Source organism: Kineosphaera limosa NBRC 100340 (assembly GCF_000298215.1).
In the GTDB taxonomy this organism is placed as follows: domain Bacteria; phylum Actinomycetota; class Actinomycetes; order Actinomycetales; family Dermatophilaceae; genus Kineosphaera; species Kineosphaera limosa.
In genome coordinates, this window is sequence record NZ_BAHD01000004.1 from 1 (window position 1) to 56,507 (window position 56,507).

Below are 56,507 nucleotides of genomic sequence, written 5' to 3' on the forward strand. Positions count from 1 at the left end.
CTCTCCGGCGACGACCGCGTCCTTGAGCCGGGCGACGTCCGGGGTCGAGCAGGTCCGGGAGACCTCATCGAGCCCGCGCGCCTGCGCCGGAGCCAGCGGCACCCCGGCATCGCGGCAGGACTGCTCGACCCACGCGGCGGTCTTGGGGTTGTCAGAGGCCGCGATGACTCCACGCTCCCGCGCTTCCATCACGACGGCCGCCTGAAACGCCTTCGCCGCATTCACGATCTTCGCGGCCCCGGCGGCCAGCCCGGCCAGGTCGTCGCTACCCAGCCGGGTCAGATCGCCGGCGTGCTCCAGCAGCGTCGCGGACCCGGCATCGAGCCAGGTCACGAGGTCCGCTGCGGTGGGTTCCATACGGGAAACACTATCGAACAGGATTTGTAGCAGCAACGCTACTAATAGCTGAATTACGGTGCCGCGCAGAGAGATTCGAACTTGTAAAATCGGTTGTGAATTGCGCTGGGGCGCAGGCGATCTCAGGCGCAAGCAGGACGAAGCGTGATGTGAGATGCATCACACACCATCATGAACCCCTGAGGGCGGGCGGTTCAGCGTGCGGCGTCGCGCCACGAGTACAAGCCCCACGCCAGCGCGGTGAGCGCAACGGTGATCAGCAGGGGGGCGGGCTCGGTCGCCGGGCGCTGCAGGAGGGCCCAGGCCTCCGCGTCCCCGGTGCGGGGGTCGGTGCCGAAGACCGCGCTGATACCCAGCAACAGCAGTGCCGGAGCCCAGGAGCTATCCCGGCCGAAGCGAACGAGAGTCAGGGAGGAGATGGCCATGACGAGGCTGATGTTCCGAAGGGCCACGAGTACGGCGGAGTCGGAGAGCGCAGTGACGGTGAGTGCTGAGCCGTCCTCCCCGAAGTAGCCCACCACTGGGCTCGCGCCCGTGGCGACAGCCACGACTCCACCGACCAGGGCGAACGCGGCCCACATGCCAAGCCACCACAGCGCCCGCGCCCGTCGCAAGAACGGGCTGCGGCCCTCGACCTGTGGCATGGCGCTGAAGCAGGCGAGGCCCACGAGGGCGGGGGCCAGTGCGACCACAAGCGGGAACAGCGCGATGCCCAGCCCTTCGCGCATCGGTACCTCGATCGGACCCGCCGGCATGAGCGTCAGTACCGCTGCGTGCGCCATCAAGAGTGGCAGCAGAGCCAGCCCCTGCCGAGATCGGCAGAAGAGCCACGGACCGCGTAGCGCCTTCACGATGATGCGTTGTCGGGGACGCGAGCGGCCATCCCGCGACAGTGGCTCGCGAGCCGGGCGGCCTCACTGCGTGCCGTTTCGGGAGGAGCCTCGGGCCCTGACGATCGAGAGGCGGCGACAACGGCGTCGATGAGGTCCGGCGAGGGGGAAACTCCCTCCTCTGCGGCGGCCAGTGGGTCGCAGCCAGCCGCGTGCAGCAGCAGGTCGTGGGCGGCGTCCGGCGCGGAGAGGTAGGGCGGCGCCATCGTCATGGCCACGACGGTGTCGGAGGCCGGTCCTGACGACGGCAAGGGACGATGCGTGCGGCAGGTCGCGCATCCGGGACCGTCGAGACTACCGCGGCGTTCACGGCTACGATCATGGGCGCTACGTCGTACGCGGCCCGGGGGGATTCGGCGAAGGTGCATACCGTGGGTGCGGTGCCGACGCAGACCATGGGTGGCGGTGAGGCGTCGGCGACCAAGTAGCGCTGCTGCGCTCCGATGCCCACCCATACGTAGCCGGCCAGGAGGGCCACCGCGCAGACTGCTGTGGCCGCCTTGCCCCAGGCGGCTTGAGCCGACAGCGCGAGCAAACATGTAGCGGTGACCGCTAGAAACCACACGACCTGCCCGGACTGGAGGAAGCGGTTCACATGTTCACCAGGGAACTCCACGGCACCGGAGTACATCAGGGCGTGCCGTGACGTGAGCAGCCCACCGTAGGCGGGCACGACATAGAGGACTACCGCCAGCAGCGGCGGTGTGACGAATCGCGGCACCAGCCAGCCGACCAAGGTGCCGAGGGCTGCGGCGGCAAGGAGCACCAGCGTGGAGGAGTAGGCGATCCACGGATCGAACAACCCGAAGGAACCGTGCGCGCGCATCGCCAGCACCCAATGGGCAGCGAGGGCGACGGTGTGGGCCAGCACGAACCACGCCCACACGGCCAAGGTCCGCAGGGTGTGAAAGGCGAGCCGCGAACCCGGCGTCAGCACCAGGTCTTGGGCACCAACGCGCCGATAGCGCAGTGAGTCGGCGGCAGCGGTGGCGGCGGCCAGCGGCATCGTGATGACCATGGCCGTCGACACGGACGCCGCAGCGATGCGCCACTCGTAGGAGACCTGAGTGCCGACCTGTCCGAGATTCAGGAGATGCACGAGCAGGGCTCCGGGAAAGGCGTACATTCCCGCGCTGCGGCGGAAGGCGATAAGGAAGGTGCGCACCGGCTACCTCTGCGTGCCGCTGGCGCGAGCGTCCGCGAGCACCTGCAGGTAGCTGCGTTCCATTCTGCTGCGACCATCGTCTCGAGAGGCCGGTGTTCCGCCGGGAGACAGGAACGCCGCGACGTCGCCGTCGAATACCGACGCCCCGTCGTTGAGTACCGTGACGTGATCGCAGATGCGATCGACATCATCGATGATGTGCGTCGAGATGATGACCGTGGTCGTGTCTTTGAGGCTCGCCAAAGTCTCGCGGACTCCCACCCGCTGCTCGGGGTCAAGGCCAGCGGTCGGCTCGTCCAGGATTAGCAGGCGGGGCGAATGGACCATGGCCTGGGCGATCATCGCTCGCCGCCGTTGCCCGCCCGACAATTCGCCGATCTTCGCGCGTTCGCGATGTCCCAATCCAACGGCCTCCGCCGCGCGCCGACAGGCTGTCGATCGCTGATTGCGCGGAACGCGCCGCCACCACACCGTGTATTCGAGAAGCTCGCCCACGGTAAAGCTCGGTGGCCAACCTGCGTCCTGCGGCAGGTAGCCCACCGATTGCGCGGTCCCGTCGGCGGCCGACACCTCTCCAGACGTCGGCCGCCGAAGGCCGGCCACGATGGTCATCAGCGTTGTCTTGCCCGACCCATTGGCGCCTAGTAGAGCAGTGACGCCGCGCGGCCAATGAGCATTGACCATGTCAAGCGCCGGGATAGATCGCCGGGGGTAGGTAAAGCTGACATCGTTGATGTCGATGTGCTCGCTGGCAGCGCCCGTCACCACACGGACAACTCTCAAGACCCGAGGACAGGCAGTGTGGACACGTTGCTCCCCTGAAAGCTCATGTGCGCGCAACTGGCGCGCCGTGTGTCCCCCCGGTACCGCAGTTGGTGGGTTAATCCTGCGCGCAGCGGGCCTCTAAGTCAACGACTCGCCTGGCGTTGCCAGGGCAGAACGCCAATACTCGTGTGTGGCTCCTCGTGTGTGACTACTCCGCCAGAACGACGTGCAGGGTCCGCGGGCCGTGCACCCCTTCGACGCGCGACAACTCGATGTCGCTGGTGGCGCTCCCGCCGGAGATCCAGGTGCTGGGCTGGCCGGCGCGCAGGGCGGCGGCGGTGCGGGCCACGGCCTCCGGGACGTCGGAGACGACCTGGTCGGCGCGGATGACGCAGACGTGCACGTCGGGCACGAGCGATAGGGCGCGTCGGCCCTGGTCGGGGCCGTGGTCGAGCATGATCGTGCCGGTCTCCGCTGACCCGACGGCGCATGCCGTGACGACCCCGTCGGTCTCGTCCAGTTGCGCCCGCGACAGGCGCGGCTCGTCACCGCGCACCTCGATGCCCGCCGCCTCGATCGCCTCGCGCCACGAGCCATCGATGCCCGCGGGCAGCACGACGCTGCGCACCCCGTGCGCCTGCAGACCCGCGACGACCTTGGCCGGCACCTCCTCCGGAGCGCACCGCACCAACTCGGCCTTGTAGTCCACGACCCGGTCGATGAAGACCTCCAGCACGTTGCCCTCGCGGGTCGCCCGGCCGTACTCCCACGCGATCGGCGTGTCCTGCTCGACCGACGCGTCGGGCACGTCGACCAACGCGTGCCGGATCCGCGCGAGAATCTCGTCCTTGGCCGAACTGGCCGACGAACCGGCCGACGTCTGCGTGCTCATCACGCCTCTCCTCCACGCTCGCGCTTCCACCAGCTCCGGAACGACTCCTGCGGCGGAATCGGCACGTCGCGGGCGTTGGTCCACTTGCTCAGCGGCCACGGCAGCGGCCCCAGGTGGTCGGCCCGCTTGAGCACCAAACCACCGAGCCCGGCGGCCTTCGTCCCCGCGGCCCACCGACGCGAGTCGGCCATCATCCACGCCGCCGCCGTCATCGCCGCCGGCTCACCGTGCGCGATGAACGGCACGTGCCGGTTGCTGATCTTGCCCTTGGCCTTCTTGGCCTCCACGACCTTGTTGCGCATGTGCACGAGCAGGTCCGCGATGGGTATGCGCACCGGGCACACGTCCGAGCACGCCCCGCACAGCGAGGAGGCGAACGGCAACGTGGCGTCGACCGTCGACATCTGCGCGCCGACCCCTCGCAACTGCGGCGTGAGGATCGAACCGATCGGCCCCGGGTACACCGAGCCGTAGGCGTGCCCGCCGACCTTCTCGTACACCGGGCACACGTTCAGGCACGCCGTGCAGCGGATGCAGCGCAGCGCCGCCCGACCCTTGGGGTCCTGCAGCACGTGCGTGCGGCCGTTGTCCAGCAGGATGACGTGCATCTTCTCCGGACCGTCGCCCTCGGTGGGGCCGGTCCACAGCGACGTGTACGGGTTCATCCGCTCGGCCGTCGACGAGCGCGGCAGCAGCTGCAGGAACACCTCGAGGTCTTCCAGCGTCGGCACGATCTTCTCGATGCCGACGATCGTGATGAGCGTCTGCGGCAGCGTCAGGCACATGCGCCCGTTGCCCTCGGACTCCACGACCGCCAGCGTGCCGGTGTCGGCGACCGCGAAGTTCGCCCCCGAGATCCCGACCTTGGCGCGCAGGAACTTCTCGCGCAGGTGCAGCCGCGCCGCCCCCGCGAGGTTGCGCGGCTCGCTGTCCAGATCCTCCGGCGCGGGCTTGCCGTAGTTGCCCATCTCCGCGAGGAAGATCTCGCGCACCTCCGCGCGGTTGCGGTGGATCGCGGGCACGAGGAAGTGGCTCGGCCGGTCGTGCCCGAGCTGGACGATGATCTCGGCCAGGTCCGTCTCCCACGCCGCGATACCGTCGGCCTCCAACGCCTCGTTGAGCGCGATCTCCTGGGTGACCATCGACTTGACCTTGACGACCTCGTCGCCGACCTGCCCCGTGCCGTCGTAGGTCACGTCCTCGTCGGCCAACGCCTCCTTGACCAGGCGCACCGCGATCTCGTTGGCCTCGGCCGCATCCCGCGCCCAGTGCACCACCGAACCCGCCGCCGTCAGCGACGCCTCCAACTGTAGCGCGTAGGTGTCGAGGTGGCGCAGCGTGCGGTTCTTAATGGCCTCACCGGCCAGCCGCAGATCTTCCCAGTGGTCGAGCTCGTCGACGACCCGCTGCCGCTTGGTGCGGATCGTGGTCATCGCGTGGTGCAGGTTGCCGCGCTGCACCGGGTTCTCCAACTCGACCTTGGCCTGCGTGGGGAAGCCCGGAGCCTCGTGCAGCTCGCCCTCGGGCGGCGCGGGGGTCAGCCGCGGCTTGCCCTCGTAGCGGGGGGCCGGGTGGCCGGCGACGGGGATGCTCATACGTGCTCCTCCTCGGTGCTCGCCAGGATCTGCGCCAGGTGGATCGGTTTGACGCCGGCGTGCTGGCGGTTCAGCACCCCGGTGATGTTCAGCAGGCACAGGTTGTCGCCCGCCACGAGGTACTCGGCGCCGGTGTCGGCGACGTGCCGGGCCTTGTCGCCGGCCATCGCCACGGAGACATCCGGGTTCTTCATCGCGAACGTGCCGCCGAAACCGCAGCAGCGGTCCGCGTCCTCCAGGTCGAGGATCGTGATGCCCCGGACCGCCGACAGCAACCGCATCGGCTTGTCGCCGACGTGCGCGATCCGCATCGAGTGGCACGTCGGGTGGTACGTCACCTTGTGCGGAAAGAACGCCCCGACGTCGGTGACGCCGAGCACGTCGACGAGAAACTCGCTGATGTCGTAGGTGCGGCCCGCGACCTCGTGCGCGGCCCGCGCCAACCCGGCGTCACCGCCGTGCTCGGCGAGCATCTCGTGCTGGTGCCGCACGGCCCCCACGCAGCTGCCCGAGGGGCCGACGATGTAGTCGTACGGCCCGAAGGTGTCGACGTAGTTACGCACGAGCGGCACGCTCTCGGTGAAGTAGCCGCTGTTGGCGAACGGCTGCCCGCAACACGTCTGCTTCTCGGGGAACACGACCGTGCAGCCCAGCCGCTCCAGGATCTGCACCACCGCCTTGGGCGTGTCCGGGAACATCACGTCGTTGGCGCACGTGGCGAAGAGCGCCACACGGGGACTTTGCACTGCGGTGCCGGAGCTCATGTCTCCATCCAAGCAAACATTGGGTGCTGTCGGGTCGCTCACGGCAGCATCCAGCTGAGCACGGGGGTGGATTGCAGACCGACGATCAGGCACATGACCACGAGCAGGCTCAGGCTCCACCAGATGACCTTGCGGAAGATGTCGGCCTCGCGACCGAGCAGCCCCACGGCCGTGGCGGCGATCGTCAGGTTCTGCGGACTGATCATCTTGCCGACGACCCCGCCGGAGGTGTTGGCCGCCACCAGCAGCGTCGGGTCGATGCCGATCTCCTGCGCCGCGGTCTGCTGCAAGGTGGCGAACAGCGCGTTCGCGGACGTGTCCGAGCCGGTGACGGCGGTGCCCAGCCAGCCCAGCACGGGGGACAGGAACGCGAACGCGGCGCCGGTGCCGGCGATCCAGTGACCGATGGTGATCGTCTGCCCGGAGAGGTTCATGACGTACGCCAACGAGAGGACCGTCGCGACCGTCAGGATCGCGAAGCGCATCTTGTGCGCGTTGAACGCCACGACCTTGGCCCAGTCGGCCAGGCTCACCCGGTAGGCGAAGGCGACGATGAGCCCGCAGATGAGCAGGATCGTGCCGGGACTCGACAGCCACGTGAACGTGTAGACGGTCGAGGAGTTAGGGGTGCCCGCCGCGGTGAGTACCTGACCGTCCAGGCCCGGCCACGGGATCTTGAGATCGGTGGCGGTCAGCGCCGCGTTGGCCGCAGGGACGAGCTTGGCGACCGTGAAGAACGCGATGACCAGCAGGTACGGGAAGAGGGCCATGAAGATGCGCCCGCCGGTCAGCGGGGAGGTGTCCTGCCGGGTCTGGGTCGCGGTGGCCGCGCCTGCGCCCCCGCTGTGACCGGCGCCCGCCATCGTGCCGGTGGGGTCGTTGGGGTCGCTCGCGCCGAGCTCGGCGATCTCGCGCTGGTGCGCCTCGAACAGGGAGGCGCGGGCCTCATCGCGACCCTGCGGCTGCCAGAAGCGCAGCATGACGACGATCGCGGCCAGCCCGCACAGCGAGGAGATGATGTCGGTCAGCTCCATCGAGATGTACGTCGCGCTGATCCACTGGGTCACGCCGAAGACCGCGCCGGCCACGACCGCCAGGGGCCACGTCTGCCGCAGTCCGCGCTTGCCGTCGGTGAGGAAGGCGATGAACATCGGCACGAAGAACGCGATGATCGGAGTCTGGTGGCCCACGTAGGCGCCGATCGTCGCCGGGTCGATGTGGGTGAGGCGGCCGGCCGTCAGGATCGGGGTGCCGATCGCGCCGAAGGCGACGGGCGCGGTGTTGGCCAGGAGCACGACGGTGGCGGCGCGCAGCGCCGAGAAGCCGACGGCCATGAGCATGACGCCGGTGATGGCCACGGGGGCGCCGAAGCCGGCGAGCGCCTCCATGAGGCCGCCGAAGCAGAACGCGATGACGATGGCCTGCACGCGCGGGTCGTCGGAGATGAGGTCGAAGACCTTGCGCAGGTCTTCGAAGCGGCCGCTGTGCACGGTGATCTCGTACAGCACGATCGCGTTGAAGACGATCCACATGATGGGGAACAGGCCGAACACGCCGCCCTGCACCGCGGAACCGAAGGCCAGCAGCGGCGGCATCCGGTAGATGAGGATCGCGACGAGCAGCGCCACGCCCAGGGCCGTCAGGCCGGCGATGTGCGCCTTCCAGCGCAGCCCGCCGAGGGTGATGAAGATCGTCAGAAGAGGTAGGCAGGCGACGAGCGCCGACAGGGCCAACGACCCGCCGAGGGGGGCGAGGTCCGGCTGGTAGGCCGCGATCATGAGCGCAACTCCGAGCTCTGTGAGGGTCCCGCGGGTGGGGACGACTAGGGTTCTGGAAAGGCCAACCCGGTTAATGGTCAGACCATTCGCCACCTACCGTAGAATGAGCGAGGGAAGGCCGTCAAGCGTTCGCGCACAGAATCCTCTGCGAAATCTGCGCAACCGACCGCAGGCATCGACGGGCGACCGTCGAGGCTCGGGCGTCGAAGCCCGGATCAACGATCGGAGAGGGTGGTGGCAGCGTGGCCGGCGCCGCGAAAGGAGCCTGGCAACCCGTTGCCCAGGCCAAGGCCTACGAGCTGGTCGTCGACCGGATCGAGGAGCAGATCCTCTCCGGCGCCCTGCGCGTCGGCGACCGATTGCCGGCCGAGCGCGACCTCGCCTCGATGCTCGGGGTCAGCCGGGCCGCGGTCCGCGAGGCCATCCGCTCCCTGGAGGCCCAGGGGGTGCTCACCTCCGCGGTCGGGGTCGGGCGCGACGGCGGTACCACGATCAGCTCCCTCCCGAGTCAGGCGTTGACCAGGTTCCTGCGGTTGCATGTGGCGCTGGCCAACTTCCCGATGCCCGATGTCATCGAGGCCCGGGTCATGCTCGAGCGCGGCAGCGTGCGCCTGGCCAGCCGGCACGCGAACCCCGAGCAGCTCGCCCAACTGCGGGCCCTCATGGAGGCGATGGCGGCGCCGGAGCTGCCGCGCGAGCAGTTCAACGAACTGGACTTCGAGTTCCACATCGCGCTGGCCCAGGCGGGCGGCAACACGCTCGTGGCCGACATGACCACCGCCATCCGCGCCTCGATGCGCGCCCCGATCCTCGGTGCCTTCCACCGCAGTGGCGATTGGCCCACCCTTGCGGCCGCCCTGGACCGGGGGCACCGCGACATCCTCGCCGCGGTCGAAGCCGGCGACGGCGACACCGCCGCGGCGGCCGTCGAGGCGCACATCCGCGAGGCCTACGACCTGCTGCTGTACTCCCGCGACGAGTGAGCGCGGGTCGAATGACCGCACGGGATCACAGAGTCCAGCTACGGTCACGACCATGGCGAGCGGCGGCGAGCACCGCAAGAGCGCGACCGCTGCGGTCTACGCAGTGGGCGTGGCAGAAGAGTTGGCGCGCGGCGACGAGGCCTTCGCGCTGCGCCTCGTGCGGTGAGCTGATCGGGAGTCGCGGCGTCACTGAATCTGGGTCAGCACCTGTTCGATCTTCTCCTCCGAGACGATGCCGACGTGGGTGGCCCGCAACACCCCTTGGCGGTCGATGAAGAAGTGCGCCGGGATGCCCATGACGCGGTAGTTCGCCGCCAGCGCGGTCTGGGGATCCGGCACGTGCGCGAACGTCAGCCCCAGCCGGTCGGCGAACTGCTGCACGGTCAGGGTGTCCTCGGAAAGGTAGACGGCGACGACGGCCAGGCCATCCGGGTCGGCGGCGGCGTGGGCCGCCTGGATGTCGGGCGCCTCCACGCGGCAAGCCGAGCACCACGAGGCGCCGAACGTCAGCCACACCGGTCGGCCGCGCAGGGATGCCAGCGAGATCTCCGCGCCCTTCGTGGAGCGCACCGTGAAGTCCGGGGCGCTCTGCTCGAGCGCCGGCGCCGGGCCGGTTCCGCCGGTAAGTTGCACCGCCTCCACACCGCCCTGGGGGCCGGCCGCCGGGTCTGAGCCGGGGCGCACGAGGTAGGCCCCGACGGTCACCAGCAGCGCGGTCACGGCGAGCACCGCGATCGTGCCCGTGCGGCTGCCGCGCAGCTTGGCCCGCCAGTCCTTCTGGGGGACCGGGTCGCCGGCCTCGTCCGCGGCCGGAGGGGAGGGCCGGCCGGAGGCGGAGGTGTCCAGGTCGTTGGTCATCGCCGTGCCTCAGGCGTAGGAGTGCAGGCCACCGAGAAAAAGGTTGCCGAAGTAGGTGAACAGGATCGCGACGAAGCCCAGGATCAGCAGCCACGCGGCGCGCTCACCGCGCCAGTCGCGGGCGACGCGGGCGTGCAGGTAGGCGCCGTAGATGAGCCAGGTGACCAGGGCCGCGGTCTCCTTGGGGTCCCAGCTCCAGTAGCGGCCCCAGGCGACATTGGCCCAGACCGCCCCGAGGATGATCATGACCGTCAGCAGCGGGTAGGTGACGATCGCGGAGCGGTAGCCGATCTCGTCGAGCAGTTGCCGACTCGGCAGACCGCGCCCGCGCACGTGCGGATGCACCAGGTACATGACGGCCGCGCCGAACGCGACCGCTCCGGCACCGTAGGCCAGCACGGCGCAGGCCACGTGGATCGTCAACATCAGGTTGTTGTGCAACGCCGGTACAAGCGGCCGCACCTGCGCCTCGACCGTGTCGGCGTAGATGAGCATCGCCAACGCGACAGGCAACACGACGAGCCCGAGCATGCGCACCCGGTAACGCCACGCGAACAGCACGTAGGCCACGAGGATCCCCCAGGAGAACGCGACCGCGAACTCGTGCTGGTTGGCCCACGGCCCGTGCCCCGTGGTGATGGCGCGGGTGACGAGGTTGATGCTCAGGAAGATCGCGGCTAACTGCACGACCTTCTCGGCGTACCAGACGAGTCCGAAGGGCCGGTCGCTGGACCCCGCACCGCGGTCCGGGTCGTAGCCGACGACCGCGTCGAGCGGGTTGCCGAACTCATCGACCGCCTCCGGGCCAGTACCGGAGCCGGGGGTTGCGGGTCCGCCGGCCATGGCGTGGGAGCGGGGGCGTTGGGTCGAGCGGTCCTCCTCGTGCCGGCGATAGCGCACGGCGATGACGACGTGGGCCACGACGGCGATCGCGACCAGCCCGGTGGCCGCCAGGAGGGCGTATTGCGAGATGTCGAACATGTCCAGACCTTTCAGCCGGGGCGGTGGGTGGAGCTGGGCAGGTGGGCCGGATCCGCCGGGCCGGTGCGGCCGCGGGACTGCGCCACGACCTGAGCGACCATGCGGCGGAAGCGGCGTTCGTAGCCGATGTCGAAGCGGTCGGCGGAGGCGATGCGCACCCGCGACCGCGGCGCGCCCGGCACGTAGGAGGGATGGCCGGGTTCGATCGGGCGGACCCGTACCCACAGGCGGCGCTGCTTGACGAAGAACGTCAGCAGGAAGCCCACGGACATCAGGCCTGCACCGATCCACACGACGATCGCGCCCCGGTCACGGGCCACCGACAGCCCGGTGAACTGACGCTCGCGGTGAAACGTGACGTTGAGTCCCTCGACCTGCGAAGTGGAGCCCTGGTCCAACAGCGCGGAATCGGTGCGTTCGGTGGCCTCGACGGGCACGGCGTCGACCTGTACCTGGCCCGGCGCGACCAGTGCGTCGAGCCGACCGGAGGCGGCGGTGATGATCCACAGCTTCATGCCGTGCTCGGGCAGGGTCACCGAGCCGAAGACGTGCCGCTCGTCGTCGGTCGTGTACTGCAGCGGCACCCCGCCGTCGAAGAGCACGGTGCCGGTTGTGTCAGTGATCCGCATCATCGCGGCGATGCCGAAGTAGGACTGGTAGATCATCACGCCGTCGTAGGCCAGCGGAGTGTTGACGCGGATCTCCTGGCGCGCGACCTGCCGGCCGCCGTCGAACAAGGTGATGTCGGAGACGAAGTCCATCGGCTGGCCGTCGGGGTGGTAGCTGTCGCTGAACGAGTTGACCTGGATCGTCAGGTCGGTGTCCTGCCCGACGGCCCGGCTCTGCCCCACGGTCACCGGAAACTCGTTGAGGCGGAATCCGAGGGCGGAGGTGATGAGCACCCCGAGCAGGATGACGACGAAGGCGGTGTGCGCGACGAGCGTGGAGAACGGGGCGTACCTGAAGCGGTCGGCGTAGCTGGACCGCTGCGGGTCCTTGGGGTTGCTCAGGATGCGGTAGTGGTGGGCGCGCAGCACGTCCTCGACGCCGGCTCGGGCCTGCTCGGGGGTGCCGGCGACGACGACATCCGCTCGGAGGCCGGCGTGGTCGAAGAAGCGTTCGCCGGCATGGGTGTGCGGGTGCATCGAGCGCTGCCACAGTTGCGGGCAGCGGTGCGCGGTGCACGCGATGATGCTCAGCGTCAGCATGATCGTGGTGATCTTGAACCACCACGATGCGAAGACGTGGTAGAAGCCCAGCGTCGCCAGGATGTCCGTCCAGCCGCCGTAGCGCGGGCGGTTGCGGTCGATCCACGAGGCGTAGGCCTCCGGGTCGCCACGCACCCCGTCGGGCGACTGCTGGATCATCGTGCCGACCAGCGTCAGGAACGCCATGAACAGGATGATCGCGATGGCCGTCTGCTTGTTGTAGAAGAACGCCACAGTCTTGCGGGCGATCCGGTGCAGCAGGCTTGAGCCACGCTTGCGGGGACCGCGGCCGCCGCCGCGCCGCGCGGTCGGTGGCGGCGGGGGTGTCTGGGGTGGCGGCGCCCCGGGACCGGAGCGCGAGTCGTCGATGGTGCGGGCGAGCACCTGCGGGCCGGCCAGGTCGACGGATCGGGTCATCGTCACGTTCCTCACAGACCGTAGGTGGGCAGCAGGCCGGTGAGCCGGCCGAAGAGATCGGCAATCATCGCGAACCCGAGCAGCACGAGCAGGCCGCCGCTGATCAGGCTCACGGTGGTGTGGTGCCCGGCGAGCGCGCGCATGCGGCGCTGCACCGCGTGGGCGCCCAGGGTGACCAGCACGAACGGAATGCCCAGGCCCAGGCAGTAGGCGAGCAGCAACACAATCCCCTGGCCCAGACTGTCTCCGGTCGACGCGAGCCCGATCACGGCGCCGAGGGTGGGGCCGATGCAGGGGGTCCACCCGGCCCCGAAGGCCAAACCCATGAGCAGCGAGCGGCGGTAGCTGGGACGCAGGGCCGCCGGGGCGGGAACGCCGGGCGGAGCAGCGGTCGCGACGGTGTCGGGGCGCTGCCCGCCGCGAGTCTCCGGGTGGCCGAGCGTTCCCCGGGGGTGGCCAGGGGAGTCACCGGCCGCCCGCAATACCGTGCTCATCGGCACGCGCACCTGACGACGCAGGAACGGCAGCTCGATGAGGCCCGCCACGTGCAGGCCCAGGACGACGATGACGACGCCGCCGACGATCCGCAGGGTGCCGCGGTAGGGGCCCAGCACGTGACCGAGCAGGCCGACCGAGGCCCAGACAGCGACGAACACGAGCGTGAAGCCGAGGACGAACACGACGGCCTGGGCCGCCGCGGCCCGGCGCAGTTGCCGCATCCGTGCCGCCGCGAGGTGATCGTCGATCCGCGACTCGGCGCTCCCCGCGGCCAACGCCTCCGCCTGCCCACCCATGAGGTAACTGACGAAGACCGGCACCACGGGTAGGAAGCACGGGGAGGCGAAGGACAGCACCCCGGCGGCCACCACGAGCGGCAGCGCGAGGAGCGTCGAGGCGATCATCGCGGGCTACTTGGTCGTGGAGGGTTCGGGCACGGTGCTCGGCGTGGCGGCCGGGCTCGTGGCGCCGGAGACCGGCGGGTGATTGGCGGGCATTCTGGCCATCCGCTCCAGGTGCGCCGTGGCGGTCTTGGCGATCTGAGAGCCGGGGGCGAGCTCGGCGACCTTGGTCCACTCGGCCTCCGCTGCCTTGACGTCGGCGGGAGTCTTGGACAGGTACAAGAAGCCCAGGTCGTAGTGCGCTTCAGCCACCTTGGGGTCGATGCGCAGCACCTCGCGCCATTCCTTCTCGGCCGCCGCCATGTTGCCCTGGTTGAACAGGCTGGCGCCCAGGGCCAGGCGGGCGTCGGTGTCGTTCGGGGTCACCTGCAGCACGGCCGTCTGCCAGTGAGCCGCCTGGGAGTAGTCCGCGGCCTGCACGTACATGTTGGCCAACTCCCGCATGGCGTCGGTGTCCTTGGCGTCGGCGGCCACCTTGGCCGCCAGCGCCTGGATAGCCTTGGGGTCGATCGGGATCGGGGTCTGGCCCATGCCCATCCCGGCCGCCATGCCCTGCCCGCCGCGTGAGCCCATGTTCTGGTTCATGCCGGTGGCGGCCGCCTCCTGCTCGGCGGTGGAGGCCCGGTCGCCGAGCTGATACACCCCGAACAGCACCCCAAGGACGATGACGACCAGCGCCATCACGGTGACCGGGGTGTTGGATTTCCGGGGTGCCGGCTGATACTGCACCGGCGGCGGCTCGCCGATGTCGCCGAGATCGCGCAGCGCCAAGGGGATGGCGTCGGCGGCCGCGCCGTCGGCGGTCAGGGCCGCATGGGCGACCTTGGCCGTGCGTTGTTGTTCCAGCGCCCAGGCGCGCAACGGCTGCGGCGCGTGCTCCAGATAGCGCAACAGGTCGTCGTGCAGCGCGTCGAGCTCGGCGTCGGTGATCTTGTGATCGACGCCGAACCAGGCGCGTAGCCGCCCGTCCAGATCCGAGGAGGTGTCGCGCGGCTCGGCCCCGCCTGCTGCACCCGTGGTCATGCCAATCCCTGCTCCTTCTTTCGCGGCCCTGCGAAATGTCGGTGCGAATGTGCTGCCCACCCACCCTCGCCGCGTCGTGCGGGCGCAACAATCCACCGGAGGGCATGGGCGGGGTAGACCTCTATCGACCGCCGGGGGTACCGACCAGTCCATCGGGCGGTACATCAGGCGGGTACAGCGCGATCGGCCCGACGCGGGCCCGCACCGTGAAGCGGCGGTGCCGGGAGCATGCATCCCGACACCGCCGCCTTCTTCACGGGCCGCCACAGGGGCCACTGTGGGCCCGTGGTCCTGCATCGTCACCGTCGGGTGAGCCGCCCCCGCCGGTGACCGCTCTCACGGTGTACCGGTGGCCCCGGGCGTGCCCGCAGGGCTCGGGGGTGCCGTGACCGTCGGGGTCGCCGGCGGGGTCGGTGTGGCCGTCGCGTTCGCCGGTTTGGGGCTGGGGGCCGGGCCGCTCTGGTCGGGCCCGTCCAGCTCCGCCGGCTCGGTCACCGTGCCCGCCAGCGCCGCCTGGCCCTTGCGCGCCGCGTCGATGGCGTCGGCGAAGATGCGACCGGACTCGGCCGGCGCGTGGAACCCGTAGGAGTTCTCCGAGTACAGGTAGTCGATGAAGAAGCTCGCCTTGCGGTGGTAGCTGCGGGCGACTTCGATGCGCTTGGCTTCGGTGCCGTCGGTCTGCGCCTTCTCCAGGTCGGTGATGAGCGCCAGCAGCGAATCCATCGCCACATCGCGGCTGTGGATGAATCGGTCCTGAATGGTCTTGACTCGGCTGTTCAGGTCGTCTTCGGACACGCTGTGGCAGGACTGGCAGGCATTGTTGACCATGAGCAGCGGGCTGCGAATGTGGTGGTCGGTGAGTTTGACCGCTCCCTCCCGCTTGTACGGCATGTGGCAGTCGGCGCAGCCCACGCCGGCGGCGGCGTGGATGCCTTGCTGGGAGAGGTCGAACTCGGGGTGCTGAGCCTTGAGCATCTTGGTGCCCGTGGAGGGATAGACCCAGTCGATGTGATCGGTGGAGTCGGCCATGATCGAATCGACCGTCAGGCCCTTGCCCCACGGGAAGGTCAGCGTCTTGCTCTCGCCCTCGAGTAGTACTCGACGTGGCATTGCGCACAGACGAACGTACGCATCTCCGCCGGGGTGGCGTCGCGGTTCACGTCGTAATCGGTGACGCCCTCATGTGCCTTGAGTTTTTTCATGCCTTCGGCGAATGCGGGGCGGGTGATGCGTAGTTCCATGGTGGTGGCGTCGTGGCAGTCGATGCAGGCGACCGGGTGCTCGGCGAGCTTGGTGGCCTCTTCGTAGGGCATCTTGTTCATGATCTCGAAGCCCTTGTTGATGTCGCCGTCGCCGAGTTGCTTCATGACGGGGTAGGTGGAGGCGTGGCAGTTCAGGCACACGCCAGGCTGGTTGAACTCCAGCACGCGGCGCGTCAGCCGCTGGTCCTCGAGCATGTAGGCGTGCCCGCGAGCCTCGCGGTAGGCCACGGAGAACGGGTACCCGGTCCACATCGTCACCAGCCGCGGATCGTGCTCCAGGCGACTCTCGGTGGCGGTCCGCGTGGTGCCGTCCGCCATCGTCACCTGCACGGGTTTGGAGCCCCCGTGATCCGTGGGGACCATTTCGCTGGTCGCCTGCCACATCTGGTAATGCAGCGGGAAGTTCTTGCCCCATTCCGCCGGATCGTAGCTCTCGTCGGTCAGCTGTACCGTCTGGAAGGCGAACTGTTCGCCCTCGTGCCGACGTTCCAGAATGTTGACCAGCAGCGCGGTCATGCCCATCGTGACCAGGGCCACGACCAGCACGCTGCCGAGCAGCACAAGTCGTCGGCGGTTTCGGTGCGAACGATTCGTCTCGGGCGCCTTGGGTGCCGGCGTTGACCCGTTGTTCGTGGATTCGCTCATACTCCTCACCTACAGATGGCCGACGTTGCGGTGACAGGCCACGCACGACTGCGTCGTGCTGTGGACGCGGGGGGCGCGCATGTCCGAGGTGATGTCCGCGTGGCAGTACAGGCACGCGTTCTCGGTCACCTCGAGGTTGTGCGGCTTGATGCGGATGTTGTCGGGAAAGTCGCCCGTGGTCATGGCCAGCCCGTGGAAGAAGCCGTTCGTGGCTTTCGTGGCGTATTTTCCGACGATGTCGTGCGGAGCGTGGCAGTCGTTGCAGGTCGCCACTTTGCCGTGGCTGGAGGCCATCCAGCCGGCGTACTGATCGCGCATCGTGTGGCAGTTGATGCAGGCCTGCGGATCGTTCGTCAGGTACGAGGCGCCGTTGGCATAGCCGAACGTGAACACGCCCACCCCCAGCAGCGACCCGATGACGAACACGGCCAGCCCAGCCAGTGCTCGTTTGGCCGTCAGAAACCCTCTGAGTGCGGACGTCATACGTGCTGCCCTCATCGCCATCCGACCTCGCTCCACGTGCGCGCGACTGCGCTCCTTGTGCTCAGGCTCTACTCAGGCGCGGCGAAAGACCATCCGTCGGGGGATAGAGAGCGGGTATAGGCCGCTGCTGTGCCCCTGGGGAGCAGGCGGACGGACGCGGTACAGCGGCAAGCGGTCGACTGGCCGGGGGAATCAGTGGACTTGACGCGGAACGGGTCGCGTCAGGGCATCGGGGCCGCGTTGCCCAAGCCGTGCCGCACGACGTAGGCGGCGGCTTGGATGCGGTTCTCCATGTGCAGCTTGTGCAGCGCGTTGTGTACGTGGTTCTTCACCGTGCCCTCGGTGATGTGCAGCTGGCGCCCGATCTGCCGGTTGGTCAGGCCCTCCGCGACCAGACGCAGGATCTCCAGTTCGCGCTCACTGAGGTCGGCCCGCTTGGGCGGCGCCGTCGGCGTCGGCGGGACCGCGGGAGTGCCGCGCACGTGCGAGAGCAGGCGGGAGACGAGGGCCGGGGACAGCGGGCTCTCGTCGCGCATGCAGGCCCGGATCATGTCGAACAACTGATGGGGGCGCAGGTCCTTGAGCAGGTACCCGTGGGCGCCCTGACGCACCGCGTCGACCAGATGCTCGTCGTCTCCCACGACGCTGAGCATGAGCACCTTGGCGGCGGGAGCCTGCGCTCGGACCAGCCCCGCCGCCTCGATCCCGCCCATCACCGGCATCTCGACGTCGAGCAAGACCACATCGGGTTGGAGCTCACGGGCCTTCTCCACGCCGAGCAGCCCGTTGTCGGCCTGCCCGACCACGTGCAGGTCCGGCTCGTCCTCGATGAGGCAGGAGATCGCCATCCGGAACAACGGCTGGTCGTCCACGACGAGCACGCGGATGGGGTCCGTCGCCACGTCCATACATACGCTCACGCGCTGTCTCCGTTCTGGGCTCTTGGGAGGGTCCGGTGCCCCGGGCACGGCCGAGGCGGGCGGGCTGCCGCGGTGCTGTGCCGGATCTGGCAGTCGTCGCGGATCGGGCAGGGCCGGCAACAATCCAACGCGGCCAAGGTCGTCAACGGGCCCAGGCACTCACCGGCGTCGAGGGAGTGCGCGGCGGCCACCGCAACCGGTGAGCCCTCGCGCTGGCGGGGCAACAGCACACCCACGCTGGTACCGCAGCCCGGCTCGGAGTCGACCCGCAGGTGCCTGGTCGCGGCGGCGGCGCGCTCGCGCATCGTGTGCAGGCCGAAGCCGTCGCTGCGCCCCAGCTCGTGGGAGTCGAAGCCGCGACCGTCGTCCCGGACCACGACGAGCGTGCAGCCGTCCCGGGCATGTACGTGCACGGTCACTGCGTGCGCACGCGCATGCTTGCGCACATTGGTCAGGGCCTCCTGCACGAGCCGCAACACCTCGGCGCGTCGTGCCTGGGGCATGTCGATCAGGACGTCGCCCTCGATGAGCAGGCGGGCCGGCACGCCGGCGGAACGCTCGAACGAGGCGACCGCACGTTGCAACGCCTGCGGCAGACCGCCCTCCGTTCGGGCCGTCTCGCGCAGCACGAAGATCGACTCGCGCACATCGGTGTGCGCCTCCCGGCAGATGTCGGCCAGCTCCCGCAGCTGCGCGCCGGTCGGTTCGTCGGCCAGTTCGGGCCGAGAGCCGATCGCCCACAGCCGCAGATGCGCGACCGAGAGCACCTGCGCCAGGCTGTCGTGCATCTCCCGGGCGATGCGCACCCGTTCGCCGAGCACTGCGGTGGTGTGCGCCGCGGCGATCATGCGGCCGTGGTCCTGGGCGAGCCCAGCGAGCCGCGCGAGGGCATCGAGCGTGCGCTGATCGCCGCGCTCGAAGCCGCGGCGGTGTCGACTGACCCACAGCACGGGACGCTCGAGCGCTGGTCCGTCGGTCGGGCTCTCGCCCTGGGCTCGAGCGTCGCTGCCGGTGAGCACATGTTTGTCGGCCGGGACCGGTCGCCGGGCAGCCGCCTCGCCGCCGGCCGCCATTCCCGCGTCGTCCGCTGCGAGCAGGGCCCTCGCGTGCCGCAGGATGAGTTCGGCGGTCCTGGCGGGAGCCTCTTCGCGGGATATCGCCTGCAGGATGTCGTTGAGCGACTCCAGTTCGCGGTTGCGGCTCAGCGCGAGGCGATAGGCCCGCATGACGAATAAGAGGGCGGTGGCGGACAGCACGAACACCGCGAAATGCAGTCCGAGAACCCCGGCGTGCTCCTCCTCCAGCGGGAGGGCCTGTACGACCAGCGGGCCGAGCGCTTGCAGACCGACGATCGCCAGTACGGGGGCGGCGATGCCCACGACGATGAGCCGCCGCAGCCGCCCGTCGTCCCAGGCGGCAGCGGCCCGCGTGCGAGCAGAGGGCGGGGCAGCGGCTACGTTGCCGCCGCGCGCGTGGGTCCCCTTGCGTGCCCTGACCAGTGCCACCGTCCGTGCCCCATCGTGAAACGAAAACCAAGGCTGAGGCCGTAACAATACCGACGTTACGGACTGTGAGCGGGTCTGCGAACAGGCGTTATCCCAGGAAAGGCGCAGGGCTCGATAATAGGTCGCACCACCCCCAAAGACTCGAGCGCCAAACCGCCTTCGACGCCTGTTCAGCTGCAATGCTGCTAAATTGCTGCTATGGGTGTCGCAATGACTGTGCGAGACGTGCCGGAGCCGGTGCGGGACGAACTGGCCGCCCGGGCGGCGCGTGCTGGGCAGTCGTTGCAGGAGTACCTGCGCACGATGCTCGTCCGCAGCGCCTCGCGTCCAGACGTCGACGACGTCATCGCGCGGGCGCGGGCCCGCGTGGCGACGACGGGGTCGCGGGTGGACGCCGCCACCATCTTGGCGGCCCGAGACGCTGACCGTCGGTGAGTGCTGATCTCGTCTGCGACGCCTCCGCGCTGGTGGCGCTCCTGCTCGACGGGGGCCCAGACGGTGCGTGGGCGAGCCGCACCCTCGCCGGCGCGAACCTGGCCACCGCTGCCGTGTGCCGATTCGAGGCGGGCAATATCATCCGGCGCCACGAGGCCGCCGGTCTCATCGGCAGCGACCAGGCCGCGCTGGCGCACACAGATCTGCTGGATCTCGCGCTGACGGAGTGGCCGTACGAGACGCTCGCCGAACGGGCCTGGGCACTGCGGCCCAACCTGACGAGCTATGACGCCTCGTACGTGGCGCTCGCCGAGTTGCTCGAGGTGCCATTGGTCACCCTCGACCGCCGCGTCGGTCGCGCCTCGGGTCAGGCATGCACCGTGCTCACGCCGGAACAAGGAGCCTGACCCCGCAGCGGTGCGGCCTTTCGGCGGCCGGCGGCGATGACGCGTACCCCCCAGTCGCGCAGCAGACCCCCGACTCAGGTCAAGCCTGGGCCGCGGTGGGGTGACTGATGCACGCCCCCCCTTGTCCTACTCGGGAATGAGGAGGTCGGCGTATGTCGGGACGGTCTCCAGCAGGTGCTGGTAGACGATCTGGATGCGGCGCACGTTGGCCAGGCTGGTCGTGGTCAGCAACCACTGCGATCGGCGCACGTCGACGCGGTCGGCAAGGACCGGGACGAGCCGGGGGTCCTGCTCGGCGAGAAAGCTGGGGAGCAGTCCTATGCCGATTCCCTGGGCGGCTGCCTCGACCTGGGCGAAGACGTTGCTACTGCGAAGCGCGAACTGAGGGGCCTTGATGACCTCGTGCATCACCCGTAGCTCGGGCAGGTCGAGTAGGGAGTCGATATACCAGATCATCTTGTGCTGAGCGAGGTCCGGCAGATCCGCGATCGGGGGGTGGGTGGACAGGTAGTCGGGTGCGGCATAAAGGCGCAGGGCGTAGTCGCACAGTTTGCGCGTGAGGAATCGGGGCAGTCGCGGGCGTTGGAGGGTCAGGGCGATGTCGAACTCGCCCACCCGGTAGCTGAGCAGTTGACTGGTGGTCAGCAGCTCGATGGAGATCTCCGGATGTGTCTCGTGAAGCCGGGCCAGGGCAGGGGTGACCACTCGGGAGCCGAAGCCGTCCGTGGCGACCAGGCGTACCACTCCGGCCGCCGGCGTCGCCTCACCGCCGGTCGTCTCATCGAGGGCATCGTTTGCCGTCTCTTCGATCCGCTCGGCGTGGGGCAGCAGGCGCCGGCCGGGGTCGGTCAGCTCCCACCCGCTCTTGGTTCGCTCGAACAGCCGGACGCCGATGGCCTTCTCGAGTGCCTGGACCCGCCGCGAGACGGTCGTGTGCTCGACGCCGATGCGCTCTGCTGCGACGACGAGGCGGCCGTGCCGGGCGAGGGCCAGAAAGTAGCGGAGGTCCTGGAGGTTCAGGCCATCGTCGATCTGCACTTATGCACAGTAGCAGTGCTGTGATGCCTCTTGTCAGTGCAGGCATGCAGATCTCATCCTGAAGTGGCAGGCGGAAATCGAACGATTCTTCTCAGGAGGAAATGCAATGGCGACCGTCGGGTTCATCGGTCTCGGCAACATGGGTGGCCCCATGGCGGCCAACCTGGTCATCGCTGGCCACCAGGTGGTCGGCTTCGACCTATCCGAGCAGGCTCGCGCCCACGCGCTACAAGCAGGTGTCACCCTTGCCGACACGGTCAAGGGGGCGGTGGTCGACGCCGACGTCGTGATCACGATGCTGCCTACGGGCCGACACGTACGCGACGTGGTGCTCGGGGAAGACGGAGTGGCCTCACACGTGGCCCCGACAGCCCTCGTTATCGACTCCTCGACAATCGATGTCGCCTCCACCCGCGACGTTCACGAGGCGATGGAGGCGCGCGGGCTCTCGTTCGTGGACGCCCCGGTCTCCGGAGGAGTGAGCAAGGCCTGCGCCGGCACCCTGACCTTCATGGTCGGAGGCTCCGATGACGCCTTCGCTGCCGCGCTGCCCTACTTGGACGTCATGGGCGCCAACATCGTCCACGTCGGCGCCGGCGGCGCCGGGCAGGGCGCGAAGATCTGCAACAACATGCTCTTTGGGACAACGCTCGTGGCCACGGCCGAGTCGTTCGCCCTTGCCGAGAAGCTCGGACTCGATCCCCAGAAGATCTTCGGGATCATCACCAGCTCCTCGGGTGACAACTGGGGCGTGCGCAACTTCTGCCCTGTGCCTGGCGTGGTCGACGGATCGGCGGCCGACGATGGCTACGCGGCACGGTTCGCGGCGGCCCTGATGAGCAAGGACCTCAGGCTCGCCCTCGATGCCGCCGGTGAGAGCGGAGTCGAGCTCCCGGTGTCCGGTCGCGCCAACGAGGTCTTCGCAGACCTGGCCTCGACCGAGGGGCACCTCGACGCCTCTGCCGTGATCCACGCGGTTCGCGGTCGCTCCTGAGCCCCCGGTTCGGTTGCAGCAACCGCACGCAACCGCAAGCAACAGCACGACGCGCCCGACCCGCACCCACGCCACGAAGGAGCACCACCATGACCACCCAGACGATCGCCCCGGAGCTCTCCGCCATCGGTGACCAGCCCATGCTGGTCGCCGGGGAGTGGATCGAGGCCAGCGACGGCGACTGGATCGATGTTGTCAGCCCTCGCGACCTCACCACGATCGGTCGCGTCCCGCGCGGTGGCCCGGAAGATGTGCAGCACGCCGTCGCTGCGGCCGCGGCTGCTTTCCCTGCCTGGCGGGACACCAAACCCCGCACACGCGGCGACCTGTTCCGTCAGATCGCCGATGCGCTGGAGCCGCAGCTCGAGCGGATCGCGCGGCTCAACTCGCTGGAGAACGGCAACGACCTCAGAACTCAGACCCGCGGGGAGGCAGCGTTCGTGGTCGACTGCTTCCGCTACTTCGGCGGGGTCGCCACGGAGATGAAGGGCGAGACCGTCCCGCTGAGCTCAGGGGTCCTCGACTACTCGCGCCGCGAGCCGTGGGGTGTGGTCGGCGCGATCGTGCCCTGGAACGCCCCCTTGATGATGGCGGCCCTGAAGATCGCCCCGGCGCTCGTCAGCGGCAACACGATGGTCCTCAAGACGGCCGAGGACGCGCCATTGGCCGTGCTGGAGGTGGCCAGGATCTGCCAGGACTTCCTCCCGGCCGGAGTGCTCAACGTCCTCACCGGCTATGGCGCCGAGGCAGGGGAGGCACTGATCAATCACCCCGACGTGGCCAAGCTGAGCTTCACCGGCTCGACTGGAGTCGGGAAGCGGATCATGAGGACGGCCGCGGACCGTGTCGTCCCGGTCTCCCTCGAGCTCGGCGGGAAGAGTCCCCAGATCGTCTTCCCAGACGCGGACCAGGACTGGGTCGTGGACGGAACCATCGCGGGGATGCGGATCTACCGCCAGGGCCAGTCCTGCACCGCAGGCTCGCGCCTGTTCGTGCACGAGGACATCCTCGACACCTACCTCGACAAGCTCACCACCAAGCTGTCTCGGCTGGTGGTCGGCGACCCGCTGGACGAGGCCACCGATATCGGCGCCGTGGTCAACCAGCGGCAGTACGACAAGATCTGCGGCTACATCGCCGACGGCATCGCCCAGCCCGGGGCGGAGCTCGCCACCGGTGGGCTCCCGGACTTCGACGGGCCGGGCCTCTACATCCGGCCGACCGTCTTCGCCAACGTGAGCAACACCTGGCGCATCGCCGCCGAGGAGATCTTCGGCCCGGTCGCCTGTGTGATCCCCTGGCGCGACGAGAAGGACGTCGTGGCCATGGCGAACGACACCCACTACGGGCTGGCCGGTTTCGTGTGGACCAAGGACATCGGCGCGGGACTCCGCACAGCGCACGCGCTCGAGGCCGGCTGGGTGCAGGTCAACCAAGGCGGTGGCCAGGTGCTCGGCCAGTCCTTCGGCGGATACAAGCAAAGCGGCCTCGGCCGCGAGTTCTCCCTCGAGGGCATGCTGGAGAGCTACACGACCCGCAAGCACATCTCGCTGAGCCTGGAGAGGTGACTCGGTCATGCAGATGCTGACGCAGACCGCCTCGGGGCCGCTTGACGGTCTGGTCGTGGTCGACCTGAGCCGGGCGCTGGCCGGACCCCATGCGGCCATGCTGCTCGGCGACCTCGGCGCCCGGGTCATCAAGGTGGAGGCGCCCGCCGGCGGCGATGAATCCCGACGCTGGGGTCCACCCTTCGTGGGTCCCGACGATGCGCGGGAGTCGACGTACTTCCTCTCGTGCAACCGGAACAAGGAGTCGGTGACCGCGGACCTGAAGTCGCCCGACGGTGTCGACCTGCTGACCCGGCTGGTGCAGGCCGCCGACGTCCTGGTCGAGAACTTCCGCCCCGGTGTGATGGACCGGCTGGGCTTCTCCCACGAACGGCTGCTCGAGCTGAACAGCCGCCTGGTCGTGCTGTCGATCACCGGCTTCGGTCACGATGGCCCCCAGGCCGGCCGACCGGGCTACGACCAGATCGCGCAGGGTGAGGCCGGGCTGATGGGCCTGACCGGCGAGGACCCGGACCACCTGGTGAAGGTGGGGGTGCCGATCGGTGACGTCCTGGCAGGCATCTACGGCGCGTACGGCGTGCTCGCGGCGCTCCAGGGCCGGGAACGCACCGGCAGGGGGGAGGTGGTGAGGACCTCGCTGCTGGCCTCCATCGTCGGGGCGCACGCGTTCCAGGGCACCCGCTACACCGTGGCCGGTGAGGTCGGTGCGGCCATCGGCAATCACCACGCGTCGATCGCGCCGTACGGGATGTTCCGTTGTGACGACGGTGCCCTCCTGCTCGCCATCGCCAACCAGGACCAGTGGGTGCGTCTGTGCGGTGTGCTCGGCACCGACGCCGAGCAGCGGGAGTTCGCGGACAACGCAGCCCGAATCGCGCACCGCGGCCGGTTGACGGCGCGGATCGAGGAAGCCCTGGCCGGCGCGCCGGTCGAGCACTGGCTCGAGCGCTTCGACGACGCCGGGCTGCCGTGCGGCAAGGTGCGGTCGCTCGATGAGGTGTACGACGACCCACAGACGGCTTCACAGGGCCTTGTCCTCGACGTCACGCACGAGTCGCTCGGCCAGATCCGGATCCCCGGCCCTGCCGTCCGCTTCGACTCCAACAGCCGCGGCGCGCACCTCGCACCACCGCGGCTGGGCCAGCACGACGCGCCCGTACGGCGTTGGCTGGACTCTCTCGAACCCTGCCATGACACCGGCGCTCTGCCCGAGCCCGGGGCGACCGTTCTCGGCACGCCGGTCGACCTGACGGCGGTCCCAGCGGAGAACGTCATCGTGCACGAGGGATGAGGCAAGTGCAGGAACAGGACCAGTTGGTCATCGATTCAGACGCCAGAGCAAAGGAGACACCTGTGAGTGAAGACGTGAACCACGAGTTCGAGACCATCCGAGTGCGCCAGGAGGGACGGGTCGCGGTCATCACACTGCACCGGCCCGAGGCGCTCAACGCCCTCAACCAGATGCTGATGCAGGAGACGGTGACCGCCGTGACCAGCTTCGACCGCGACCCCGAGGTCGGAGCGATCGTCATCACCGGCTCCGAGAAGGCCTTCGCGGCCGGGGCGGACATCAAGGAGATGGCGCCCAAGACCTCCGTCGACATGTACCTCGACGACTGGTTCGCCGCCTGGGACCGCCTCGCGCAGGCACGCAAGCCGATCATCGCCGCGGTAGCCGGCTACGCACTCGGCGGTGGCTGCGAGCTGGCCATGGCGTGCGACATCCTCATCGCCGCGGACACGGCAAAGTTCGGCCAGCCGGAGATCAAACTCGGAGTCATTCCGGGCATCGGTGGGTCCCAGCGACTGACCCGTGCCGTGGGGAAGGCAAAGGCCATGGACCTGTGCCTGACCGGTCGGACCATGGACGCCGACGAGGCCGAGCGCGCCGGCCTGGTGGCGCGCATCGTCCCGGCCGAGGAACTGCTCGCCACAGCCCTCACTGTCGCCGGGCAGATCGCAGGAATGTCGATGCCGGTCGCCATGATGGCCAAGGAGGCCGTCGACCGCTCGTACGAGACCACCCTCACCGAGGGCATCCGGTTCGAGCGCCGCCTGTTCCACTCGCTGTTCGCCTCCCAGGACCAGAAGGAGGGCATGGCCGCCTTCGTGGAGAAGCGAAGCCCCACCTTCGTGCACCGCTGAGGAAGCAGGGGCAAGGGAGCGTTAGCGCGAGTCACGAGGACCTCCAGTGAGAGGGTGGGTGTGGTACCCGCCTCCGCACTGGAGGTCCTCGCTATTCGTCTAAGCCTCGGCGTTCACAACCTGCCGGGGGAACTACACCTGGGCAGGCCGTCGCGGACTCACGACCATTCAGCGTGCTGTCCTGGCACCCCTGTGCGTCTTGCTGAGGTGAGACACCATTTTCTTGAGTTCCTTGCCTGTGCACGGGGCGGAGAAGGCAGAGACCTGAAGACGATGACGTTGGCCGACACGACCCGGATCGACGATGGGATGACCCCGAGAGGTGACCGTCCGAAACGGCGTACTTTCACTGCCGAGTACAAGATGAGGATCGTGGCCGAGTACGACGCCGCGGAGCATGGCGCGCGTAGTGCGATCCTGCGGCGGGAGGGCTTGTACTCCTCCCACGTCATCGATTGGCGCAAGGCAGCCGCGGCCGGCGCGGTCGGCGCACCGGGCCCCAGGATCGCTGAGCGTCGTGACCGGGAGATCGAGCAGCTCACGGCGCGTGCGGAGAAGGCCGAGGCCGAGCTCGCCCGGACTCGGGCGGCGTTGGACATCGTGGGAAAGCACACGCGCTCCTGGAGACGCTCTCCGAGAGCACCGGCACGCGCAAGCCGCCGCCGCGGTGGCCCGGCCGCGGGGTCCGGTTTCAGCTCTACGTCGTGCTCGACATCTTCTCCCGCTACGTCGTGGCCTGGACCGTCCAGAACGGGTGAGGACTCCCAGATCGCCATGACGATGCTCGAAGACGCGATGGGCGTCCACGGCGTCCCCGAGGCGGTCCACGCCGACCGGGGCACCTCGATGACCTCGAAACCGGTTGCCCAACTGCTGCTCGATCTCGGCGTCGACCGGTCCCACTCCCGGCCACGGGTGTCCAACGACAACCCGTTCAGCGAGGCCGCGTTCAAGACCCTGAAGTACGCGCCCGCCTTCCCCGACTCGTTCGGGTCGCTGGCCGCACCGAAACTGCCCAAGGCCGCGTGGATCAACCAGCCCTCACCGGAGGCTCTCATACAGACCGCGTAACGAGACGAGTCTCAAAACTGCTTGACATCTTCCGGAGTGCGACGCTGCGGAGCATGGCGCGCGTGGCTCTCTCTCCGAGAGCACGAGCCCGTCAGCTTCTCTGTGTAAGGCATCCGGTTAGAGGTGTAGCCGAGCGTGCTGTGCAATCGTCGGTCGTTGTACCAGTCGACCCGGCTGGCGGTGGCGTACTCGGCGTCGGCGACGTTCTGGCACGGGCCGTCATCGAAGACGGTCGTGCGGATGCACTCGGTCTTGTAGAGGCCGATCACGCCTTCCATGCGGGCGTTGGTCGTAGGCGTCAGAGACCGACCCGATCGATGGCCGGACTAGCTCGGCCGCCAGGTGGTCGGTGAAGGCGCCGAGGTGGTTTACGACCCGGCATCGTCGTGCCCGATGAGTTCACCGGGGCACGACGGGCTGTCCGTGGCGGTCGCGCTGTCACAAGGCGATCCGCAAAGTACAACGACGAACTCGGCGGCATTGGTTCTCGTGGCGTTCCAGGCCACGAACATCCGCGGCGGACCCCGCGCAGGTCAAAGGTGCCTCTTGGCCCGGTCGGCTGGCGCCGGCCGGTGCGATCCAGGGTCCACGCCGCGGTCCCGGACCGCGTCCTGGACCGCGTCCTGGACCGCGTCCTGGACCGCGGCGTCGACCTCGGCCTGCGCGACCCAGCGACGCAGAGACTCCTTGCCGACACCGACCTGCTTGGCCACCGCCTGCACGGCCGCCGTCGTCGTCGGAAACTCCGACCGATGCTCCAACACCAGACGCAACGCTCGAGCCTTCAGCTCGGCAGCAATCACCGTCGGTGGACCAGCGTTCAGCTCAGCGGGGCCCACTCGTCCTCGGGGGCGAGGGGAGCGAAGATCGCGTCGAGGACTTCGTGGCCGACGGCCGCACCGGTGCGCGGCTCCCAGATCGGTGCGTTGTCCTTGTCCACCAGTCGCGCACGGACGCCCTCGGCGAAGTCGTGGCCTGCGACCAGACGCGTCGCGAGTCGATACTCCTGCTGCATCTCGTCGGCGAAGCTGGCCATCTGCGCGCCGTCGCGGAGTTGCCGGAAGGTGACCTTGAGGCTCAGCGGTGAGGCCGAGGACAGCGTCGCGAGCTGGTCGAGTGCCCAGTCGGAGCCGTCTGCTTCCAGGGCTGCGACGATGGATTCGATGCTGTCGTGAGCAAAGAGATCGTCGATTCGGTCGCGGTTGTCGGGGACGAGTTTCTCGATGGGCGGCACATTCTCGGTGTTGAGCTCGAAGAGCACCTTCTGCAGCGCTTCTCTCGGGTCGGGCTCGTTGGCAGCGGATGCCATATGCGCGCGAGCCGCGGGGAGCGCGTGAGCCGGTAGGTAATGGGTTGCGATGCCGGCTTCAAGACAGTCGCCGGCCCTCAGTTGACTGCCGGTCAGCGCGAGCCACATGCCGATCTCGCCCGGCTTGCGGGGGAGATACCAGCCTGCGCCGACATCGGGGAAGAGCCCGATCTTGACCTCTGGCATGGCGTAGACGGTTCGCTCGGTGGCTATGCGGAAGCTAGCCGGGCTGGCCAAGCCGACCCCGCCGCCCATGGTCACCCCGTCCATCAGTGCGATGACCGGTTTGGGGTAGGAGAACAGGAGATGGTTCAGGCGGTACTCGGCGAGGAAGAAGGCACGAGCAGCGACGCCATCACCGGCCCCGCTCTGTGCGAGTAAGCGCGTGTCGCCGCCGGCGCAGAAGCCCCGGGTTCCCTCGGCGTGGTCGATGAGGACGACACGCACGTTGTCGTCCTCCCGCCAGGTCAACAGCGCCTGGATCATCGTTTCGCACATCGACGTGGTGAGCGCGTGTAGCCGGGACGGACGGTTCAGTGTGATGTGTCCGAGGCCCGCAGAGGCGGAGGTCAGAACGTCAGTGGTCATTTCATGCCTAACGGTAGTGGGCGGACCGCATTGCCACTTCGGGCTCAGCGGTGCAATAGGACGTGAATCGTGACGAACGGGGAGCCGCGAAGCCTGCTGGGCTCGACCCTCCGCCAGCGCATCGCCTCGTCGGCGGGAGGTGCTCGGTGCCCCGGAGGGCGCGCTCACTGCTCGGTCCGGGTGACGGCCGTCGTGACCATCGGCGTGGCGACCTCGGCGCGGCGCTGGTCGCGAAGCGCGAACCGTTGAATCTTGCCGCTGGCGGTCTTCGGCAACTCGGCGACGAAGTGGACGGTGCGAGGGTAGGCGTGCGCGGCGAACTTCTGCTTCACCAACTGCTGCAGATCGTTGACCAGTGCATCGGACCCGGTGACGCCGGCACGGAGCACGACGAAGGCCTCGAGCACTTCTCCGCGAAGGTCGTCGGGAACCCCCACGACCGCGGTTTCCACCACGTCCGGGTGTGAGGCGAGCACGCTTTCGACATCGAACGGTCCGATTCGGTACCCGGCCATGATGATCACATCGTCATCGCGTGAAGAGAAGCGGAGGTAGCCCTCCTCATCCGCGCTTCCGGCGTCCCCGGTGTAGTACCAGCGGCCGTCGTCGCTGAACCGTTCTGCGGTCTTGGTGGGGTTATCGGCGTACCCGGTGAACCACATCAACGGGCTGTGTAGGACGTCGACTGCAACCCGACCGACGGTGCCTGCCGGGGCGATCTCATCTGCCTCGTCACGGAGAACCTCGACAGACCACCCGGGCATCGGGTGCCCCATTGATCCGGGCCGCACTGGCGCAACGATGTCGGGGTGCCAGCCGTTGACCACACACATCCCCAGCTCGGTCTGTCCGTAGCAGTCGTGGATCGGCGCACCTAGGGTGTTCTGGGCCCAGGCCACCAAGTCCGGGTTGAGCGGCTCGCCCGCGGATGAGCACCGCCGTAGCACCAGATCGGAGGGCGCCGCCTCGGGCTCGCTGCGCATCACCCGGTACACGGTCGGGGCCGTGGTGAAGTTGGTGACCCTGAAGGTGGCCAGCATCCGATAGGTGAGCTCGGCGGAGAAGCCGGCGTGCAGCAGGATGTTCGGACGCCCGGCGGCGAGTGGCGCGATGATGCCGTAGTAGAGCCCATAGGCCCATCCCGGGTCTGCCGCATTCCAGTACACGTCGTCCGGCTCGAGGCCGATTCCGTACTCAAGGTAGGTCCGGAAGGAGGCGATGGCTCGAACTGGGATCGAGACGCCCTTCGGGGTTCCCGTGGTCCCAGAGGTGAACAAGCGGACGAACTCGGCGTCGCCGCCGACGCTGAGAGCTTTGGCGCGCGGGTCGTCCGAGCGGTGCCGGGCAAGCAGTTCCGAGAAGGTGAGCTCTGCCTTCTGGGCGCCAGGGCCGACGACGATGGTCTGCCAGAACGGTTCGGCGGGCATGTCGACTCCAGGCTGTAGCTTCACCGCTTGGTCGGCGTCGACCACAACGAGCTTGGCCCCACTGTTGTGGAGTCGGGACGCGATCGCCGGCGGCGCGAAGGCGGTGAACAGCGGAACGTGAACGGCACCCCGACGCCAGATCCCGAGAAGGGTAGCCACCAGGTCGCCGGATTTGCCCATCAGGGTTGCTACGCGGTCGCCGGGCCCGATGCCAAGCTCGGCCAGTGCGACCGCGAACCGCCGGGAGCGCTCCTGGAGGTCGCCGTAGCTCAATTCGTGGGTCGACAGGTCCGCCTCGACCACGGTGAAGGCAACCGCGTCGGCGGGGTGGGTGTCGCACAGGAGCTCGCCCAGACATGCGTCTGGGACGCCATAAGTGGCGAGCAGCTCATCGACTCGCTTGCGGGGATCATTCGTCGGGTGATCCTTCTCTCGGGTCGGGGCCGAGGTTCCGTCATGCAACACCGTGATACCTCCATGTACTTGTAGCAGTGGTCGAGACTGTGCGAGTCGGGCCTAGGCTCGCTGGCCTGTCACCAGCCTCTCTCTGCGAACATGCACATAGCAACTGGCAAAGAGGCAGATGTGCTGTGCAAATATGCACACTATGGCTCCGGCGATCACCTTCGGATCAATGAGTCGTGGCCCCGTTGGACATTGTTGGAAAGCACACGCGCCTTTGGGGAGACGCTCTCCGAGAGCACGGGCACGCCGAAGCCGCAGCTGTGATCAGCCCCGCTGTCGAGGAGTTGGCTGGGCACACGAGCATCAAGCAGGCGTGCGAGCTGCTGGGCCGTGCCCGAGGCAGTCACAACCGGGCCAAGCGGCCCAGGGCGCACGGGCCCGCGTTGAGGCGGGTCGCAGGCCGGCAGCCCACCCCGAACAGCTCGGCAACCGCCCGCCCCAGGCACCGAAGCCGCCAAGGGCCGCGTGGATCAACCAGCCCTCACCGGAGGCCCTCGGGCCTCGGCTCCCGCGCCATCGATCTGGCAGCTGAACCCCGCTCAGGCCTTGGGGGTCAGCTTGAGGATTTGGCCGTTGTTGCCGTCGGTGAGTGCCCAGATGGCACCGTCGGGGCCTTGCTCGAGCTCGCGGATGCGCTGACCCATGTCCCACTCGTTGGCTTTGGTGGCCTGCGTGCCCTCGAGCTGCACCCGCGAGATCGACTGGCCCGACAGGCCTCCGATGAGCGCGTCGCCCTGCCAGTCGGCGAACTGCTCGCCGGTGTAGATGAGCAGGTTGCCGGGGGAGATGGCCGGCACCCAGTAGGCGGCCGGTGGGGTAAAGCCGTCGCCGTCGGCGTGGTCGGGGATGTCCTGACCGGAGTAGTGCCGGCCCTGGGAGGCGCTCGGCCAGCCGTAGTTCTGGCCCTGGGTGATGAGGTTGAGTTCGTCGCCGCCGCGCGGTCCCATCTCGGTGGACCACAGGTTGCCGTCGGGGTCGAAGGCGATGCCGAGGGGGTTGCGGTGCCCGTAGCTCCAGATCTGCGCGCTGACCCCGCCGCGGTCGGCGAACGGATTGCCCTGTGCGGGGCTGCCGTCGGGGTTGAGCCGCACGATCGTGCCGAGGGTGTTGCCCAGGTCTTGGGCCGGGTCGAGCTTCTGCCGGTCACCGGAGGTCACGAACAGGTGCTGGCCGTCGGGGCTGAACGCCATGCGGTGCCCGTAGTGGCCGTTGCCGCTGTCCTTCGGCTCCTGGCGCCAGATCACCTCCAGGCCCTCGAGCGCCGAGCTGTCGGCGGCCAGGGTGGCGCGCCCGACCGCGGCCCCGCTGCCACCGTCTCCGGACTCGGCCCAGCTCAGGTAGACGTGCCGGCTCTGCTCGAAGTCGGGAGCCAGCACCACGTCCCCCAGCCCGCCCTGCCCGGCGTGCACCACCTGCGGGGTGCCGGTCACGGTGCTGTTCTGACCGGTCGCGGGGTCGAAATGCGCCAGAGTGCCGCTGCGTTGGGTGATGAGCGCGGTGCCGTCGGGCAAGAACGTCATGGCCCACGGCTCGGAGATGCTCGCGACCTCCTCGATCACGAACGGGTCGTCCGGGTCGGCGGGACCGGAGCGGGGCTGGTCCGTCTGGCCGGGGGTCGCCGGGGTCGCCGGGGCCGCCGCGCCGGGGGTGCCGGGCGCTGCCTCGCCACCGGTGCCGCCGTCGGCGCAACCGGCGACGGCGCCCAGGGCACCGAGAGCGGCGACGGCGATCAGGGCTCGGGGCGTGCGCAGCGAGGTCGTCGTTCGAGGTGACATGTCACCACGCTACGGGGCGGGCCTGAAAGACCCCTCACAACGACCTCCCGGCACGCTCCCAGTTGGGCGCCGATCCTGCCGATTAGGGCTGCCGTGGCACCCGCTGGTAGCCTTGCTGATTGCCGTGTTCCGGCCGCGGATTGAGAGCGCCTGGGGGAGTCGCCCCCGGAGCACCGCGCAACGAGAACCCCTAGAAGGAGTGTCTGCCCCGTGCCCCTGGATGCCCAGACCAAGCAGAAGATCATGTCCGAGTACGCCACCGCAGAGGGCGACACCGGCTCGCCCGAGGTGCAGGTCGCGCTGCTGACGCAGCGGATCAAGGACCTCACCGAGCACGCTCGGGAGCACAAGCACGACCACCACAGCCGCCGCGGGCTGCTGCTGCTCGTCGGCCAGCGCAAGCGCCTCCTGCGCTACCTGGAGACGACGGACATCGAGCGCTACCGTTCGCTCATCAAGCGACTGGGTCTGCGTCGCTGATCACGACACCGCATGCGAGGGCGGTTCCCGCGAAGGGAACCGCCCTCCGCGCATGTCACGACACAGTTTTCCGCCCCTCGCGCCACGCGCCGGGGGAGGGAGCCCGGGGTTGAGCCCGGGCGTCGGGGCCAGCGCGCCTCGACACCACGAAGGAAAGGCACGTGCACAACGACGATGTGCGTAGCTGAGTTTGAGAGAAAAGGAGGACCCATGGAGGGTCCAGACATCACCGTCGCCGAAGCCGTCATCGACAACGGTCGCTTCGGCACCCGCACGGTCCGGTTCGAGACCGGGCGCCTGGCCAAGCAGGCGGGTGGCGCCGTCATGGCCTACCTGGATGACGACACCGCACTGCTGTCGACGACGACCGCCGGCAAGCACCCGCGCGAGGGCTTCGACTTCTTCCCCCTGACCGTCGACGTCGAGGAGCGCATGTACGCCGCGGGCAAGATCCCCGGCAGCTTCTTCCGTCGCGAGGGCCGTCCGAGCACGGACGCGATCCTCACCTGCCGGCTCATCGACCGGCCCCTGCGCCCGACCTTCACCAAAGGCCTGCGCAACGAGGTTCAGGTCGTCATCACGGTCCTGAGCCTCAACCCCGACCACCAGTACGACGTGCTCGCCATCAACGCCGCGAGCGCCTCGACCCAAATTTCCGGCCTGCCGTTCTCCGGCCCGATCGGCGGCGTTCGCGTCAGCCTCATCGACGGCCAGTGGGTCGCCTTCCCGAACTTCTCCGACATCGAGCGCTCGGTGTTCGACATGGTCGTCGCCGGCCGCGTGGTCACCGCCGCCGACGGCAGCGAAGACGTCGCGATCATGATGGTCGAGGCCGAGTCCACCGACTCCACCTGGGACCTGGTCAAAAACCAGGGCAAGGACGCCCCCACCGAGGACGTCGTGGCCCAGGGCCTCGAGGCCTCCAAGAAGTTCATCGCGGCCCTGTGCAAGGCGCAGGCCGAGCTCGCGGCCACGGCCGCCAAGCCCGTGCAGGAGTTCCCGCTGTTCCTGGACTACCAGGACGACGCGCTGGCCGCCGTCTCGGACGCCGCGACCGGCAAACTGCGCGAGCTGCTCTCGATCGCCGGCAAGGCCGAGCGCGAGGACGCACTCGACGCCTTCAAGGACGAGCTGAAGGCCGACCTGGCCGGCGAAGGCAAGCCCTTCGAGGGTCGCGAGAAGGAGATCTCCGCGGCCTACCGCTCGGTGCAGAAGCAACTGGTGCGCGAGCGCATCCTCACCGACAAGGTGCGTATCGACGGCCGCGGCCTGGCCGACATCCGGGCTCTGGGTGCCGAGGTCGAGGTGCTCCCGCGGGTGCACGGTTCGGCGATCTTCGAGCGCGGCGAGACCCAGATCATGGGCGTCACCACGCTGAACATGCTGCGCATGGAGCAGCAGCTCGACACGCTGTCTCCGGTGACGCGCAAGCGCTACATGCACAACTACAACTTCCCGCCGTACTCCACCGGTGAGACCGGCCGCGTGGGCTCGCCCAAGCGCCGCGAGATCGGCCACGGCGCGCTCGCCGAGCGGGCGCTCATGCCGGTGCTGCCGACCCGCGAGGAGTTCCCCTACGCCATCCGGCAGGTCTCCGAGGCGCTCGGTTCCAACGGGTCGACCTCCATGGGTTCGGTGTGTGCCTCGACCCTGTCGCTGCTCAACGCCGGTGTGCCGCTGCGCGCCCCGGTCGCGGGCATCGCGATGGGCCTGGTGTCCGCCGACATCGATGGTCAGACGCAGTATGCGGCGCTGACCGACATCCTCGGCGCCGAGGACGCGTTCGGTGACATGGACTTCAAGGTCGCCGGCACCCGCGAGTTCGTCACCGCCATCCAGCTCGACACCAAGCTCGACGGCATCCCGGCCACTGTGCTGGCCGGCGCGCTGACGCAGGCGCGCGACGCGCGGCTGCACATCCTCGACGTCATGAACGAGGCGATCGACGCCCCCGACGAGATGTCGGTCTACGCCCCGCGCGTCATCAGCGTGCAGGTGCCCGTCGACAAGATCGGTGAGGTCATCGGCCCGAAGGGCAAGATGATCAACCAGATCCAGGAGGAGACCGGCGCCGACATCTCGATCGAGGACGACGGCACCGTCTACATCGGCGCGACCGACGGACCCTCGGCCGAGGCCGCCCGTGCGCAGATCAACGCGATCGCCAACCCGACGATGCCGGAGGTCGGCGAGCGCTTCCTCGGCACCGTCGTCAAGACGACGACGTTCGGCGCGTTCGTGTCGCTGCTGCCCGGCAAGGACGGCCTGCTGCACATCTCCGAGGTGCGCAAGCTCGTCGGCGGCAAGCGCATCGACTCCGTCGACGACGTGCTCAAGATCGGCCAGAAGGTGCAGGTCGAGCTCAAGGAGATCGACCCGCGCGGCAAGCTGAGCCTGGCCGCCGTGCTGCCCGAGGGCGAGTCCGGCGCCTCGGCCGAGCCCGAGGCCGAGGCTCCCGCCGAGCGGGCGCCGCGCGCCGAGCGCAGCGACCGTGGTGAGCGCGGTGGTGAGCGCGGTGGTGAGCGTGGTGGCGACCGTAGCGACAGCGGCGAAGAGCGGGAGGGTCGCGGCGAGCGTTCGCGCGGCCGCAACCGTCGCCGCGGCGGGCGTCGCGGCGGTGGCGAGGAGTCGGGCGCCGAGACCGGCACCGAGACCCCCGAGTCCGACGCGCTCGTGCAGGCTCACGGCGACGACCAGGCCGCCCTGGCGACCAGCGAAGACGCCTGAGTCACTAGCTGATCCAGCGCGAAGGCGGGCCTGCATCCCATTCGGGGTGCAGGCCCGCCTCGTTTGGCGTCTGGGGCCCGTCGGGCGCCCGCGGCAAAATGTGTTTGTGGTGAACTAATTACATGGTCGGCCCGGTGGCGTTTCCGTCGGGTCTCTGACCTGCGGCGCAGCGAAAGGGGTCGCTCGCCGTCGGGGGGCATGTCATTAGTTCGCCACAAACCCAAAACGGCCGAGGGCTCTGCGGGCCTCGCCGATCGCCATGCTCTGGTAGCAGCTAGGCCGCGGCGCGAGTCAACCTGTGGGGCGGTGGCGGCGGGTAGCGTGACCGGGATGAACGTGAACCGCCTCAGGGGGATGGCGGTGGCCTCGGGTCGCCGGACGTTTCGCGCGCTACCGATTCGGTACCGGAGCAGGCTGCGGACGCTCACGGAACAGCGCCTGGGGAGCAAGGTGGAGCTGCGTCGCGTCGCGCTGACCCAGCAGGCGCCCGTCGGGTTGCGGCCCGCGTTGGCGCCGGTCGTCATCGAGGCGCCCGATGAGCTGTTCATCCCCAAGGCGCTCATCAAGCGCGGGCTCGTCGGCTACGAACCCTTCGCGCTCGAGACGTTTTTGGCCGTCCTGGAGGCGGCAGGCCCGGGCGCGGTGCTCGACATCGGCGGCAACGTCGGGCTGTACGGGCTGCTCGCCTGTGCGCACGGCGGCCGGGAGGTGCACTCCTTCGAGCCCACCCCGCTGGTGGCGGCCGCCGCGCGCCGATCGGCCGCGGTCAGCGACCTGCGGCTGCACGTCCACGAGGTCGCCGTCGGCGACGGGGTCGGGCCGGCCACGCTCTACATCTCCGACACCTCGGACGCGTCGAACTCGCTCAACCCGACGTTCCGGCGTCACGTGCAGGAGGTCGTGGTCCCCGGCACCACGGTGGACGCATTCGTGGCCAAGCGCCGGATCGCCCCGGCGGTCATCAAGATCGACACCGAGTCGACCGAGGCCGCCGTGCTGCGCGGCGCCCGCACCACCATCGAACGCCACCGCCCCTGGATCCTGCTCGAAGTCCTGCCGGCCCGCAGCCGGGGCGGTGAGCTCGACGCGGCGATGACCGATCTCGGGTACAGCTACTACCCGCTTCGCTCCGCCGGCCGCATCGAACCGGTCGAGCACATCGAGGGAGCCGCCGGCGGCGCCGACATGTACCTGCTCTCCCCGCGGCCGATGCGCTGGCCCGACTGGCAGCGCGTCGAGGGCTGGCGCCAGGCACTGACCGGAGTCACGGTGACACACGAACACGTCGACGTCGCCGCCCGCCTTCTGGACGACGTGCTCGTCACTGCCTGCCGCACCGGGGCGTCGCAGCCAGCGGCCGCCGCCCCGGCGCGCCATCCCACCCCGGCGTAGCACCACCCCCACCACATCGCCGAAGGTCATACCTTCCGGCGAACTTCAGAGTTCCTTCTATGGCTCTGGCCGGAAAGTAGGACTCTCGGGAAAGGGGTGCGCCATTCGGGAAGGGCGCGAGCTAGAGGCGGCCGTAGACGTTCTTGGCCTTCTCCAGGGCGGAAACGTAGCCGGCGCGCTCGTAGGCATTGGCGTCGACATCGGTGGGCACCGCGAGCAGGCCGCGTGCGGCGTCCAGAGAAGCGAAGTTCTTGCGGGCCAGCCACGTCTCCAGACCGTTGAGCAGCGCGCGGGTGTGGTCGGGGCCGTGGCGCAGCAGCGACGACGTGGTCATCGCGACATCGGCGCCGGCCAGCAGGTAGCGCACCACGTCCTCCCACGTCTCCACGCCGCTGGTGCCGGCCAGGCTTGCCTGCACCCGCCCGCGCAGCGCCGCGATCCAGGTGCGCGGCAGCCGGCCGTCGTTGGGTGTCGACAGGTACACCCCGGAGGAGGTCTCCACGGCCTCCACATCGACCTCCGGCTGGAGGAAGCGGTTGAACAACACGAGCCCGTCGGCGCCCGCCTCGTCGAGGCAGACCGCCAGCTGCCCGATCGAGCTGAGGTAGGGCGACATCTTGACCGCCACCGGGATCGAGACGACGTCTTTGACCGCGGTGAGGATCTCGATGTGCCGCTCCTCGACCTCGCGGCCGCTAGTCGTCACGTCGCCCGGCACGAGGTAGATGTTCAGCTCGATCGCGTAGGCGCCCGCGTCCTGCATGCGCCGCGCGAAGTCCGTCCAGCCGCCCGCGTTCGACCCGTTGAGGCTCGCGATGATCGGCACATCGACCGCGCTGACCGAACGCTCCAGCAGGTTCAGGTAGCGGTAGCTCAGTCCGCTGGCGCTCGCGCTGGGCGTCGGGAAGTACGACAGCGACTCGGCGAACGACTCCGACCCCAGCTCCTCGAGGAGCGCGTCCTTGGCCGCCTCGTGCCGCAGCTGCTCCTCGAAGAGCGAGTAGAGCACGATGGCGCCCACTCCGCCGTCAGCCAGCGCGCGCACGCCGTCGAGGTTCTGCTGCAGCGGGCCCGCCGAGGCCACCACCGGATTACGCAGGGTCAGCCCGAGATACTGGGTGCTCAGGTCCATGTCATTGCTCCCTTCGGCCGTCGGCTGCAAACTCGCGCGCCCCACGCGAGGCCAGATCTTCGTACTCCTGCCAGCGCCGGTCGACCTGCGCCTGGGCCAACTCCAGCAGCCGCTCCGCCTCCGCCGGATCCGAGACGTTGAGCATGCGGAACCGCAGCTCGCCATCGTGGTAGTCGCGCAGCGTCAGCCGCGGTCGCGGGCTGTCCAGCAAGAACGGGTTACCGCCGACGGCGCGGATCACCGGGTTGTACCGCATGAGCGGCCAGTGCCCGCTGTTGACGGCCTTGTACTGCTGCTCCATGCCCTTGCGCATGTCGATGCCGTGGGCGATGCAGTGGCTGTAGGCGATGATGAGGCTCGGCCCGTCGTAGGCCTCCGCCTCGCGGAACGCCGTCAGCGTCTGCTGCGCATCGGCCCCCATGGCCACCCGCGCCACGTACACGTGCCCGTACGCGGTGGCCTGCAGCGCCAGGTCCTTCTTGTTCGTCGTCTTGCCGGCCGCGGCGAACTTGGCCACCGCGCCGAGCGGCGTCGACTTGCTCGACTGGCCGCCGGTGTTGGAGTACACCTCGGTGTCCATGACCAGCACGTTGACGTTGCGCCCCGTGGCCAGCACGTGGTCCAAGCCGCCGGACCCGATGTCGTAGGCCCACCCGTCACCGCCGACGATCCACACGCTGCGGCGCACGAGGTGATCGGCGACGCTGCGCAGGTCGTCGTACTCTGGACCCTCGCGGCCGGCCAGCAACTCGCCGAGCCGGCCCACCCGCGCCTGCTGCGCGAGCACCTGCGACTCGTGCGCTTGCGGCGCGGCGAGGATCTCGTCGACCAGTTCCGCGTCGAGGTCGTCTCGCAACGCCAGCAGACGCTGCCGAGCCAGGTCGGTCTGCAGGTCCGCCGCCAGGCGCATGCCGAGGCCGAACTCGGCGTTGTCCTCGAAAAGGCTGTTGCTCCACGCCGGCCCGCGACCCTGCGCGTTGGTGGTCCACGGCGTCGTCGGCAGGTTGCCGCCGTAGATCGAGCTGCAGCCGGTCGCGTTGGCGACCATCGCCCGGTCGCCGAACAGTTGCGTGAGCAGCTTGACGTAGGGCGTCTCACCGCAGCCGGAGCAGGCGCCGGAGAACTCGAACAGCGGCTCCAGGTACTGGATGCCGCGGACCGTGCCGAAGTCGACCTTGGCCCGCGTGTTCACCGGGATCGTCTCGAAGAACGCGACGTTGTTGCGGGTCGGCTCGCGGTCGCGCACCGTCTCCAGGTTGATCGCCCGGCGGTTCGGCATGCCCAGCGGCTTGACCGGGCAGGCCTCCACACACAGCCCGCAGCCGGTGCAGTCCTCGGCGTACACCTGCAGGGTGAAGTGCTCGTTGGGGATGCCCGCCGCGTTCAGCGGCGCCTCGTCGAACGACTCCGGCGACCCCTCCAGATGCTTGGTGCGGTAGCGCTTGCTGCGGATCACACCGTGCGGGCAGACCATCGCGCAGTTGCCGCACTGGATGCACGCGTCCTTGTCCCACACCGCGACGATCTCGGAGATGTTGCGCTTCTCGTACGCCGTCGTGCCGCTGGGGTACGTGCCGTCGACCGGCAGCGCGCTGACCGGCAGGTCGTCGCCGCGGCCCGCGAGCATTTCCGCGGTCACGGTGCGCACGAACTCCGGCGCGTCCGCCGGCACCGGCGGGATGAGGTCGTGCCCCGAGCTGACCTGATCCGGGGTTTCGATGCGGTGCAGGTGTTCGACCGCGTGGTCGACCGCCGTGTGGTTGCGCTCCACGATCTGGGCGCTCTTGCGTGCGTAGGTCTTGGTGATCGCCTCTTTGACGGCGGCGATGGCAGCCTCCTGCGGCATCACCCCGGAGATCGCGAAGAAGCACGTCTGGAGCACCGTGTTCGTGCGGTTGCCCAGCCCGCTGGCGCGTGCCACGGCCGTCGCGTCGATCGCGTACAGCTTGATGCCGAGCTTGATGATCCTCTCTTGGAGGGGGCGCGGCAGCGCGTCCCACACTTCGTCGGCGGGCCGGGGACAGTTGATGAGCAGCGTCGTGCCCGGCTTGGCGAACTCCAGGATGTCGACCCGCTCCAGGATCGACATGTGGTGGCAGCCGATGAAGTCGGCGGCGCCGATGAGGTACGGGGCGTGCAGGGGGCTCGGGCCGAACCGCAGGTGCGAGACCGTGCGCGAGCCCGACTTCTTGGAGTCGTAGACGAAGTAGCCCTGCGCGTAGGCCTCCGGGCGCGACCCGAGGATCTTGATCGTGTTCTTGTTCGCCCCGACCGTGCCGTCCGACCCCAGGCCGTAGAAGACCGCGCCGACGGTGCCTTCGGGAAGCACGTTGAGATCGTCGCCGACGTCCAGCGACAGGTGCGTGACGTCGTCGTTGATGCCGACCGTGAACCGCGGCTGCGGGTCGTCGGCGGCCAACTCGGCGAACACGGCCGCCGCCTGCGCCGGCGTGAAGTCCTTGCTGGAGATGCCGTAGCGGCCGCCGATGATCACCGGAGCGTGCTCGCGGCGGCCGCGGGCGAACTCCTCACCCAGCGCCGAGGAGACGTCGAGGAACAACGGCTCGCCACCGGCTCCGGGCTCCTTGGTGCGGTCCAGCACCGCGATCTGGCGGGCCGTGTCAGGCAGCTTGGCGAGAAACTCGGTTGTGGGGAACGGCCGGTACAAGCGCAGCCGGATGACCCCGACCTGCTCGCCTTGTGCCACGAGGTGACGACATGTCTCCTCGACCACCTCGGCACCCGAGCCCATGACGACGACGACCCGCTGCGCCTCCGGGGAGCCGGTGTAGCTGACGATCTCGTAGCCGCGGCCGGTGAGCGCCTCGAACTGCGCCATCGCCTGCGTGACGATGCCCGGCACCGCGGTGTAGAAGCGGTTGGCGGTCTCGCGAGACTGGAAGTGGGTGTCCGGGTTCTGCGCCGTGCCGCGGATGAACGGGTTCTCCGGAGACAGCGCGCGGGCCCGGTGCTCGCGCAGCAGCTGGGTCGGCACGTACTCGCGCAGCTGGTCGTCGCTGATGAGGTCGAGGGTGTTGAGCTCGTGGCTGGTGCGGAAGCCGTCGAAGAAGTGCAGGAACGGCACGCGCGAACACAGGCTCGCGAGTTGGGCGACGGCGGCCAGGTCGTGGGCCTCCTGCACGGAGGCGGAGGCGAGCAGCGCGAAGCCGGTCTGGCGCACCGCCATGACGTCTTGGTGGTCGCCGAAGATCGACAGGCCCTGGGTGGCGATCGTGCGGGCCGCGACATGGAAGACGGTGCTCGTCAGCTCGCCGGCGATCTTGTACATGTTCGGGATCATCAGCAGCAGGCCCTGGCTGGCCGTGAACGTCGTGCTCAACGCCCCGCCCTGCAGGGCGCCGTGCATGGCGCCGGCCGCGCCGCCCTCGGACTGCATCTCCATGACCGTCGGGACCGTGCCCCACACGTTGGGCATGTCGCGCGCCGCCCACTCGTCGGCCAGCTCTGCCATCGTCGAGCTCGGGGTGATCGGGTAGATGCTGCACAACTCGTTGAGCCGGTAGGCCACCGACGCCGCGGCGCCGTTGCCGTCCATGATCGCCCGGGTCATCGGCGCTGTCCTGTCTGCGAGGTGTTGGCCGGGGCATCGGGGTGTACCGGCTCGTCGAGGTTCTCGGGCAGGCCCGGTACGTCCATCCGCTCGCCGGCGGCCACCGCGAAGCGGGAGGCGGCCACGACGGCGGCCTCGATGCCTGCGCCGCCGCCGGGTGTGATGGCACCCGGGGGAGTCAACGGTCGATCCGGATGGCCGTCGACGACCATGTCGATCGCGTGCACGGGGCACTGTTCGTAGCACGTGCCGCAGCCCGTGCACTTGTCGTAGTCGTAGCGGTACCGGAAGCCCTTGCCGAGCTTGATGATGGCGTCCTCCGGGCAGGAGCCCAGGCAGCCGTCGCACTCGATGCAGTTGCCGCAGCTCAGGCAGCGCCACGCCTCCGCGGTGGCCTCGTCGGTGTCGAAGCCGCCCACGACCTCCTCGAAGGCCGCGGTGCGGGCGGCCGGGTCGAGCTCGGGCTGGGCGCCCCGCTTGTGATCGCCGAAGTACCACAGGTGCAGCTCGTCGAGCTCCACGACCGGGTGCTTGGGCCGCTCCGGCACCGGTACCGAGCGCAGCCACGCGTCGATGGTGCGGGCCGCCTTCTTGCCGTGCCCGACACCCACCGTCACCGTCCGCTCCGAGGGCACCGCGTCGCCGCCGGCGAACAGGCCCGGGACGTCGGTCATCAGCGTCCGGGTGTCGACCTGCACGACGTCACCGTCGAAGCGCAGGCCGGGGATCGTGTGCATGAAGGCCGTGTCCGCCTCCTGGCCCAACGCCAGGATGACCGTGTCGGCCTCGAGCTTCTCGAAACGCCCGGTGCCGCGCGGCTTGCCGTCGTCGTCGAGCTCCATGATCTCGACCGTCAGGTCGTCGTCGACGTCGGTGATCGTGCGCAGCCAGTTCATCGTGATGCCCTCGCGCTCGGCGTCGGCGGCCTCCTCGGCGTGCGCCGGCATCTGGTCGCGGGTGCGGCGATAGACGACCATGCTCTCTTCCACGCCCAGTCGCTTGGCCACGCGCGCCGCGTCCATCGCCGTGTTGCCGCCGCCGTAGACCGCGACCCGGCGGCCCAGCACCGGGCGCTCGCCCGAGGCGACATCACGCAGGAAGCTCACCGCGTCGACCACCTTGCCGGCGTCGCGCGCGGGGATGTCGACCCGCTTGGACAGGTGTGCCCCCACCGCGACGAAGACCGCGTCGAAGCCGCCCTCGCGCTGCTCCGCGAGCAGGTCGGTGACGTTGTGCTCGGTGACGATGCGCACCCCGAGGTCGACCAGCCGGCCGATCTCGGCGTCGAGCACGTCGCGCGGCAGCCGATACTCCGGGATGCCGTAGCGCATCATGCCGCCCGGTTGCCGGGAGGCGTCGTGGATCTCGACGTCGTGCCCGCGGCGGCGCAGGTGATAGGCCGCCGACAGGCCGCTGGGGCCGGCGCCGACGATCAGCACCCGGTAGCCGCTCTCCTGCGCGGGCGGGACGAACGACCAGCTCTGCTCGATGGCCGTGTCGCCCAGGAAGCGCTCGACCCCGTGGATGGAGATCGCGGAGTCGAGGCCGGCGCGATTGCAGGCGGTCTCGCACGGGTGGTAGCAGACGCGGCCGTGGATGGCCGGGAACGGATTGTCCTGGGTCAGCTGGCGCCAGGCGGCCTGCGGGTCGCCGGCCTTGATGAGCCGCAACCACTCCTGGATGTTCTCGCCCGCGGGGCAGCCCGCATTACATGGCGGTAAGAGGTCGACGTAGACGGGCATCCGATTTCGTACCGGCGCGACCCGCCCGGCGGATGACGCCAGATCGGGTAACCGGGTGACGTCTCGGGCAGGTGCGCTGATCGTTGGGTCGGAGTCGACCATTCGTCATCCTCGCTCGTCGTTGATGTCGAAGAAGGCGGTCCAGGGTGCCTGGACCCTGGCGTGAACCTAACTGGGGGGTGGTGTGATCGGCAGGGACCAATGACCCGCGTTCACCCTCGGCAGGCCGTCGGCGGCGACCTACAACGAGGTGCTCCAGTTTTTCATCAACATCGCCGCTTCTTCATCAACATCGCCGTGCTTCTGCCGCTGACCCTGGTCGGTCTGCGCCGGCATCGTCGGCTGCGTGGCGGGGTCGGTCAGTGCGCGGCGACCGGCTCGCGGGTCTCGACGCGGCTGGGCTCGGCGTCGGGCTCCTGGGTCAGCTCCACCGGGCGGGCGTTGTAGACGTCGCGGTCGAGGATCCCCTGGCGGGCGGCGACGAGCGTCGTCATCGCGGCCTGACCGGCGACGTTCGTCGCGGTGCGCATCATGTCGAGGATCGGGTCGATCGCCAGAAGCAGGCCGGCGCCGGCCAGCGGCAGGCCGAGCGTGCTCAGCGTGAGCGTCAGCATGACGATCGCGCCGGTGAGCCCCGCGGTGGCGGCGGATCCCACGACCGAGACGAAGGCGATGAGCACGTAGTCACCGATCGACAGCGGCACCCCGAAGATCTGCGCGACGAAGATCGCGGCGAGGGCCGGGTAGACCGCGGCGCAGCCGTCCATCTTCGACGTCGCGCCGAAGGGAATCGCGAAGGAGGCGTACTCGCGCGGCACCCCGAGGCGCTCGATCGCCACACGCTGCGTCAGCGGCATCGTGCCGACCGAGGAGCGTGAGACGAAGGCGAGCTGGATCGCCGGCCACGCGCCGGCGAAGAAGCGCATCGGGTTGAGCCGGCCGAAGACCGACAGGAGCAGCGGGTAGACGAGGAACATCACGATGGCGCAGCCGACGTAGACGTCGATGGTGAAGGTCGCGAGCGGCGCGAGGAGGTCCCAGCCGTACTGCGCGACGGCGGCGCCGATGAGGCCGAGCGTGCCGATCGGCGCGAGGCGGATGACCCACCACAGCGCCTTCTGGGTGATCTCCAGGAGGGCGGCGTTGACGGCGAGGAAGGGCTCGGCCTTTGCGCCCAGGCGCATCGCGGCGAAGCCGACGACGACGGCGAGGAAGACGATCTGCAGCACGTTGCCCTCGACGAACGCCTCGACGGGGTTCGTCGGGACGATGCCGACGAGGAAGTCGGTCCAGCCGCCCTGCTTCTGCGGGGCCTGGGCGCCGGCGACGTCGAGCGAGACGCCCTGGCCGGGATTCGTCAGCAGGCCGAGGCCGATGCCGATGCCGACGGCGATGAGCCCGCTCAGGGCGAACCAGCCGAGCGTCGCTGCGGCGAGGCGGGCGGCGTTCTTCAGGTGCGCCAGCTGGACGATGCTCGCGACGATCGCGGTGAAGACCAGGGGCGGCACGGCGAGCTTGAGCAGCTGCACGAAGAGCGACCCGACGGTGTCGAGGGTGCCGGTGAGCCAGTCGAGCTGGGCCGCCCGAGCGAGGAAGCCCAGGGCCAGCCCGAGGACGAGCGCCAAGAGGATCTGGGCCCCGAAGGACGGCAACGGAATCCGCCGACGAGAAGGAGGCGGGGTGGTAGCGGTCATGACAAAGCTCCGGTCGATGCGACATTGGGGATGACGGGCACAACCAGCGACCCGCGCGATCTCTTCCCGGGGCGCTCCCAGGTACTTCTGACGCCCGTCTCAGCGTGTCGTCCCTCTCGTGAGTGCCGTCCGTGCGACCGACCTGGGCGGTTTCGCCGGCGGGCTCTAGGGTTGGCGGTGTGACTGTGCGCGTAGCCGTGATCGGCGCTGCTGGACGAATGGGCTCGACCGTGTGCGAGGCGGTGACCGACGCCGACGACCTGGAGCTCGTGGGCCGCTTCGACGCGGGTGACGACCTGGGCGATCTGGGCGGCGCCGATGTCGCCGTCGAGTTCAGCGTGCCGGACGCCTCCCTGGCCAACGTGTTGCACGCCCTCGCCCAGGGGGTCAGCGTCGTCGTCGGCACGACGGGCTGGGACGAGGAGCGGCTCGCGCAGGTGCGCGACGCGCTGTCTGAGAGTCGCTCCCGCGACCTCGGCGTGCTCATCGCCCCGAACTTCGCCATCGGCGCGCTGCTCATGATGAGCTTCGCCGCGCAGGCCGCCCGCTTCTACGAGTCGGTCGAGGTCATCGAGCTGCATCATCCGGCCAAGGTGGACGCGCCCTCGGGCACGGCGGCCCGCACCGCTCGGCTCATCGCGCACGCTCGCGACGAGGCCGGCCTGGGGCCCGTGCCCGACGCGACGACTCAAGATCCGGGCGGCGCGCGCGGCGCCGACGTCGACGGCATCCGGGTGCACGCCGTGCGCCAGCGCGGGCTCGTCGCCCACCAGGAGGTGCTCTTCGGGGCCGAAGGGGAGGGGCTGACGATCCGGCACGACTCCTACGACCGCGTGAGCTTCATGCCCGGCGTGCTCGCGGGCGTCCGCGGCGTGGCTTCGCACCCCGGCCTGACCGTTGGGCTCGAGCACTACCTGGACCTCTGAGCTCGACCCCTGAGCTCGACCCTTGAGCTCGACCTCCGAGTTCGACTGCGAAGCGCCACCCCACCGGTTCGGGTGAGGTGGCGCTTCGTGTAGAGCAGAGCAGGTGATCCGACGTCAGCAGCAGCGGGTCGCGGGATTGCGCTCCATGTCGTCGTACTTCTCCCGCCAGAACTGCTTGACGGTCGGCACCGGCGCGCCCGGGTGGGTCCGCGCGAGGTGCTCGACGTAGCGCTCGTAGGCGTCCGCGCCGGTCATCCCGCGCCAGTACCAGCGCAGGGCACCGGCGTAGCGCTGGGCGCGGGACAGGACGGCGGTCATGCCCCCATCATGCGCCCGGGCCTCGTGTGCCGCCATCGGCGCGGTCATTGATGAGTCCGCCCGACGGGAGTCGGGTCGAGTCCGGCGTCCTTCCACTCGGCGAGGACCTCCTTCTCCGCGTGCGAGGGTACGAAGGAGCGCGGCGCGAAGATGTGGGAGTCGACGTGCGGCTCCTCACTGGTGGTGGCCTGACCCGACTGCACGGCGCGCACGCACGCGTACATGGCGGCCGCGAAGACGATGAGCACGAACACCGCGTAGATGATCGACAGCGTGCCCTGCACCGCGGTATTGCGGATGACCACGTCGATCTGCTCGGGAGTGCGCGCCGCCTGGAAACTCTGTTGTCCCGCATTGCGCGCGGCAATCGCGGCGTTACGCAATGACCAGTACCCGATCCGCGGGTCGGCGCTGAAGATCTTCTGCCACGAGGCGGTCATCGTCACGAGCAGCACGAACGCCATCGGCAGCCCGGGGATCCACGCCCAGCGATACAGGCCCTTCTTCATCGTGATCGTGAAGACCAGGCACAGCGCGACGCCGGCCAGCAGCTGGTTGGCGATGCCGAACAGCGGGAACAGCATGTTGATGCCGCCCAGGGGGTCGGTGACGCCCATGTACAGGATCGAGCCCCACGCCACGACGACGATCGCGGAGCACAGCCAGGCGCCGCCGCGCCACGAGGCGTCCTTGAACTTGCCGAGGCCAGGGATGTTGCCGATCGCGTCGGAGAACATGAACCGCGCCACGCGGGTGCCGGCGTCGATCGTCGTGAGAATGAACAGCGCCTCGAACATCACGGCGAAGTGGTACCAGAACGCCTTGTTGCCCAGCAGCGGGATCTGGTGCATCACCTCGGCCATGCCCATCGCCAGCGTCGGCGCGCCGCCGGTGCGGGAGATGATCGAGTGCTCCTCGACGTCGATGGCGGCCTGCGCGAAATACGAGGGGTCGATGTCGGGTAGCCGCTCGCCGGCCTGGTTCACCAGGTTCAAGCCGTTGGTGTAGGCGGCCGCGGTCTCCGGAGTGGGGACCGCCTGGCCCATGCCCGTCACTCCAGCGGGGGCGTTCATCGCGAAGTAGAGGTGCTGGTCGAGCACGCACGCGGCGACGAGCGCCATGATCGCCACGAAGCTCTCGGTGAGCATGCCGCCGTAGCCGATGACGCGACCCTGCCCCTCCTTCTCCATGAGTTTGGGGGTAGTGCCTGAGGAGATGAGCGCGTGGAAGCCGGAGATCGCCCCGCACGCGATGGTGATGAACAGGAATGGGAAGAGCTGGCCGGCGAACGCCGGACCAGTTCCGTCGAGGGCGAAGTGGGTGACGGCGGGCATCTGGATGTCCGGGTTCACGACGACGATGGCGATCGCGAGCATGGCGATCGTGCCGACCTTCATGAACGTCGACAAGTAGTCGCGCGGCGCCAGCAGCAGCCACACCGGCAGCACGGAGGCGGCGAAGCCGTACGCGGCCAGGCACAGCGCCAGGGTCGGCTTGCTGAGTGTGAACAGCGGCGCGAGCGTTGCGGAGTCGGCGACCCACTTGCCGCCGATGATGGCGAGCAGCAGCAGCGCGACGCCGATGGTGGAGACTTCGCTGACCTTGCCCGGGCGCAGGAACCGCAGGTAGACACCCATGAAAAGGGCGATCGGGATGGTCATCGAGATGGAGAAGACCGCCCAGGCGCTCTCGGCGAGGGCGCCGATGATGACCACGCCGAGCACCGCGATGATGATGATCATGATCGTCAGCACACCGACGATCGCCGCCCAGCCGCCGACGGGACCGAGCTCTTCGCGGGCCATCTGGCCCAGGCTGCGCCCGTTTCGGCGCAGCGAGAAGTGCAGCACCATGTAGTCCTGCACCGCCCCGGCGAAGATCACGCCGAAAATGATCCACAGCGTTCCCGGCAGGTAGCCCATCTGCGCGGCCAGGACCGGCCCGACGAGCGGTCCGGCGCCGGAGATCGCGGCGAAGTGGTGCCCGAAGAGGACCCGCCGGTCCGTCGGCATGAAGTCCTTGCCGTTGTCGTGAATCTCGGCGGGGGTGGCCCGGGTGTCGTCGGGCTGCAGCAGCTTGCGCTCGATGAGTCGGGCGTAGAAGCGCAGCGCGATGAGGTAGCTGCCGACGGCGGCCAGCACGAACCACATCGAGCTGACGTGCTCACCGCGGACGATGGCGAGCATGGTCCATCCGGTAGCGGCGATCACCGCGATGATCGCCGAGGTGATCTTGGCCCGGGTGGTGATGCGAGTCGACTCGATGACGGCGACCGGGGGGCGGTCCGGATCCGTGCGGATCGTTCGGACCTCGTTGTCCACTGACATAGGTGGCTCCTGCTGGCGGCGGAAGCCGCGATCACACAGGGATCGTGGCTAACGGACCCGCGAAGCGTAGACCTCTGTGCGGTCGCCCGTATCTGCTGGAGCCCTGATGTCAGGCAATTCGAGACGAATCTGTGTCTTTTGGGGGGACGTGCCTCGATGAGGGCTCGAAATGCGAGTCAGGAGAGGGTGTTCGGTCCGGTGGTGCGGTCGGTCAGGGCAAGCCGAGCAGTCGCAGCCCGGCGGCCGTCGCGGCGCCGATGATGACGACGAGGATGAACGGCGCCCGCAGCAGGAGGGCCCCGATGGCGACCGCAACGGCGATCGCACGCGAATCGAGGACGAGGCTGCTGCCGTCATCTCCCGAGCCGACGAACGTCTGCACACCGACGAGCGCCGCGAGCAGCGCGACGGGCAGCAGCGCGGTGACGCGGCGCACCCGCGGGGCCTCGAGCACGCGGTGCGGCACGATGTAGCCGGCGAACTTCAGCACGTAGGCCAGCCCGCAGGCGATGAGGACGGTGGGCCACAGGCTCATCGGTCGCGGCCCTCCTTCGCCTCCGGGGCGGCCGTGGTGTCAGTGGTGTCAGTGGTGGCAGCGTCGACAGGGTCGGTATCGCCCATCGGAGTCGGTGCGGCGTCCGCTTCGCCGGAGTCGGCTGGGGCGCCTCTGGAGGGTGTGGGCAGGCCGACGAGGGCGACGAGCGCGGCGAGCAGCACAGGCACCCCCGGCGGCACGAACGCCGAGAGCCCCACGGCCAGGAGCAGCGCCACCAGCGCGACCCCGCGCGTCAGGTGGCTGTGCAGCCGGGGCCACAGCAGCGCGCAGAACGCGGCGGCCGCGGCGGCGTCGAGCCCGTACTGGCGCGGATCGCCCATCGCGTCACCGAGCACGGCCCCGATGGCGGTCGTGAGGTTCCACAGCACGAAGACGGCAGCGCCGGTCCACCAGAACCCGATGCTCGAGCGCGCCGTGTCGGGTTGGCCGACGGCCACCGCGGTGGACTCGTCGATCGTCCAGTGGGCGCCGAGCAGTCGCCGCCAGCCGCGCAGATCGAGCAGGCGGCTGATCTCCAGGGCGTAGAGGCCGTTACGAACCCCGAGCAATGAGGCCGTGGCGGTGGCCGACAAACCGCCGCCACCGGCTCCGATGATCCCGACGAAGGCGAACTGCGAGCCGCCGGTGAACATGAGCAGCGACAGCGCGATGGTCTGCCAGACGCTCAGCCCGGCAGCGACCGACAGCGCGCCGAAGCTGATGCCGTACGCCCCGGTGGCGATGCCGACAGAGAGTGCCTGGCGCTTGGTCGCGGCGGCACCGGAGGGGGTGCCGTCAGCATCGTGGGAGTGGTCTTGGTCGCGCTTGCGGTGACGTCCCTGATGGGCCCGGTTCACTCGTTACCGGCCGCGGGCTGCAGGGAGGCGCCGAGCCGGACCTCCAGCAGGGTGCCACCTGCGTCGTCGACGATCCGTTCGCGGCGGGCGCGGTCGGGGTCCATCCCGGCGCCCTGCAGGAACGCGCGCATGTGCGGGGCCTCCATCGGCACCCACGTCGTCAGCCAGGTGAACCCGGCCCCGCGGGCCTCGTCGACGACCGCGTTCAGCAGCCGCGAGCCGTGCCCCTGGCGGCGGGCGCGCGGGTGCACGGCGAGGGTGGCCAGGTCGGCGGTTTCCTCGTCGCCGTCCTGATCGTCACTGGGGCCGAACGCGGCGAGCCCGACGACCTGGTCTCCGGCGCAGGCCACCAGGAGGCGGTGGCGGGGGCTGGGCGGCTCGGTGAGCGCCTGCCGCCACACCCCGGCCAGATCCGCCTCGGAGAGGCCCGCGATGGCGGTCAGGGCGGGCGCCGGGAGCACGCCGGCATAGTCGGTGCGCATCGACTGCAGCTGCACGAGCCCGACGGCGGGAGCGTCGGTGGGGCGGGCGCGTCGAACGGAGGCGTCGGCCAGCGGTCCGGGCGGGTGCGCGTGGCCCTCATGCCCCTCGTGGTTGTCGCAGGAGGTCACCGAGTCATCCTGACATGCGCGGCGGCACGGCTGCGCACCCGCTCATCGCCGCTCCGGGCAAGGTGCCGGGAGTCGTGCGCCGGGCGTGCAGCCGGTGTGAACCTCCGGTGAAGCGGGGCGCTTAACGTCACGGCCATGACCGATATCGCAGCCGCCCGTGCCGCCCTCGACGACGCCCAGACCCTGCTCGAACAGAGCCAGGCCGACCTCACCAAGCTGACCGAGATCCAGTCCTGGCTGCCTGAAGCGGCTGAACGCATGCGCGCCCTGGAGGATTTCTACCGCGGGCCCGGCTCGACGCACCTTGACACCACCCTGGCCGCCGACCCGCAGGCGCAGACGCCGCCCGTCGTCAACGAGGACGCCGTGTGGGAGGTGGCCGTCGGGTGGGACGACGGCGTCCAGCGCCTGCTGCGCTTCGCCACGGCCGAGATCACCGCTCACCTCGACCGCCCCGGAGGCTACTGCTGACGTCGCGGGTGGCAACCGGTGCGGCCGTAGGTTGGGCGATGGACCCCTGTTCGGCGATCGAGCAGGGAAAGGGAGGCCAACGCCCAGCCTGATCTGCCTAGGCTCCTGCTATGCCCAGGGACGACGCCCACGCCGAACCGGCTCCGGACCAAATGACCGACCTGCCTGGGGTGATCTCCCAGATCGGAGAGGTGCGCAGGCACCTGCAGCGGTTCATGTCCAGCTACCAGTTCGCGATCCACGAGGTCGAGACGAAGGTGCGGATTCTCTCCGAGGAGTTCCAGCTGCTGCACCTCTACAACCCGATCGAGCACGTCACCACCCGTCTGAAGTCGCCGGAGAGCGTCATGGCCAAGGCCCGCAAGCGGGGCGTCGGGCCCGACACGGAGGCGATTCGCCGCGAGATCCGGGATATCGCCGGCGTACGGGTGGTGTGCAGCTTCGCCAGCGACGTGTATCGGGTGCAGCAGCTGCTCTGCGCCCAGTCCGACATCGAACTCATCCAGCTCAAGGACTACATCGCCCAGCCCAAACCCAGCGGCTATCGCTCCCTGCACGCGATCGTCGAGATCCCCGTGTTCCTCTCCGACGAGACCGTGCGAGTGCCGGTGGAGATGCAGTTCCGCACGATCGCCCAGGACTTCTGGGCCAGCCTGGAGCACAAGATCTTCTACAAGTACGAGCGTGCCGTGCCCGACCAGCTGAGCGCGCGACTGCAGGAGGCTGCCGTCACTGCCGCGCGCCTCGACACGGAGATGGAACAGCTCTCCAACGAGATCGGCGAGCTCGGTGACGACGTGGCATCGATCACCGAGGACACCCTGCGGGAGTTCCTCGGTCTCATGTCGCGCGCCCCCCGCAGCTGAACCGTCAGGCCAAGAGGCCTGCGATGCCGACACCGGTGACGGCGATTCCGCTGGCCAGCGAGAGGACGATGACGCCGAGCCGGGCGACCCGCGGCGGGATGCGCCTGGCGACCGGCTCTGCAGCCAGGGTGCCCACGATCGTTGCGACGGCGGCGGCGACCCAGCCCCACCACGGCCACGCCGGGGCGCCGCCGGGCGCGATGACCTGCCGCTGCGCCAACGTCACCAGCGACACGACGACCCAGAACGGCTGCATCGTCGCCGAGAACGACGGGCCGCTCCACCGGCTGAGCATGCTGTAGACGGTGATCGCCGGAGCGCCGAGGGCCACCAGCGAGTTGAGAAAGCCGATGGCCGCGCCCGAGCCCGCCCGCACGGCCGGCCCGTCGATGACGTGGTCGGCGCGCGCGAACCGCACGGAGACGATGACGGAGAGGATGGCGGCGGTCCCGACCCCGACGCGCAGCACATCGGCGTCGGAAGTCCGTGCGACCAGCAGTCCCGCCGCGCCCGCGATCGCCGCGAACGGGGTGAGCCAGCACCACCGGCGCCAGTCGATGTCCCGCCACAGGCTCGGCACCATGAGCGCGCACGCCAGCGCCGCGAAAATGTTGACGACCAGCACGGCCGCCAGCGGGCCGGCCACGATGGCCACCACCGGCGCCATGATGATGCCGAAGCCCATGCCGACGACCCGCTGCGCGATCGTCGCGATGACGAGCGATGCGCACGTGATGAGTAGGCCTAGCTCCGGTGACACCCGCACATCCAACAGGTCGCCCACCGCCCGGGCAAACCGCGCCCAACCGCGGCCACGCCGATTCCCACAGGATCCGACGTATAACAGCCCTCGGCAATCCTTGCGTTTTTGTGTAACAGATCGTCATACTGGGCCGATGTACGGCAACGACTTCATCGCTCCCGACGACGCGAGCGAGGCGCCCCTGAACGCCGCGCAAACGCCCGAGTATGCGGCAGCCGCCACAGAGGCTGCGACGGTCGACGACCGGCGCGCCCAGGCCGGTCACCCGTCCTTCGACGCCCTCATCGCCGCCGACCTGCGGGTCGAACCCCGCGACGACATGCCGGAGGAGTACCGCTCGACGCTCATCCGACAGATCGCCCAGCACGCCCACTCCGAGATCATCGGGATGCAGCCCGAGGGCAACTGGATCACCCGCGCGCCCTCGCTGCGCCGCAAGGCGATCCTCATCGCCAAGGTGCAGGACGAGGCCGGTCACGGGCTCTACCTGTACAGCGCCGCCGAGACTCTGGGCGTCGACCGCGCCGAGCTGCTCGACAAGCTGCACGAGGGCAAGCAGAAGTACTCCTCGATCTTCAATTACCCCACGCTGACCTGGGCCGACAACGGTGCCATCGGCTGGCTCGTCGACGGGGCCGCCATCATGAACCAGGTGCCGCTGTGCCGCTGCTCCTACGGGCCGTACAGCCGCGCGATGATTCGCGTCTGTAAGGAGGAGTCCTTCCATCAGCGGCAGGGCTTCGAGATCCTGTGGACGCTGATGCGCGGCACCCCCGAGCAGCAGGCCATGGCCCAAGACGCGGCGAACCGCTGGTGGTGGCCCTCGCTCATGATGTTCGGTCCGCCCGACTCCGGCCAAGACGCCTCCAAGGGGCACACCGCGCAGTCGATGGCCTGGGGCATCAAGCGGTTCAGCAACGACGACCTGCGCCAGAAGTTCGTCGACATGACGGTCCCGCAGGCGCAGCGCCTCGGGCTCACGCTGCCCGATCCGGACCTGAAGTGGAACGAGGAGCGTGGCCACTGGGACTTCGGCCCCATCGACTGGGACGAGTTCTGGCGGGTGCTCAAGGGAGACGGCGCGTGCAACGCCGAACGCATCGCGCACCGGCGTCGCGCTCACGACGAGGGTGCCTGGGTGCGGGAAGCCGCCACGGCCTACGCCGCCAAGCACGACGCCAGCCGCGCCGCCGCGCAGGAGAGTGCCGCATGAGTTCGGATCAGTCGGTCGCGGAGCGCAGCTGGCCCCTGTGGGAGGTCTTCGTGCGCGGCAAGCGGGGCCTGTCGCACGTGCACGCCGGTTCGCTGCACGCCCCCGACGGGCAGATGGCGCTGCGCAACGCCCGCGACCTGTACACCCGCCGCTCCGAGGGCGTGTCGCTGTGGGTCGTCAAGGCCGCCGACATCATCGCGAGCAGCCCCGACGAGAAGGACGCCTTCTTCGACCCGGCCGCCGACAAGGTCTACCGCCACCCGACCTTCTACGACGTGCCCGAGGATGTCGAGTACCTGTGAATCGACTCGAAACCACGACGAGCACCAACGAACCCACGCCGCCGGCCCAGGCGGGAGTGGCGGTCGACACCAGCCTGCCGACCGGCGACGCGCTGACGGCCCGCTACCTCCTGCAACTGGCCGACGACGCCCTCATCTACGCCCAACGCCTGGGGGAGTGGGTCGCGAACGCCCCGCAGATCGAGGAGGACATGGCGTTGGCCAACGTCAGCCTCGACCTCCTCGGGCAGGCCCGGGTGCTGCTGACCCGCGCCGGTGAACTCGACGGCACCGGGCGCACCGAAGACGACCTGGCCTACTTCCGCGACGAGCGCGAGTTTCGCAACGTGCACCTCGTCGAGCAGCCGCTCGGCGACTTCGCCGACGAGATGGCCCGGATGCTCGTGTTCGCCGCCTATCAGGCGCAGCTCTACGCGGCCCTCGTCGACAGCGCCGAGCCGACCCTGGCGGGCGTCGCGGCCAAGGCGGTCAAGGAGGTTGACTACCACCGCGACCACGCGACCCAGTGGGTGCTGCGACTAGGCGACGGTACGAGCGAGTCCCACGAGCGCATGCAGGCCGCCCTGACGCGGGTGATGCCTTATGTCGCAGAGCTTTTCGCCGACGACCCGGTCTCTGTTGCCGCCGCCGACAGCGGAGTGGGCGTGTTGCCGTCGTCGCTGCAGGAGGCCGCGTGGCGACACGTCGAGGCCACCGTCGAGGGCGCGACCCTGACGATGCCGGACGAGCCGCGCCACCGCACTCGCGGCGGCCGCGACGGCATCCACTCCCGCCCGATGGGCTACCTGCTGGCCGAGATGCAGCACGTCGCCCGCTCGCATCCCGGGGCGACGTGGTGAGCGCCGTCGACGTCGCCCCGGCAGCCGGCGAAGCCCGGTCGCCGGTCGATGACCGGCTCGCGGCCGCCGTCGAGCAGGCGATCCGCGACGTGCCCGACCCCGAGATCCCGGTGCTCACCCTCGACGACCTGGGCATCGTCCGCGAGGTGCGCGTCGACGCAGACAGCGGGACCGTCGACGTGACGCTGACGCCGACCTACTCCGGCTGTCCCGCGACCGAGGTGATCGCCGGCGACGTGGCCCGCGCCATCACCCGACACGGGCTGCGGCCGCGGGTGGTGACCCGGCTGGCGCCGCCGTGGACCACCGACTGGATGAGCGAGCGCGGCCGAATCCGGCTGCGGGAGTTCGGGATCGCGCCGCCAGCACCCGGCGTGGCCACCCGTGGCTCCCGGGTGCAGGGGTTGAGCCTTTCGGTGCGGCAGGTCGCCTGCCCCCGCTGCGGCAGCGAGAGCACCGAACAGATTGCCCGGTTCGGCTCGACGCCGTGCAAGGCCCTGCGTCGCTGCTTGGACTGCCGGGAACCGTTCGACGAGTTCAAGCCGCTCTAGCCACAGCCGACGCCCGCCGGCCCACGTCGGCAGCCATGCCCGACCGTCGGTGCCAGGCACCATCCGCCCGCCCGCATACCCGTGATCGCAGGAGATCTCATGGCCGGACTGACCACGCCCGCCAAGCGGCGACGTCCGCAATTCCACACGCTGACCGTCGCCGAGACAGAACGGCTCACCGACGACGCAGTCGCCGTCAGCTTCGTCATTCCGCCGGAACTGAGGGAGGCTTTCGCCTTCGAACCGGGCCAGCACCTCACGCTGCGGGCCACCATCGACGGCGACGACGTGCGCCGCTCCTACTCGATCTGCCGATCGCCAGCGGACGCCACCGCGCGCGGCGAGCTGCGGGTCGCCGCCGCCCGCGTCGAGGCGGGCGTCATGTCGAACTGGCTCAACGACGCGGTGGCGGCCGGCGACGAGGTGCAGGTGATGGAGCCCATGGGCACCTTCGTGACCCCGCAGGCTTCCGGTCCGCGCCATCACGTGGCGATCGCCGCCGGCTCGGGCATCACCCCCGTGATGTCCCTGCTGACCGCCGCCCTGGAGGGGAACGAGGACGACACGGCGACGCTGAT

At 69.3% G+C, this 56,507-nt stretch carries 53 protein-coding genes and 1 pseudogene (1 of these 54 running past the window's edge); 19 read left to right on the forward strand and 35 right to left on the reverse strand.

Annotated elements, in window-relative coordinates:
- The 9 genes from KILIM_RS01060 to KILIM_RS01095 all read right to left on the reverse strand — a co-directional run.
- On the reverse strand, positions 1–357 hold a 357-nt coding region (locus KILIM_RS01060), incomplete at its 3' end, for a hypothetical protein (protein ID WP_006590745.1).
- Positions 358–551: 194 nt separating this feature from the next.
- Entirely contained in the window at positions 552–1,085 is a 534-nt protein-coding gene (locus KILIM_RS01065; RefSeq protein WP_006590746.1) for a hypothetical protein, read from the reverse strand.
- Between the two features lie 119 nt (positions 1,086–1,204).
- Positions 1,205–1,459, reverse strand: a complete 255-nt coding sequence (locus tag KILIM_RS23805; protein WP_157551380.1) for a hypothetical protein — start codon at positions 1,457–1,459, stop codon at positions 1,205–1,207.
- A complete protein-coding gene (locus tag KILIM_RS01070; RefSeq protein WP_006590748.1) occupies positions 1,456–2,412 on the reverse strand; it encodes a hypothetical protein in 957 nt (318 codons plus the stop codon). Before KILIM_RS01070 ends, KILIM_RS23805 begins: the two co-directional genes overlap by 4 nt.
- 3 nt (positions 2,413–2,415) lie before the next feature.
- Positions 2,416–3,180 (reverse strand): ABC transporter ATP-binding protein, encoded by a 765-nt coding sequence (locus tag KILIM_RS22995; RefSeq protein ID WP_006590749.1) that lies wholly within the window; start codon positions 3,178–3,180, stop codon positions 2,416–2,418.
- A 205-nt stretch (positions 3,181–3,385) separates the two neighbouring features.
- Complete coding sequence (locus KILIM_RS01080; protein ID WP_006590750.1) at positions 3,386–4,069, reverse strand: LutC/YkgG family protein; 684 nt, start codon at positions 4,067–4,069, stop codon at positions 3,386–3,388.
- Positions 4,069–5,664, reverse strand: coding sequence for a lactate utilization protein B (locus tag KILIM_RS01085; protein ID WP_006590751.1), 1,596 nt, complete (start codon positions 5,662–5,664; stop codon positions 4,069–4,071). The genes KILIM_RS01080 and KILIM_RS01085 overlap by 1 nt, the downstream gene beginning before the upstream one ends.
- Complete coding sequence (locus KILIM_RS01090) at positions 5,661–6,428, reverse strand: (Fe-S)-binding protein (protein ID WP_006590752.1); 768 nt, start codon at positions 6,426–6,428, stop codon at positions 5,661–5,663. The genes KILIM_RS01085 and KILIM_RS01090 overlap by 4 nt, the downstream gene beginning before the upstream one ends.
- Positions 6,429–6,466: 38 nt before the next feature.
- On the reverse strand, positions 6,467–8,206 hold the full coding sequence (locus KILIM_RS01095) for an L-lactate permease (protein ID WP_006590753.1): 1,740 nt from the start codon (positions 8,204–8,206) through the stop codon (positions 6,467–6,469).
- 242 nt (positions 8,207–8,448) lie between these two features.
- Between KILIM_RS01095 and KILIM_RS01100 the strand changes: the two genes are divergently transcribed.
- The gene (locus tag KILIM_RS01100; RefSeq protein ID WP_006590754.1) at positions 8,449–9,189 is read left to right on the forward strand and encodes a FadR/GntR family transcriptional regulator; all 741 of its coding nucleotides are present in this window, start codon (positions 8,449–8,451) and stop codon (positions 9,187–9,189) included.
- Between the two features lie 186 nt (positions 9,190–9,375).
- Here the strand turns inward: KILIM_RS01100 and KILIM_RS01105 are convergent, their stop codons facing one another.
- From KILIM_RS01105 to KILIM_RS21925, 10 genes are all read right to left on the reverse strand, one after another.
- The gene (locus KILIM_RS01105) at positions 9,376–10,047 is read right to left on the reverse strand and encodes a TlpA family protein disulfide reductase (protein ID WP_006590755.1); all 672 of its coding nucleotides are present in this window, start codon (positions 10,045–10,047) and stop codon (positions 9,376–9,378) included.
- Positions 10,048–10,056: 9 nt separating this feature from the next.
- On the reverse strand, positions 10,057–11,028 hold the full coding sequence (gene ccsB, locus KILIM_RS01110; RefSeq protein ID WP_006590756.1) for a c-type cytochrome biogenesis protein CcsB: 972 nt from the start codon (positions 11,026–11,028) through the stop codon (positions 10,057–10,059).
- Between the two features lie 11 nt (positions 11,029–11,039).
- Entirely contained in the window at positions 11,040–12,653 is a 1,614-nt protein-coding gene (locus KILIM_RS01115; protein WP_006590757.1) for a cytochrome c biogenesis ResB family protein, read from the reverse strand.
- An 11-nt stretch (positions 12,654–12,664) separates the two neighbouring features.
- Positions 12,665–13,555 carry a cytochrome c biogenesis CcdA family protein gene (locus KILIM_RS01120; RefSeq protein ID WP_006590758.1) on the reverse strand — a complete coding sequence of 297 codons (891 nt, stop codon included), beginning with the start codon at positions 13,553–13,555 and terminating at the stop codon, positions 12,665–12,667.
- 6 nt (positions 13,556–13,561) lie between these two features.
- The gene (locus tag KILIM_RS01125; protein WP_006590759.1) at positions 13,562–14,575 is read right to left on the reverse strand and encodes a tetratricopeptide repeat protein; all 1,014 of its coding nucleotides are present in this window, start codon (positions 14,573–14,575) and stop codon (positions 13,562–13,564) included.
- Positions 14,576–14,911: 336 nt separating this feature from the next.
- Complete coding sequence (locus KILIM_RS24535; protein ID WP_006590760.1) at positions 14,912–15,685, reverse strand: ammonia-forming cytochrome c nitrite reductase subunit c552; 774 nt, start codon at positions 15,683–15,685, stop codon at positions 14,912–14,914.
- The gene (locus tag KILIM_RS24540) at positions 15,643–16,482 is read right to left on the reverse strand and encodes an ammonia-forming cytochrome c nitrite reductase subunit c552 (protein ID WP_169330726.1); all 840 of its coding nucleotides are present in this window, start codon (positions 16,480–16,482) and stop codon (positions 15,643–15,645) included. The genes KILIM_RS24535 and KILIM_RS24540 overlap by 43 nt, the downstream gene beginning before the upstream one ends.
- A 9-nt stretch (positions 16,483–16,491) precedes the next feature.
- Positions 16,492–16,965: a cytochrome c nitrite reductase small subunit gene (nrfH, locus tag KILIM_RS01135; protein WP_006590762.1), complete on the reverse strand. Its 474-nt coding sequence runs from the start codon at positions 16,963–16,965 to the stop codon at positions 16,492–16,494.
- A gap of 221 nt (positions 16,966–17,186) precedes the next feature.
- Positions 17,187–17,885 (reverse strand): response regulator, encoded by a 699-nt coding sequence (locus tag KILIM_RS01140; RefSeq protein WP_006590763.1) that lies wholly within the window; start codon positions 17,883–17,885, stop codon positions 17,187–17,189.
- A complete protein-coding gene (locus tag KILIM_RS21925; RefSeq protein ID WP_006590764.1) occupies positions 17,882–19,390 on the reverse strand; it encodes a sensor histidine kinase in 1,509 nt (502 codons plus the stop codon). The genes KILIM_RS01140 and KILIM_RS21925 overlap by 4 nt, the downstream gene beginning before the upstream one ends.
- 210 nt (positions 19,391–19,600) lie before the next feature.
- Between KILIM_RS21925 and KILIM_RS01150 the strand changes: the two genes are divergently transcribed.
- On the forward strand, positions 19,601–19,825 hold the full coding sequence (locus KILIM_RS01150; RefSeq protein ID WP_217997026.1) for a FitA-like ribbon-helix-helix domain-containing protein: 225 nt from the start codon (positions 19,601–19,603) through the stop codon (positions 19,823–19,825).
- Positions 19,822–20,232, forward strand: coding sequence for a type II toxin-antitoxin system VapC family toxin (locus tag KILIM_RS01155; protein WP_006590766.1), 411 nt, complete (start codon positions 19,822–19,824; stop codon positions 20,230–20,232). The genes KILIM_RS01150 and KILIM_RS01155 overlap by 4 nt, the downstream gene beginning before the upstream one ends.
- 126 nt (positions 20,233–20,358) lie before the next feature.
- Here the strand turns inward: KILIM_RS01155 and KILIM_RS01160 are convergent, their stop codons facing one another.
- Positions 20,359–21,270 carry a LysR family transcriptional regulator gene (locus KILIM_RS01160; protein WP_006590767.1) on the reverse strand — a complete coding sequence of 304 codons (912 nt, stop codon included), beginning with the start codon at positions 21,268–21,270 and terminating at the stop codon, positions 20,359–20,361.
- 106 nt (positions 21,271–21,376) lie between these two features.
- Here KILIM_RS01160 and mmsB point away from each other — a divergent pair, with 106 nt between their 5' ends.
- The 5 genes and pseudogenes from mmsB to KILIM_RS24795 all read left to right on the forward strand — a co-directional run.
- Positions 21,377–22,264 carry a 3-hydroxyisobutyrate dehydrogenase gene (gene mmsB / locus KILIM_RS01165; RefSeq protein ID WP_006590768.1) on the forward strand — a complete coding sequence of 296 codons (888 nt, stop codon included), beginning with the start codon at positions 21,377–21,379 and terminating at the stop codon, positions 22,262–22,264.
- 89 nt (positions 22,265–22,353) lie between these two features.
- Positions 22,354–23,832: an aldehyde dehydrogenase family protein gene (locus KILIM_RS01170; protein ID WP_006590769.1), complete on the forward strand. Its 1,479-nt coding sequence runs from the start codon at positions 22,354–22,356 to the stop codon at positions 23,830–23,832.
- A 7-nt stretch (positions 23,833–23,839) separates the two neighbouring features.
- Entirely contained in the window at positions 23,840–25,123 is a 1,284-nt protein-coding gene (locus KILIM_RS01175) for a CaiB/BaiF CoA transferase family protein (protein WP_006590770.1), read from the forward strand.
- A 62-nt stretch (positions 25,124–25,185) separates the two neighbouring features.
- The gene (locus tag KILIM_RS01180) at positions 25,186–25,977 is read left to right on the forward strand and encodes an enoyl-CoA hydratase (RefSeq protein ID WP_006590771.1); all 792 of its coding nucleotides are present in this window, start codon (positions 25,186–25,188) and stop codon (positions 25,975–25,977) included.
- Positions 25,978–26,796: 819 nt separating this feature from the next.
- A pseudogene (locus KILIM_RS24795) lies at positions 26,797–26,976 on the forward strand (IS3-like element ISAar44 family transposase); the annotation flags it as partial.
- A gap of 83 nt (positions 26,977–27,059) precedes the next feature.
- On the opposite strand, the gene KILIM_RS21930 reads toward KILIM_RS24795, so the two are convergent.
- The 5 genes from KILIM_RS21930 to KILIM_RS01210 all read right to left on the reverse strand — a co-directional run bounded on the left by KILIM_RS21930 (position 27,060) and on the right by KILIM_RS01210 (position 32,612).
- Complete coding sequence (locus tag KILIM_RS21930; protein WP_255247588.1) at positions 27,060–27,350, reverse strand: integrase core domain-containing protein; 291 nt, start codon at positions 27,348–27,350, stop codon at positions 27,060–27,062.
- Positions 27,351–27,581: 231 nt separating this feature from the next.
- Positions 27,582–27,821, reverse strand: coding sequence for a hypothetical protein (locus KILIM_RS25400; RefSeq protein WP_157551382.1), 240 nt, complete (start codon positions 27,819–27,821; stop codon positions 27,582–27,584).
- Between the two features lie 47 nt (positions 27,822–27,868).
- Positions 27,869–28,945: an enoyl-CoA hydratase/isomerase family protein gene (locus tag KILIM_RS01200; protein WP_006590775.1), complete on the reverse strand. Its 1,077-nt coding sequence runs from the start codon at positions 28,943–28,945 to the stop codon at positions 27,869–27,871.
- A 164-nt stretch (positions 28,946–29,109) separates the two neighbouring features.
- The gene (locus tag KILIM_RS01205) at positions 29,110–30,837 is read right to left on the reverse strand and encodes an AMP-binding protein (RefSeq protein ID WP_006590776.1); all 1,728 of its coding nucleotides are present in this window, start codon (positions 30,835–30,837) and stop codon (positions 29,110–29,112) included.
- Between the two features lie 539 nt (positions 30,838–31,376).
- Positions 31,377–32,612, reverse strand: coding sequence for a PQQ-dependent sugar dehydrogenase (locus KILIM_RS01210; protein ID WP_006590777.1), 1,236 nt, complete (start codon positions 32,610–32,612; stop codon positions 31,377–31,379).
- 210 nt (positions 32,613–32,822) lie between these two features.
- Between KILIM_RS01210 and rpsO the strand changes: the two genes are divergently transcribed.
- The 3 genes from rpsO (at position 32,823) to KILIM_RS01225 (ending at position 37,211) form a co-directional block, all read left to right on the forward strand.
- On the forward strand, positions 32,823–33,092 hold the full coding sequence (rpsO, locus tag KILIM_RS01215) for a 30S ribosomal protein S15 (protein ID WP_006590778.1): 270 nt from the start codon (positions 32,823–32,825) through the stop codon (positions 33,090–33,092).
- A 210-nt stretch (positions 33,093–33,302) separates the two neighbouring features.
- The gene (locus tag KILIM_RS01220; RefSeq protein ID WP_006590779.1) at positions 33,303–35,819 is read left to right on the forward strand and encodes a polyribonucleotide nucleotidyltransferase; all 2,517 of its coding nucleotides are present in this window, start codon (positions 33,303–33,305) and stop codon (positions 35,817–35,819) included.
- A 450-nt stretch (positions 35,820–36,269) separates the two neighbouring features.
- The gene (locus tag KILIM_RS01225) at positions 36,270–37,211 is read left to right on the forward strand and encodes an FkbM family methyltransferase (protein ID WP_157551383.1); all 942 of its coding nucleotides are present in this window, start codon (positions 36,270–36,272) and stop codon (positions 37,209–37,211) included.
- 121 nt (positions 37,212–37,332) lie between these two features.
- Here KILIM_RS01225 and KILIM_RS01230 read toward each other — a convergent pair whose 3' ends face one another.
- From KILIM_RS01230 to KILIM_RS01245, 4 genes are all read right to left on the reverse strand, one after another.
- Positions 37,333–38,343, reverse strand: coding sequence for a dihydroorotate dehydrogenase-like protein (locus KILIM_RS01230; protein ID WP_006590781.1), 1,011 nt, complete (start codon positions 38,341–38,343; stop codon positions 37,333–37,335).
- A 1-nt stretch (position 38,344) separates the two neighbouring features.
- Complete coding sequence (gene nifJ / locus KILIM_RS01235) at positions 38,345–41,914, reverse strand: pyruvate:ferredoxin (flavodoxin) oxidoreductase (protein WP_006590782.1); 3,570 nt, start codon at positions 41,912–41,914, stop codon at positions 38,345–38,347.
- On the reverse strand, positions 41,911–43,758 hold the full coding sequence (locus tag KILIM_RS01240) for an NAD(P)-binding protein (protein ID WP_006590783.1): 1,848 nt from the start codon (positions 43,756–43,758) through the stop codon (positions 41,911–41,913). The genes nifJ and KILIM_RS01240 overlap by 4 nt, the downstream gene beginning before the upstream one ends.
- A gap of 257 nt (positions 43,759–44,015) precedes the next feature.
- Complete coding sequence (locus tag KILIM_RS01245) at positions 44,016–45,350, reverse strand: dicarboxylate/amino acid:cation symporter (protein ID WP_040561797.1); 1,335 nt, start codon at positions 45,348–45,350, stop codon at positions 44,016–44,018.
- Between the two features lie 179 nt (positions 45,351–45,529).
- On the opposite strand from KILIM_RS01245, the gene dapB reads away from it, so the two are divergent.
- Positions 45,530–46,276: a 4-hydroxy-tetrahydrodipicolinate reductase gene (gene dapB, locus KILIM_RS01250; RefSeq protein ID WP_255247582.1), complete on the forward strand. Its 747-nt coding sequence runs from the start codon at positions 45,530–45,532 to the stop codon at positions 46,274–46,276.
- Between the two features lie 114 nt (positions 46,277–46,390).
- Here dapB and KILIM_RS01255 read toward each other — a convergent pair whose 3' ends face one another.
- The 5 genes from KILIM_RS01255 to KILIM_RS01275 all read right to left on the reverse strand — a co-directional run bounded on the left by KILIM_RS01255 (position 46,391) and on the right by KILIM_RS01275 (position 50,924).
- A complete protein-coding gene (locus tag KILIM_RS01255) occupies positions 46,391–46,594 on the reverse strand; it encodes a YbdD/YjiX family protein (protein ID WP_040561799.1) in 204 nt (67 codons plus the stop codon).
- 44 nt (positions 46,595–46,638) lie between these two features.
- Positions 46,639–48,921, reverse strand: coding sequence for a carbon starvation CstA family protein (locus tag KILIM_RS01260; protein WP_006590787.1), 2,283 nt, complete (start codon positions 48,919–48,921; stop codon positions 46,639–46,641).
- 211 nt (positions 48,922–49,132) lie between these two features.
- On the reverse strand, positions 49,133–49,456 hold the full coding sequence (locus KILIM_RS01265) for an AzlD domain-containing protein (RefSeq protein WP_006590788.1): 324 nt from the start codon (positions 49,454–49,456) through the stop codon (positions 49,133–49,135).
- Positions 49,453–50,313, reverse strand: coding sequence for an AzlC family ABC transporter permease (locus KILIM_RS01270; protein WP_006590789.1), 861 nt, complete (start codon positions 50,311–50,313; stop codon positions 49,453–49,455). The genes KILIM_RS01265 and KILIM_RS01270 overlap by 4 nt, the downstream gene beginning before the upstream one ends.
- Positions 50,310–50,924 (reverse strand): GNAT family N-acetyltransferase, encoded by a 615-nt coding sequence (locus KILIM_RS01275; protein WP_006590790.1) that lies wholly within the window; start codon positions 50,922–50,924, stop codon positions 50,310–50,312. Before KILIM_RS01275 ends, KILIM_RS01270 begins: the two co-directional genes overlap by 4 nt.
- Before the next feature lie 135 nt (positions 50,925–51,059).
- On the opposite strand from KILIM_RS01275, the gene KILIM_RS01280 reads away from it, so the two are divergent.
- Both KILIM_RS01280 and KILIM_RS01285 read left to right on the forward strand, forming a co-directional pair.
- Positions 51,060–51,395 carry a hypothetical protein gene (locus tag KILIM_RS01280; RefSeq protein WP_006590791.1) on the forward strand — a complete coding sequence of 112 codons (336 nt, stop codon included), beginning with the start codon at positions 51,060–51,062 and terminating at the stop codon, positions 51,393–51,395.
- Between the two features lie 110 nt (positions 51,396–51,505).
- A complete protein-coding gene (locus tag KILIM_RS01285; RefSeq protein ID WP_006590792.1) occupies positions 51,506–52,261 on the forward strand; it encodes a GTP pyrophosphokinase in 756 nt (251 codons plus the stop codon).
- 4 nt (positions 52,262–52,265) lie between these two features.
- Here the strand turns inward: KILIM_RS01285 and KILIM_RS01290 are convergent, their stop codons facing one another.
- Entirely contained in the window at positions 52,266–53,021 is a 756-nt protein-coding gene (locus KILIM_RS01290; RefSeq protein WP_157551384.1) for a sulfite exporter TauE/SafE family protein, read from the reverse strand.
- 136 nt (positions 53,022–53,157) lie between these two features.
- On the opposite strand from KILIM_RS01290, the gene paaA reads away from it, so the two are divergent.
- From paaA to paaE, 5 genes are all read left to right on the forward strand, one after another.
- Positions 53,158–54,237 carry a 1,2-phenylacetyl-CoA epoxidase subunit PaaA gene (paaA, locus tag KILIM_RS01295; RefSeq protein WP_006590794.1) on the forward strand — a complete coding sequence of 360 codons (1,080 nt, stop codon included), beginning with the start codon at positions 53,158–53,160 and terminating at the stop codon, positions 54,235–54,237.
- Positions 54,234–54,539 (forward strand): 1,2-phenylacetyl-CoA epoxidase subunit PaaB, encoded by a 306-nt coding sequence (gene paaB / locus KILIM_RS01300; RefSeq protein ID WP_006590795.1) that lies wholly within the window; start codon positions 54,234–54,236, stop codon positions 54,537–54,539. The genes paaA and paaB overlap by 4 nt, the downstream gene beginning before the upstream one ends.
- Complete coding sequence (gene paaC, locus KILIM_RS01305) at positions 54,536–55,378, forward strand: 1,2-phenylacetyl-CoA epoxidase subunit PaaC (RefSeq protein WP_006590796.1); 843 nt, start codon at positions 54,536–54,538, stop codon at positions 55,376–55,378. Before paaB ends, paaC begins: the two co-directional genes overlap by 4 nt.
- Positions 55,375–55,929 carry a 1,2-phenylacetyl-CoA epoxidase subunit PaaD gene (gene paaD / locus KILIM_RS01310; protein ID WP_157551385.1) on the forward strand — a complete coding sequence of 185 codons (555 nt, stop codon included), beginning with the start codon at positions 55,375–55,377 and terminating at the stop codon, positions 55,927–55,929. The genes paaC and paaD overlap by 4 nt, the downstream gene beginning before the upstream one ends.
- A 99-nt stretch (positions 55,930–56,028) precedes the next feature.
- Positions 56,029–56,507, forward strand: the 5' end (the start) of a protein-coding gene (paaE, locus tag KILIM_RS01315; RefSeq protein ID WP_006590798.1) for a 1,2-phenylacetyl-CoA epoxidase subunit PaaE. 637 nt of this gene lie beyond the right edge of the window; the window shows 479 of its 1,116 coding nt (coding positions 1–479); it begins with the start codon at positions 56,029–56,031; its stop codon lies beyond the right edge, outside the window.

Excerpts from the sequence above, each read along its gene's own strand:
- KILIM_RS01065 (WP_006590746.1), bottom strand. The coding sequence starts at position 1,085 with ATGCGCGAAGGGCTGGGCATCGCGCTGTTCCCGCTTGTGGTCGCACTG.
- KILIM_RS23805 (WP_157551380.1), bottom strand. The coding sequence starts at position 1,459 with ATGACGATGGCGCCGCCCTACCTCTCCGCGCCGGACGCCGCCCACGAC.
- KILIM_RS01080 (WP_006590750.1), bottom strand. The coding sequence starts at position 4,069 with ATGAGCACGCAGACGTCGGCCGGTTCGTCGGCCAGTTCGGCCAAGGAC.
- KILIM_RS01085 (WP_006590751.1), bottom strand. The coding sequence starts at position 5,664 with ATGAGCATCCCCGTCGCCGGCCACCCGGCCCCCCGCTACGAGGGCAAG.
- KILIM_RS01090 (WP_006590752.1), bottom strand. The coding sequence starts at position 6,428 with ATGAGCTCCGGCACCGCAGTGCAAAGTCCCCGTGTGGCGCTCTTCGCC.
- KILIM_RS01095 (WP_006590753.1), bottom strand. The coding sequence starts at position 8,206 with ATGATCGCGGCCTACCAGCCGGACCTCGCCCCCCTCGGCGGGTCGTTG.
- KILIM_RS01105 (WP_006590755.1), bottom strand. The coding sequence starts at position 10,047 with ATGACCAACGACCTGGACACCTCCGCCTCCGGCCGGCCCTCCCCTCCG.
- ccsB (WP_006590756.1), bottom strand. The coding sequence starts at position 11,028 with ATGTTCGACATCTCGCAATACGCCCTCCTGGCGGCCACCGGGCTGGTC.
- KILIM_RS01115 (WP_006590757.1), bottom strand. The coding sequence starts at position 12,653 with ATGACCCGATCCGTCGACCTGGCCGGCCCGCAGGTGCTCGCCCGCACC.
- KILIM_RS01120 (WP_006590758.1), bottom strand. The coding sequence starts at position 13,555 with ATGATCGCCTCGACGCTCCTCGCGCTGCCGCTCGTGGTGGCCGCCGGG.
- KILIM_RS01125 (WP_006590759.1), bottom strand. The coding sequence starts at position 14,575 with ATGACCACGGGTGCAGCAGGCGGGGCCGAGCCGCGCGACACCTCCTCG.
- KILIM_RS24535 (WP_006590760.1), bottom strand. The coding sequence starts at position 15,685 with ATGCCACGTCGAGTACTACTCGAGGGCGAGAGCAAGACGCTGACCTTC.
- KILIM_RS24540 (WP_169330726.1), bottom strand. The coding sequence starts at position 16,482 with ATGAGCGAATCCACGAACAACGGGTCAACGCCGGCACCCAAGGCGCCC.
- nrfH (WP_006590762.1), bottom strand. The coding sequence starts at position 16,965 with ATGACGTCCGCACTCAGAGGGTTTCTGACGGCCAAACGAGCACTGGCT.
- KILIM_RS01150 (WP_217997026.1), top strand. The coding sequence starts at position 19,601 with ATGACTGTGCGAGACGTGCCGGAGCCGGTGCGGGACGAACTGGCCGCC.
- mmsB (WP_006590768.1), top strand. The coding sequence starts at position 21,377 with ATGGCGACCGTCGGGTTCATCGGTCTCGGCAACATGGGTGGCCCCATG.
- KILIM_RS01170 (WP_006590769.1), top strand. The coding sequence starts at position 22,354 with ATGACCACCCAGACGATCGCCCCGGAGCTCTCCGCCATCGGTGACCAG.
- KILIM_RS01175 (WP_006590770.1), top strand. The coding sequence starts at position 23,840 with ATGCAGATGCTGACGCAGACCGCCTCGGGGCCGCTTGACGGTCTGGTC.
- KILIM_RS01200 (WP_006590775.1), bottom strand. The coding sequence starts at position 28,945 with ATGACCACTGACGTTCTGACCTCCGCCTCTGCGGGCCTCGGACACATC.
- KILIM_RS01210 (WP_006590777.1), bottom strand. The coding sequence starts at position 32,612 with ATGTCACCTCGAACGACGACCTCGCTGCGCACGCCCCGAGCCCTGATC.
- KILIM_RS01220 (WP_006590779.1), top strand. The coding sequence starts at position 33,303 with ATGGAGGGTCCAGACATCACCGTCGCCGAAGCCGTCATCGACAACGGT.
- KILIM_RS01230 (WP_006590781.1), bottom strand. The coding sequence starts at position 38,343 with ATGGACCTGAGCACCCAGTATCTCGGGCTGACCCTGCGTAATCCGGTG.
- nifJ (WP_006590782.1), bottom strand. The coding sequence starts at position 41,914 with ATGACCCGGGCGATCATGGACGGCAACGGCGCCGCGGCGTCGGTGGCC.
- KILIM_RS01240 (WP_006590783.1), bottom strand. The coding sequence starts at position 43,758 with ATGGTCGACTCCGACCCAACGATCAGCGCACCTGCCCGAGACGTCACC.
- KILIM_RS01245 (WP_040561797.1), bottom strand. The coding sequence starts at position 45,350 with ATGACCGCTACCACCCCGCCTCCTTCTCGTCGGCGGATTCCGTTGCCG.
- KILIM_RS01255 (WP_040561799.1), bottom strand. The coding sequence starts at position 46,594 with ATGACCGCCGTCCTGTCCCGCGCCCAGCGCTACGCCGGTGCCCTGCGC.
- KILIM_RS01260 (WP_006590787.1), bottom strand. The coding sequence starts at position 48,921 with ATGTCAGTGGACAACGAGGTCCGAACGATCCGCACGGATCCGGACCGC.
- KILIM_RS01265 (WP_006590788.1), bottom strand. The coding sequence starts at position 49,456 with ATGAGCCTGTGGCCCACCGTCCTCATCGCCTGCGGGCTGGCCTACGTG.
- KILIM_RS01280 (WP_006590791.1), top strand. The coding sequence starts at position 51,060 with ATGACCGATATCGCAGCCGCCCGTGCCGCCCTCGACGACGCCCAGACC.
- KILIM_RS01285 (WP_006590792.1), top strand. The coding sequence starts at position 51,506 with ATGCCCAGGGACGACGCCCACGCCGAACCGGCTCCGGACCAAATGACC.
- paaA (WP_006590794.1), top strand. The coding sequence starts at position 53,158 with ATGTACGGCAACGACTTCATCGCTCCCGACGACGCGAGCGAGGCGCCC.
- paaB (WP_006590795.1), top strand. The coding sequence starts at position 54,234 with ATGAGTTCGGATCAGTCGGTCGCGGAGCGCAGCTGGCCCCTGTGGGAG.